The organism is Helicobacter sp. MIT 01-3238, from assembly GCF_003364135.1.
GTDB lineage: Bacteria > Campylobacterota > Campylobacteria > Campylobacterales > Helicobacteraceae > Helicobacter_B.
On record NZ_NXLN01000021.1, the window covers coordinates 1 to 47,226 of the forward strand.

At 41.5% G+C, this 47,226-nt stretch carries 42 protein-coding genes; 19 read left to right on the forward strand and 23 right to left on the reverse strand.

Annotated features, from left to right (window positions below):
- Window positions 1-1,471 (forward strand): hypothetical protein (locus CQA40_RS11215; RefSeq protein ID WP_181882885.1); only part of this gene is annotated, 1,471 nt, incomplete at its 5' end.
- A 109-nt stretch (window positions 1,472-1,580) separates the two neighbouring features.
- Here the strand turns inward: CQA40_RS11215 and CQA40_RS11220 are convergent.
- The 4 genes from CQA40_RS11220 to gltX form a co-directional block, all read right to left on the reverse strand.
- Entirely contained in the window at window positions 1,581-1,739 is a 159-nt protein-coding gene (locus CQA40_RS11220; RefSeq protein WP_181882886.1) for a hypothetical protein, read from the reverse strand.
- Window positions 1,736-1,873, reverse strand: a complete 138-nt coding sequence (locus tag CQA40_RS11225; protein WP_181882887.1) for a hypothetical protein — start codon at window positions 1,871-1,873, stop codon at window positions 1,736-1,738. Before CQA40_RS11225 ends, CQA40_RS11220 begins: the two co-directional genes overlap by 4 nt.
- 861 nt (window positions 1,874-2,734) lie before the next feature.
- The gene (locus tag CQA40_RS11230) at window positions 2,735-2,887 is read right to left on the reverse strand and encodes a hypothetical protein (protein ID WP_181882888.1); all 153 of its coding nucleotides are present in this window, start codon (window positions 2,885-2,887) and stop codon (window positions 2,735-2,737) included.
- Window positions 2,888-3,030: 143 nt separating this feature from the next.
- Complete coding sequence (gltX, locus tag CQA40_RS07765) at window positions 3,031-4,572, reverse strand: glutamate--tRNA ligase (RefSeq protein ID WP_258864503.1); 1,542 nt, start codon at window positions 4,570-4,572, stop codon at window positions 3,031-3,033.
- 194 nt (window positions 4,573-4,766) lie between these two features.
- Here gltX and CQA40_RS07770 point away from each other — a divergent pair, with 194 nt between their 5' ends.
- The 3 genes from CQA40_RS07770 (at window position 4,767) to CQA40_RS07780 (ending at window position 8,016) form a co-directional block, all read left to right on the forward strand.
- Window positions 4,767-5,438, forward strand: a complete 672-nt coding sequence (locus tag CQA40_RS07770) for a trimeric intracellular cation channel family protein (protein WP_115520314.1) — start codon at window positions 4,767-4,769, stop codon at window positions 5,436-5,438.
- A gap of 50 nt (window positions 5,439-5,488) precedes the next feature.
- On the forward strand, window positions 5,489-6,346 hold the full coding sequence (locus tag CQA40_RS07775) for a 3'-5' exonuclease (protein WP_115520315.1): 858 nt from the start codon (window positions 5,489-5,491) through the stop codon (window positions 6,344-6,346).
- A gap of 155 nt (window positions 6,347-6,501) precedes the next feature.
- Window positions 6,502-8,016 (forward strand): hypothetical protein, encoded by a 1,515-nt coding sequence (locus tag CQA40_RS07780; RefSeq protein ID WP_115520316.1) that lies wholly within the window; start codon window positions 6,502-6,504, stop codon window positions 8,014-8,016.
- A gap of 199 nt (window positions 8,017-8,215) precedes the next feature.
- On the opposite strand, the gene CQA40_RS07785 is transcribed toward CQA40_RS07780, so the two are convergent.
- The 15 genes from CQA40_RS07785 to fabI all read right to left on the reverse strand — a co-directional run bounded on the left by CQA40_RS07785 (window position 8,216) and on the right by fabI (window position 26,383).
- A complete protein-coding gene (locus CQA40_RS07785; RefSeq protein ID WP_115520317.1) occupies window positions 8,216-8,470 on the reverse strand; it encodes a hypothetical protein in 255 nt (84 codons plus the stop codon).
- A 608-nt stretch (window positions 8,471-9,078) separates the two neighbouring features.
- Window positions 9,079-9,312 (reverse strand): hypothetical protein, encoded by a 234-nt coding sequence (locus tag CQA40_RS07790; RefSeq protein WP_115520318.1) that lies wholly within the window; start codon window positions 9,310-9,312, stop codon window positions 9,079-9,081.
- Between the two features lie 131 nt (window positions 9,313-9,443).
- On the reverse strand, window positions 9,444-12,668 hold the full coding sequence (mfd, locus tag CQA40_RS07795) for a transcription-repair coupling factor (protein WP_115520319.1): 3,225 nt from the start codon (window positions 12,666-12,668) through the stop codon (window positions 9,444-9,446).
- Window positions 12,646-13,053: a polymer-forming cytoskeletal protein gene (locus tag CQA40_RS07800; RefSeq protein WP_115520320.1), complete on the reverse strand. Its 408-nt coding sequence runs from the start codon at window positions 13,051-13,053 to the stop codon at window positions 12,646-12,648. The genes mfd and CQA40_RS07800 overlap by 23 nt, the downstream gene beginning before the upstream one ends.
- Window positions 13,011-13,901 (reverse strand): M23 family metallopeptidase, encoded by an 891-nt coding sequence (locus CQA40_RS07805; RefSeq protein WP_023927130.1) that lies wholly within the window; start codon window positions 13,899-13,901, stop codon window positions 13,011-13,013. Before CQA40_RS07805 ends, CQA40_RS07800 begins: the two co-directional genes overlap by 43 nt.
- Window positions 13,902-13,910: 9 nt before the next feature.
- Complete coding sequence (locus CQA40_RS07810; RefSeq protein WP_023927128.1) at window positions 13,911-14,897, reverse strand: M23 family metallopeptidase; 987 nt, start codon at window positions 14,895-14,897, stop codon at window positions 13,911-13,913.
- Entirely contained in the window at window positions 14,884-16,254 is a 1,371-nt protein-coding gene (locus CQA40_RS07815) for a Mur ligase family protein (RefSeq protein WP_220271905.1), read from the reverse strand. Before CQA40_RS07815 ends, CQA40_RS07810 begins: the two co-directional genes overlap by 14 nt.
- 140 nt (window positions 16,255-16,394) lie before the next feature.
- Entirely contained in the window at window positions 16,395-16,874 is a 480-nt protein-coding gene (gene lptE / locus CQA40_RS07820; protein WP_034560762.1) for an LPS assembly lipoprotein LptE, read from the reverse strand.
- Between the two features lie 197 nt (window positions 16,875-17,071).
- Window positions 17,072-19,864: a leucine--tRNA ligase gene (locus CQA40_RS07825; protein WP_115520322.1), complete on the reverse strand. Its 2,793-nt coding sequence runs from the start codon at window positions 19,862-19,864 to the stop codon at window positions 17,072-17,074.
- A gap of 34 nt (window positions 19,865-19,898) precedes the next feature.
- A complete protein-coding gene (locus tag CQA40_RS07830; protein WP_023927121.1) occupies window positions 19,899-20,240 on the reverse strand; it encodes a DUF6394 family protein in 342 nt (113 codons plus the stop codon).
- Between the two features lie 222 nt (window positions 20,241-20,462).
- A complete protein-coding gene (gene secF / locus CQA40_RS07835; protein WP_115520323.1) occupies window positions 20,463-21,446 on the reverse strand; it encodes a protein translocase subunit SecF in 984 nt (327 codons plus the stop codon).
- A 43-nt stretch (window positions 21,447-21,489) separates the two neighbouring features.
- A complete protein-coding gene (gene secD / locus CQA40_RS07840) occupies window positions 21,490-23,157 on the reverse strand; it encodes a protein translocase subunit SecD (protein ID WP_115520324.1) in 1,668 nt (555 codons plus the stop codon).
- 175 nt (window positions 23,158-23,332) lie between these two features.
- The gene (gene yajC, locus CQA40_RS07845) at window positions 23,333-23,641 is read right to left on the reverse strand and encodes a preprotein translocase subunit YajC (RefSeq protein WP_115520325.1); all 309 of its coding nucleotides are present in this window, start codon (window positions 23,639-23,641) and stop codon (window positions 23,333-23,335) included.
- A 99-nt stretch (window positions 23,642-23,740) separates the two neighbouring features.
- The gene (nhaA, locus tag CQA40_RS07850) at window positions 23,741-25,192 is read right to left on the reverse strand and encodes a Na+/H+ antiporter NhaA (RefSeq protein WP_115520326.1); all 1,452 of its coding nucleotides are present in this window, start codon (window positions 25,190-25,192) and stop codon (window positions 23,741-23,743) included.
- A gap of 363 nt (window positions 25,193-25,555) precedes the next feature.
- Entirely contained in the window at window positions 25,556-26,383 is an 828-nt protein-coding gene (gene fabI / locus CQA40_RS07855; RefSeq protein ID WP_115520327.1) for an enoyl-ACP reductase FabI, read from the reverse strand.
- A gap of 299 nt (window positions 26,384-26,682) precedes the next feature.
- Between fabI and tilS the strand changes: the two genes are divergently transcribed.
- Entirely contained in the window at window positions 26,683-27,933 is a 1,251-nt protein-coding gene (gene tilS / locus CQA40_RS07860; protein ID WP_115520328.1) for a tRNA lysidine(34) synthetase TilS, read from the forward strand.
- A gap of 110 nt (window positions 27,934-28,043) precedes the next feature.
- Here tilS and CQA40_RS11820 read toward each other — a convergent pair whose 3' ends face one another.
- From CQA40_RS11820 to CQA40_RS07880, 3 genes are all read right to left on the reverse strand, one after another.
- On the reverse strand, window positions 28,044-28,616 hold the full coding sequence (locus tag CQA40_RS11820) for an LPP20 family lipoprotein (protein ID WP_115520329.1): 573 nt from the start codon (window positions 28,614-28,616) through the stop codon (window positions 28,044-28,046).
- A gap of 305 nt (window positions 28,617-28,921) precedes the next feature.
- On the reverse strand, window positions 28,922-29,803 hold the full coding sequence (locus CQA40_RS07875; RefSeq protein ID WP_115520331.1) for a hypothetical protein: 882 nt from the start codon (window positions 29,801-29,803) through the stop codon (window positions 28,922-28,924).
- Window positions 29,804-29,900: 97 nt separating this feature from the next.
- Entirely contained in the window at window positions 29,901-30,689 is a 789-nt protein-coding gene (locus tag CQA40_RS07880) for an ABC transporter ATP-binding protein (protein ID WP_115520332.1), read from the reverse strand.
- Window positions 30,690-30,850: 161 nt separating this feature from the next.
- Here CQA40_RS07880 and CQA40_RS07885 point away from each other — a divergent pair, with 161 nt between their 5' ends.
- The 14 genes from CQA40_RS07885 to CQA40_RS07945 all read left to right on the forward strand — a co-directional run bounded on the left by CQA40_RS07885 (window position 30,851) and on the right by CQA40_RS07945 (window position 46,287).
- Window positions 30,851-32,158 carry an RluA family pseudouridine synthase gene (locus CQA40_RS07885; RefSeq protein ID WP_181882889.1) on the forward strand — a complete coding sequence of 436 codons (1,308 nt, stop codon included), beginning with the start codon at window positions 30,851-30,853 and terminating at the stop codon, window positions 32,156-32,158.
- The gene (locus CQA40_RS07890) at window positions 32,079-33,512 is read left to right on the forward strand and encodes a fibronectin type III domain-containing protein (protein WP_115520334.1); all 1,434 of its coding nucleotides are present in this window, start codon (window positions 32,079-32,081) and stop codon (window positions 33,510-33,512) included. Before CQA40_RS07885 ends, CQA40_RS07890 begins: the two co-directional genes overlap by 80 nt.
- Before the next feature lie 16 nt (window positions 33,513-33,528).
- Complete coding sequence (gene trmB / locus CQA40_RS07895; RefSeq protein ID WP_115520335.1) at window positions 33,529-35,211, forward strand: tRNA (guanosine(46)-N7)-methyltransferase TrmB; 1,683 nt, start codon at window positions 33,529-33,531, stop codon at window positions 35,209-35,211.
- Window positions 35,208-35,882: a cell division ATP-binding protein FtsE gene (locus CQA40_RS07900; RefSeq protein WP_023927108.1), complete on the forward strand. Its 675-nt coding sequence runs from the start codon at window positions 35,208-35,210 to the stop codon at window positions 35,880-35,882. Before trmB ends, CQA40_RS07900 begins: the two co-directional genes overlap by 4 nt.
- Window positions 35,869-36,678, forward strand: a complete 810-nt coding sequence (locus CQA40_RS07905) for a hypothetical protein (RefSeq protein WP_023927107.1) — start codon at window positions 35,869-35,871, stop codon at window positions 36,676-36,678. Before CQA40_RS07900 ends, CQA40_RS07905 begins: the two co-directional genes overlap by 14 nt.
- On the forward strand, window positions 36,678-38,072 hold the full coding sequence (locus CQA40_RS07910; protein WP_115520336.1) for a murein hydrolase activator EnvC: 1,395 nt from the start codon (window positions 36,678-36,680) through the stop codon (window positions 38,070-38,072). The genes CQA40_RS07905 and CQA40_RS07910 overlap by 1 nt, the downstream gene beginning before the upstream one ends.
- A gap of 76 nt (window positions 38,073-38,148) precedes the next feature.
- Window positions 38,149-38,547, forward strand: a complete 399-nt coding sequence (locus CQA40_RS07915; protein ID WP_023927105.1) for a flagellar protein FlaG — start codon at window positions 38,149-38,151, stop codon at window positions 38,545-38,547.
- A gap of 403 nt (window positions 38,548-38,950) precedes the next feature.
- Complete coding sequence (locus tag CQA40_RS11235) at window positions 38,951-39,100, forward strand: hypothetical protein (protein ID WP_181882890.1); 150 nt, start codon at window positions 38,951-38,953, stop codon at window positions 39,098-39,100.
- A 68-nt stretch (window positions 39,101-39,168) separates the two neighbouring features.
- On the forward strand, window positions 39,169-41,196 hold the full coding sequence (fliD, locus tag CQA40_RS07920; RefSeq protein WP_115520337.1) for a flagellar filament capping protein FliD: 2,028 nt from the start codon (window positions 39,169-39,171) through the stop codon (window positions 41,194-41,196).
- Window positions 41,197-41,241: 45 nt separating this feature from the next.
- Window positions 41,242-41,619 carry a flagellar export chaperone FliS gene (fliS, locus tag CQA40_RS07925; RefSeq protein ID WP_023927103.1) on the forward strand — a complete coding sequence of 126 codons (378 nt, stop codon included), beginning with the start codon at window positions 41,242-41,244 and terminating at the stop codon, window positions 41,617-41,619.
- On the forward strand, window positions 41,606-41,842 hold the full coding sequence (locus tag CQA40_RS07930; RefSeq protein WP_115520338.1) for a hypothetical protein: 237 nt from the start codon (window positions 41,606-41,608) through the stop codon (window positions 41,840-41,842). Before fliS ends, CQA40_RS07930 begins: the two co-directional genes overlap by 14 nt.
- A gap of 295 nt (window positions 41,843-42,137) precedes the next feature.
- Window positions 42,138-43,040: a TMF family protein gene (locus CQA40_RS07935; protein WP_115520339.1), complete on the forward strand. Its 903-nt coding sequence runs from the start codon at window positions 42,138-42,140 to the stop codon at window positions 43,038-43,040.
- Between the two features lie 306 nt (window positions 43,041-43,346).
- The gene (gene queF / locus CQA40_RS07940) at window positions 43,347-43,838 is read left to right on the forward strand and encodes a preQ(1) synthase (protein WP_115520340.1); all 492 of its coding nucleotides are present in this window, start codon (window positions 43,347-43,349) and stop codon (window positions 43,836-43,838) included.
- 31 nt (window positions 43,839-43,869) lie between these two features.
- On the forward strand, window positions 43,870-46,287 hold the full coding sequence (locus tag CQA40_RS07945) for a hypothetical protein (RefSeq protein WP_115520341.1): 2,418 nt from the start codon (window positions 43,870-43,872) through the stop codon (window positions 46,285-46,287).
- 198 nt (window positions 46,288-46,485) lie between these two features.
- Here the strand turns inward: CQA40_RS07945 and CQA40_RS07950 are convergent.
- A partial coding sequence (locus tag CQA40_RS07950) for an outer membrane beta-barrel protein (protein WP_220271906.1) occupies window positions 46,486-47,226 on the reverse strand: 741 nt, incomplete at its 5' end.

A 47,226-nucleotide genomic window follows, 5' to 3' on the forward strand; every position in this document is an offset into this window, starting at 1 on the left:
CGACCTAAACTTCTCTCATCTCTCTGCTGGGCTTGGCACTGCTTTGCACGATATGGGAAATGGATTTCGCGTAAGCCCTGATATAGCTACGAGCTATGGCTCTAGTATGTGGAGATTGCTTACTTTGAGCTACGCTAGAAGAAGCATAATGGTGCAAAATATCATCGATACGATGACGACAAAGACATTTCATAGCGATAGGTATTACAATCAAGAAGTAGAACTTCGCTTACTCCAATACGATATGTCGCGCTTGACAAATCGCAGCTCTAAGTTTGCCAAGCAAACGCGCAAAAACCAAAAGAAAGTAGACAAGATGCGCGATAAGCTAGCCAAGCTAACCCTCGAGCAGTCCAAAGGACAAAATCTAGACAAAGGCTATAACAACTTCGAGCTTATCGACCAGCTAGATGCGATATTTATCCCTTATACGGGCAGGCGCGATTGGAGAGTATTCCTCGTGCCTTATGCAGCGCATAGCTATGCCCAGCTAGGCATAGCCGATGCCACAGAGTGGGCAGGAGGTGCTGTGGCTGGGGTGCAGCGCAACCTCAAAGGACAAGGAATCCTCTCTACCTACCTCACTTATGAATACGCCCACGCAAGCACTGAAATGCTAAGCGCAGAAGCCATAATGCAGACAAACTCACTGCAAGGGGGAGTAAGCTATTTTAAAATCTTCCCTATCACAGGCAAGGTGTGGGAAGCCACCCTAAAGGCAAGCGGACGAGTAGGAGTAGATATGCCACTGCTTAGTGCGCAAAGCCCAGTGCCAAATATCAAGTTTAACCTCGTATCAAACAAAAAGGGGCTAGACACACCGCTAATGTGGAGCTTGGGCGCGGAAGTGCGCGGGGGACTTACATTTTATCAATTCAAACAAAACAGCTATGTAAGCCCTGAAGTCGGGCTAAGCTACGATGTGCTAAGCCCACTAGATATGAAGCTAGAAAAGGCAAAATATCAACTAGGTGGTAATGAATACTATCCTAGTCAGTATTGGCACTTGCCTCAACTAAGTGCGAGTGTGAAATACTACAAGGTATATGGCAATATGTTTCGCACAAACTTCGTAGCAGGGCTTAGATACAATATGCTAAACACACCCACAGCGAAATTTAAAATCGGTGGGCTGTCCGGCGAGGGCAAAATCGCACTACCCGCAGTCTATGGCTACCTAGACTTAGACCTAATCTGGGTAGTGAAGAAAAACCACGAGCTAAGCGCGGGATATAATGGCGTCTTTTATGCAAACAAATTTGGCAAAGATGTGATGGATAAGTTTAACGGCGTAAGCACTTCGATAAACTTCAAATACGCGCATTGGTTTGGCGGGACTGACTATGTAAAAGATGCTGATGGCAATGCTATCTCTCGCTCCGTAGCAGAGGGCAAGTCTAAAAAGTCCAAAAAGTCTAAGTCTAAAAAATCCAAAAAATCCAAGAAAAAAGTCTACTATATCGATGGGTAAGTGGGCTTAGAATCTTAAGATTTCGTCATTGTAAATGCACCCCTCCCTAAATCCCTCCCGCAAGGGGAGGGACTTTTTTGGTGTGCAACACTATTTTTGGTAGGCAATCCTAATATTCCCCCCTCCTTGCAGGTAATAGCAACCTCAAAGAGTCCCCTCTCCCTTGCGGAGTTGTCGCTCTCTTTCCCCCTCCCTTGCGAGTGGTAATCTTTAAGATTCCCCCTCCCTCTGCGGAGGGGGATAAAGGGGGTGGGTTCTTTCCCGTCATTGCGAGATTCCGTGCGAAAGCGTGGAATCGTGGCAATCCATAAGAAAGGCAAAGACATAGATTGCCACGAACGCTAAAGCGATTCTCGCAATGACGGCTTTTTCCGTGTTTTTACTAACGCAAAAGATACCCACCCCCAAACCCCCTCCGCAAAGGGAGGGGGCTTAAAGAAGCCAAACACGGTTACTCTAAGATGAGGAGGTTTTGAAATAGCAAACCAAATTAGTTTGTCATACTTAAGGGCATAGCCCGAAGTATCTCAAGCAAAACAAAAAAGAGATATTTCGCTTGCGCTCAATATGACAATACGCTTGTCATTGCGAGCAAACAAAGTGAGCGCGGTAATCTATTTCTTTTTTTGTGGATTGCTACGATTCTACACTCTTAAGCAAAATCTCACTTGAGAGGAATCACTAGATAATCACAAAAGCACAATATCGCATTTTTGCATTTTCCACAGCCATAGCGGTCTTATACATCTCCTTTTTGTAATGTTTGGGTTTTACAAAATATAAGATTTTGCTTTGGGGAGTGCGTAGCTTAGTAAGTCTTTTGACTTATTTTGCAAGGCACAAAAAGCAAGCAAAACCTTAAGCATAGCTCCACATTCTCTCTCGTTGGTGCTATGCGCAAGGCATTTGCGCTATGGTTGTGGGAAATGTAAGATAAGTGCGAGCGTAAAACACGCGCAAGACAAATGCCACCACTGCTAGCAAATACGGCATTTCCGTCATTACTAAAGAAACTTCGGCTTCGCCTTGTTTTCTAAAGAAGCCAAAGGCTTTCTAAAGAAACTGTGCTACGCTTGTTTTGCGAGCAAATGAAATGAGCGTAGCAATCTACAAAATCAAAAATAGATTGCCACGAATTTGACAAGTCAAATGCTCGCAATGAGAAAAAAAATATTGTCATACTTAAGGCTTTGGCCGAAGTATCTCAAAAACAAAATAGAGATATTTCGGTTTCTACGAAACCTCAATATGACAAATCAATCGTCATTGCGAGCGAACGAAGTGAGCGTGGCAATCTATTTCTTTTTTTTGTAGATTGCCACGAGAATCCTTGCGGATTCTCTCGCAATGACGGAAATGCTGTGTTTGTTTGCGGTTGTTGACTTTGCTTGAGAAGCGGAGGTGGGATTTACCCACCCCCTAGCCCCCTCCGCAAAGGGAGGGGGAACTGATTGGCTTGCCACGAGTTTTTCCGCTCTTTTGCAAATGCAAAAATCCCCTCCCCCACAAATCCAATCCACCCCCTAAAATCTAGCAAGATTCCTAGCTAGCAAAGCTACCTACGCCTTGATAGCTTTTAGAAAATCTTTTAGTCGTTGTTTTGCTTCTTTTGATTCTATGATGATGAGTGCTTCACAAAGCCCGATTCCACCCCCCTTGCCAAGTAGCCCAAGTCGCAGCGCAGGCATAAATTTCCCTAGCTTTAGCCCACTGCCTTTGCCCTCACTGCTATCATCACTACTTCTTGCCCCCTCGCTTCCAAACTCCTCTACAAACTTATGCAGATATGCTTCCATTTTCTCCACACTCTCAAACGCTTCATAAAAATCCTCCCTTTCCACTAGCTCGCCTAGAGCTTCTAGTGCGAGAGAATCTAGCTTTTTTAGCATTTTTTCATCATAGCCATTTCCACCCTCCGCGCTTGGTGGGCTAAATATCTCACGCCACTGCGCACTAAACTCTATCAAAGTCTTGCTTCTATCTTTTAGCAAGGCATATAGCATATCTCGCTTTTCTTTGTCATCTATGCGCTCCACACCAAAATCACTTAGTAGCCCCTCTAGTCGCTCGTTATCACACTGCTTGATATAGTGCTGATTTAGCCATAGGAATTTCTCTTGATTATACCTGCTAGGAGAGCTTCCAAGTGCGTCAGTGCTAAATAGCTCTATCATTTCTTGCAGTGAAAAAATCTCTTTGTCCTCATAGCTAAAGCCAAGTCGCACCAAAAAGTTTAGTATCGCTTCAGGCAGGTAGCCCATAAGTTTGTAGTCCATTACCCCCATAGCACCATCGCGCTTAGATAGTTTTTTGCCCTCTGGATTTAGAATCATCGGTATATGAAAAAATTTGGGCAGGCTAAATCCTAGCGCGTTGTAGATGATGATTTGCTTTGGGGTATTGCTCGTGTGGTCATCTCCCCTTATGACATCGCTCACACCCATAAGTGCGTCATCTAGTGCCACGACAAAGTTATAAGTAGGGCTTCCATCAGAGCGCATAATGATAAAATCATCTAGCTCTTTTGCGCTGATAGTTATCACGCCTTTTATGCCATCTTCAAATGTGATTTCGCCATTTAGGGGGGCTTTTATGCGGATTACGGGTTTTATGCCTTTTGGTGGAGTGCCACTAAAGTCCCTATATCTGTTGTCATACTTAGGTGTCTCTCCACGCGCTCTTTGCTCCTCACGCAGGGATTCTAGCTCCTCCTTGCTCATATAGCAGTAGTATGCTTTCCCCTCATCTATGAGCTTTTTTGCGTATTTGGCATATATCTCAAATCGCTCGCTTTGATAGACTATGCCGTTATTTTGTGCGGGGGCTTGCTCGCTTTTGTCGTGCTCTAGCCCCACCCACTCAAACGACTTGATAATCGCCTCTGCTGCGTCTTTTGAATTGCGAGATAAGTCCGTATCCTCTATGCGTAGCAAAAATTTTCCGCCATTTTTGCGAGCGTGGAGGTAGTTAAAAAGTGCGGTGCGCAAACCCCCTATGTGCAAATACCCTGTGGGGGAAGGCGCAAATCGTGTAACAACCATTTTGATTCTCCTCTTATTTTTGTGGTTTTGTAGCTTTTTGTAGATATTGCTTTTTGGCATTTGATTTTGGCTTTTTGCATAAATCACGGCAATTTTTTGAATAAGCGATTTTAGCAGAATTTAGCCCACTTTAGAATCCTTTTATAAAATCCATAAAGCAATTTTAAGTCATTTTGCGCTAGTATTTTGCCACTTCGTAAGCCCATACTTTAGAAATATCACACCATAGAATATCACAAAAGGCTAAAATCCAAATGTTTCTAACGATTCTCTACATCATCGGTATAAGCGCGGAAGCTATGAGTGCCACCCTCATCGCAGGACGGCACAAAATGGACTTAATCGGTGTGCTTTTTATCGCGCTTGCTGCGGCTATCGGTGGGGGGAGCGTGCGAGATGTGCTTTTTGGGCACTATCCGCTTACTTGGGTAGCCCACCCCCAATATGTCATCGTAGTGTGCGTAGCCGCACTTTTTACGACATTGATTCCGCGCGTGATAGCTAGACTAGAGAGGCTGTTTTTGGCACTAGATGCGCTCGGATTAGTCGTCTTTGCAGTAATCGGCGCGGAAGTAGTGAGGGTAGAGCTAGCAAATATGAGTGAGGAAGCGCAAACTTATGGCGTGGTGCTAGTGGTATGCGGAGCGGTGATAACGGGCGTATTTGGCGGGGTTTTGCGTGATATATTTTGCGGTGTAGTCCCGCTAGTGTTTCGCCAAGAGCTATACGCATTTGTAGCAATCATAACAGGTGTGCTGTATTACTTGCTGATTTTGTGGGGGTTTAGCGTGCATAATGCAAGTATCATCTCGCTAATATCGGGCTTTAGCCTGCGAATGCTAGCGATACACTACAAACTAGGTGTGCCGATATTTTCCTACGAAGATGAGCCCAAAGTCCCAAAGCAGAGGCGAAGCGAAAAATAGATTTTATGATTTTGATTTGTTAGATTTATCAAAGCATTAAAGGAGCAAATATGATATGTGTGTTTGATATAGAGACCGTGCCAGATATAGAGCTAGTGCGACAATACTATGAGCTAGATTCTAGCCTAAGCGAAGTGGAAATATGCCAACACGCCTTTAGTGCCCAAAAAGAAAAAAGCGGAAGCGAGTTTCTCCCTATCTATTGGCATAGGGTGGTAAGTATCTCTAGCGTGATATGCGATGAATATGGGAAGTTTATCAAGGTGGGAAACTTCGGCAAAAAAAATGCAGAATCAACAGAGACAAAATCAAACGCCGATTCTAGCGCGTTTGCCCATCTAGCAGATGAGAGGGTGATTTTGAGTGATTTTTTGCGATTTATAAACTCCAAAGAACCACGACTAGTTAGCTTCAATGGCAGAGGGTTTGACTTGCCTACGATAATGCTCCGCGCAATGAAATACAATCTAAGCACGTTTGGCTACTTTGAAAGTGAAAACGCGAGCAAAACAAAAAACAAATGGGAAAACTACCGCGCACGGTATAGTGAGAAATGGCACACGGATTTGCTTGAGTGCTTGGGGAATTTCGGTAGCGTGAGAAATCTAAACCTTGATAATGTCTGCAAAATGCTAGGAATTGTCGGTAAATACGAAGTAAGCGGGGGAGATGTGTATAGCCTCTACTACGACAAAAAAGACATAGAAAAAATCGATTTTTACTGCCAAAGCGATGTGCTAAATACTTATTGGCTATACCTAAAATACGCAATCCTAAAAGATGAGCTACGACTAGAAGACTACGCAGGAATCCTAGAGGATTTCAAAGAAAAGCTACCAAAAGATAGGGAATACAGCCAAGCATTTATCGCAAATATCAACGCAGAGCTAGGGAATATAATAATATAGCCTTTATGCAAAACATTAAATCCTATATTTTATGCCCTTATCTTATTTACAAATTGTTTTTTTTTTTTTTTTGTCTAATGCGATTTACAAAGGTTTATAGAGGCTACTTCGTATAGTGTCTATGGCATTGCTCATATTATCCCACAAGGACAAAAATGAAAAAAATCATAGCGGGAGTTTTGCTAGCTGCTTGCCTAGCATTTGGGAGAGAAGCGATATTTGGCGATATGCTAGATGCTATCGTTTATCTTGGAAATGGCTATTTGGAAGTCAAAAACAATCAAGGCAGGACTATCAAGCTCCCCTCGCATCTCTACGGATACAAAATAATGTTTGAGGGACTAATAGATAGGGATAAGTCAAAGCAGTGTATCAGCTACAAATCCCTGCCCCAAGCCCAAAAAGCTAGACTCGCACTATGGAAGTGGAGCGACACCATAGAGGGACGCTCTACCTACCCCTACCAAGACGACAGACAAAAGCAAATAGAGCGAGAAGCGATACTACTAAATGACATAGCCACAGGCACAGACAAATACAAAGAATGCCAAAAGGTAGTCATAGCAAAGGCAGGAGAGATGATAGACAGGCTATTTTCACTTTTTCAAAGCTATAACAAACCTCAAGCGACTACCGCCTCATATCAGCCTCAAGCGACTACCACTTATGATGTCGGTTATTGGATACAAAAGATAACCAAAGCAAGAGATATAGCAAAAAATACAAAGGAATACAAAGAATGTCAAGCGGTAATGGAAGAATTTTCTAATTGGGAAACAAGGAGACTTTATCTTGAAAGATTTGAAGTTGAGTATGAGCAGCGAGACCCTTTATCATATTATGAAGATGTGTATAGAGATATTTTTGATTCAGATAGAATTGTTTTATCGCTAGAACAAGTAGAAGCGCAAAACAAAAAGCTAAAAGTTACATCTAATGACATAATTGGCGAGATATGGGAACAAATTTATAAAATACAAGAAAATTTGGAAAAATCTTTTTTTCAAAAACTGAAAGCATACGAAGCTAGCAAAGAATACAAAGTGTGGAGAGCGCTAGAAAAGCAAACGCTAAAATATGCGTATAAAAACTTAGAATCTAGCAGCGAATGGCAAACGGTGCTAGTAGCACTTAAGCAAGCTTCTTTAACCAAAGAATATCAAGAAATGACAAAAGCACAAAATGCTGTAAGGGCGACACAGGCTTTCAAGGAAACAAAAAAAGAAGCGGAAAGTAGAATATATAGGTGTGATAGAGAAGGTTGCGGACCTTACCAATGGAGCAGGGAAGGAGTAAGAGACTCAAAGGAATTCAAAGTATGGAAAGCAGCAGATAAAGCATACAAAGCTACAAAAGAATACAAAGCAGCGGAGTCATTAGCACAATCACAAAGAGAAAAATTGCGAAATGAATTTAGAGCAATAGAGCTAGTGAAAAAAGAAATAAAAGAGGGTATAAAATATATTGCAGAATCTATAAAAAAAGATTTTATGGTGATACCACGACCTTGTGGTTTGGCGACTTCTTTGAGTATGGCGTGTTTATATGGTTATTATCTCATACCAAAAAATTGGGAGGATGATTTATGGTATGGCAAAGAGACTACCTATGATGAGCTTGGCAGAATAGAAGACGAAGGCTTTGAGATAGAATACTATTGGGAATATTAAATACCCCCAACACATAGCGTGATAACCTCACAAAAAGGCTTATGGGGATTTAGAAAGTTACATATCACAAAATACTTCTGCCACAAAATCTGCATAATTATTTTTTGACGCGCGTTGATATTTGAGATTCGCAAATGCTTGTGGCTATTTAGGCAGTCAATGATTCTTGTATTTGTGATTTTGGCACTTACAAAATGATTTATGTATGTGGTAGCTTTGTGAAATCAAAAAACTTGCTATCGCTTTGCATAAATTCACTAAAAGCCACTATGCTTGGCAAATCTCCATACCCCTCCAAAATCAAACAATCCCCACCTACGAAGTGAACTGCAATGTCTTTTCCCTGCGTGCAAAAATATGTTATATGTTCGGTATTTACATAGTATGAATTAGCATATATGTCTACTTCGCCATTATCCTTTTGATTATCTTTAAGCCTAATCTCTTTTAGCATTTTTGTTCCTTTGTGATTTTGTCTCTATAAGCGCGAAAATATCTTTTGTGCTTATAGACTGACTTGACAAAACGATACTACAAAAAAAAAAAAAAAATGAATTACCAATGTGGAAAATGATTAAGTAGATTTTGTGAGGAACTTTGTGTGATGATTATGTAGCTTGTCGTATTTGAGGTTTTATAAAATTGCCGTATTGATATTTCATAAGAAACTGCGCTATGTTTGTTTTACTAAAGAGGCCAAAGGCTTTCTAAAGAAACTTCGCTTCGCTTGTTTTCTAAAGAAACTTCGCTTCGCTTGTTTTGCGAGTGGACACACTATGGGCATAGAAATCCACGCCCATCGTCATTGCGAGCGAACGAAGTGAGCGTGGCAAAACAAGCGTAGCGCAGTTTCTTTAGTAATCCACAAAAAAAGAAATAGATTGCCGCGCAAGTCTTGCGACTTGCTCGCAATGACGATTGTTTTGCTACGCTGACTAAAGTCGGCTCGCGATGACGGGAAAGAACCCACCCCCTTAGTCCCCCTCCGCAGAGGGAGGGGGAAATAGATTGCTTCGGCGAATTTACAATTCACCTCGCAATGACGAAGACTTTAGCAAACTATCAAAGTCCTAGCTCTATTTCTTGTGTTTTGTCATCTTTGATAAAATCCTCAAATGCACTAAGGCTTGCGCTATCCCCATATCCGCTTAATCGCAAGTAAGCACCGCCCACAAAGTATATGACAAGATAGCTTTTGCCACTCTCTGCTTCGCCATAAAAATGCGTGATATGCTCGCTATTTACATAGTATGAGGCGACACCGCTTTGTGCTTGAATGTGTATAGTTTTTAGCATTTTCACTCCTTTTTGTGGTTTGTGTCCTTTTTGTGTCCTTTGCACAATCATCACCAAACATTCTACCACCAAATAAACAAAATGCAAAATCTCACAAAAAATTGCGCTATTTTTCTACTTGATTTTTGCCATTATGAGCGCAAAAACACCAAAATCGTTTCTAGCACATCTTCATCATCTTTGCTTGGGCTAGTAAGTGAGATTTTAGATTTCTCACTAGAGCGTTTGCCAAAATCCCTACTAGAATCGCCATAGCTTGCACTAGATTCTAGCTTAGAATCCGCGCTAGATTCTGGTAGCTTCATTGATTGTCTAAACTCCACTTGTATGTTTTGCTCATAGTGAAGTATCTTTGCCACACCACGAGATTGTGCCAAAATCTTTATCACTATTAGCTGCAAAAATGCTCTACTCATCTCATCTAGCTTGCCAAACCTATCCTCTATCTCACGCTCTATATGCGCTACTTCGCCCACCTCCTCACATAGCGATAGTCTGCGGTATATCTCTAGTCGTAGCCTATCGCTTGGGATAAGCTCGGGGTTTAGATACGCGCTGACATTTAGTCGTAGCTCTACGCCTTTGTCGCTTTCATCATCTATCTTGCTTCCGCTTAGGATATTTATGGCTTCTTCTAGCATTTTTAGATAGAGGCTAAGCCCGATATTTTTGATATGTCCGCTTTGGGATTCTCCTAGTAGATTCCCACCACCGCGAATCTCCAAATCGTGATAAGCGATACTCGCACCACTGCCTAGATAGGAGTTGCGCTCTAGGGCGAGTAGTCGCTTTTTTGCCTCTGTCGTTATGGACTCTACACTTTCTATGAGAAAGTAGCAAAACCCCTCTTTGTCCCCTCGCCCCACGCGACCACGCAGCTGGTGCAAATCCGCTAGCCCAAATCTATCTGCACCATCGATAATGATTGTATTTGCATTTGGCAAGTGTATGCCAGACTCCACGATAGCCGTGCAAAGCAAGATATGATATTTTTTTAGCATAAAATCACGCATTATTTCTTCGGTATCATTCGCACTTATGCGTGAGTGAAGCACTGCTATGGATAGATGAGGAAAAAGCTCTGCTAGCTCGGACTTTAGGGCTGGAATCTGTGCGATATTATTATGCACATAAAATACTTGCCCACCGCGCCGCACTTCGCGAGAAATGATTTCTTTTAGCAGGTGTGGGGATTTGGTTTTGATAAAAGTGCGAGAGTCTTTACGCTCTTTTGGTGGGGTTTCTAAGCGAGATAGTCCTTTGATTTTAGAGAGTGCCATATTTAGCGTGCGAGGGATTGGCGTAGCTGACATACTTAGGATATGAGCATTTTTGCACATCTGCTTTAGTCCCTCTTTTTGCTTCACGCCAAACTTATGCTCCTCATCAATAACTACAAGCCCAAGTCGTAAAAACTCCACACCAAATGCACTATGAGTGCCTATAAGCACATCTATTTGCCCCTCTTTGCACGCTTTTAGGATTTCGCGTTTATCTTTGGCACTACAAAATCTATCAAGCCTAGCGATACGCACTCCAAGCGGGCTAAGCCTAGAATCTAGCGAAGCAAAGTGCTGGGCGGCAAGCAAAGTCGTAGGCACGATAAAGGCACTTTGAAAGCCGCTTTTTTGCACGGCATAAATCGCATTCATCGCTACTTCTGTCTTGCCAAACCCCACATCCCCGCTTAGTAGCCTATCCATTACCACACCACTTGATAAATCCTCATAGATTTCTTTTATGGCGTTTTCTTGGTCATCTGTGAGGGCAAATCCGCTTGAGTGCCTAAAGACTTCTAGCTCGGGTGGATTTGTATCGATTTGCAAGCCCTTTGTGAGATTTCTTTGCGCAGCTAGCTTGATGATAGAGTCCGCTAGCTCAAAAAGTTTGATTCTAGCTTTTTGCTTTAGCTTAGCAAAGCTACCCTTGCCTAGCCTATCGACAATGGGTAGAGAGCCACTAGAAGCGATATATCGCTCAATTAAGTGTAGGTTTTCCACAGGCAAAAACAGCTTATCCTCGCCCTGATAATCAATAGCGATAAAATCACGCACCGCACCCAAAATCCTATCTTGCACGATTCCACGAAAAATCCCTATGCCATATTCGCTATGCACGACATATTCGCCGACATTTAGCTCATCAAGCTGAAGTTTGGGCTTTTTGCGCGTCTTAGCATAGCTTTGGGCTGGATTTAGGCTTAGCACGATTTGGTGCGGTGTGGCAAAATTCACATTTGCATTTATAGGCAAAATCTCTATATTTGTATGCGCTTTTTGTAGCTCTTGTATGTTTAGCGCACTCAAAATCGCCTCACTATCGCATAGTAGTGTGATTTTTTTGTGTGGATTGTGTGTGATTATAGGAAGTAGTGAGGAGGCATAAAAATCTATATCCGTGTAGTCATTGGCAATTTGCAGTAGTGGCAATGACTTTTTTGCACTATGCCAAAAGCTATCTAAATCTTTGCGAATGGAGAGAATCTCATCTAGCTCATTTAGTGCATTTGACGTGATAATCGTGCTAAATCTTTGTGGCAAAAGGCAAGAATCTATCCCTGCTTTGTCCAAAAACCAAAGCCCGCAAGAAAGAATATCCTTGCTAAAAACACTATCGCTAGAATCTAGCGCATTCTCTATCGCTTCTAAAAGTGCACTACACTCCCCCTCACTAAGCGCAAAAAGTGCTGGTGGCAAAGTGAGGCAATCTAGCTTTGCGTCTTTGTCGCTTAGCTGGGTTTGGGTATCAAAGGTGCGAATATCCTCGCACTCATCATCAAAAAAACTTATGCGATATGGACGCGACAAAGGCGGATAAATATCAATAATATCCCCCCTAAAACTTACTTCACCCTCCATTTCGATGACTTCGACAGCTTCATAACCATAGCACAAAATCTTAGATTTTAGCTCCTCTAAATCGTATTGTTTTCCCACTTCCAAGCAAAAACTTTGTAAGTGTTTTTGGGAGGGGATAGCATAAAGCAAGGAGTAAATAGGTGCTATAAGTAGCCTATCATCTCTCTCATAAAACTCACGCAAAATAGCCAAAATCTGCAAAATCTCGCCATAAAAACTACGCAAATCCTCGCCCTTGCTAAACCTAGCTTCTGGCAGAAGTAGTGGGAGAGAAAAAGGTGCTTTGCTAGAATTTTGTGTGGGTTTTTGATTTTGGGGTGGATTTTGTGCTAGATTTTGTGAAGTATTTGCAGGATTATGCGTGCTTTGGGCGCATACAAAGCGAGCTAGCTCATAAGCCTGCCTTGCCTCTTTTTCATCAGCGACAAGGAGGATTCTAGGAGAAGTGCCGAGGTTATCAGCACTTTGGAGAAGTCTATACAGATTTGCTTGTAGCATTTTTTGTAGCTGATTGCATACCTTTTATTTTGCTCTCTCCTATAAATACGCCTTTTTTCTCTATGACTAGCTCGGTAGAGGTTATCACCCCCTCAAACCGCCCTTGTGAAGAAATCTCCACTGTATCACTCTCTGTCAAGCCTTTTAGCTTACCGCTTACTACAAGTTTGTTGGCATATACTTCGCCGTCTACTTGCCCGTTTTTGCCTATCATCACGGCGTTTTTGGAGTCGATTTTACCCTCAAACTCCCCATCAATATGCAAATGACAATCTGTGGTTATGTTGCCTTTTATGCGCGTGCCTTGCGCTATTATCGTAGCTGCACCCGCCTTTTGGGCTGCTACTCCATTAGATTGTTTATCGTCGCTAGTAAAGATTGCCATTCTATGCTCCTTTCTTTTGTGAAGATGAAATCAAAGTTTTTCATATCCCATTGCACAAAATTCATCGGCTGTATGGGATTGTCCAAAAACCGCACTTCATAATGCAAATGCGGTCCCGTGCTTACGCCTGTGTTGCCACTTTTGGCGATAAGCTGTCCTTTTTTGACGAAAGTGCCAGCTTGGATAAGCACAGAGCTTAAGTGTGCATAATATGTTTTAAAGCCAAATGAATGGGTAATTTTAACTAATTTTCCATATCCGCCATTGTATCCACTATCTGCAAAATCCACCACGCCATCAGCCGTAGCATACACAGAAGTGCCAATAGGAGCGGCTAAATCTAGCCCCGTGTGCTGCTTCCACTCACCTATGAGCGGGTGAAATCTAGGTCCAAAAGCCCCCGCAAGCCCAAAAAAATTGTTCCCTAGTGGATTTCCATTTGGGATAAATTTCATAAAAAACGCTTTTTGTGCCCCCGTGATACTTGCGACATTTATGCGCTCTAGCAATTCCTCATTTGGGACATTATTCACACCGATTTGCTCTTCTAGGCTTCCCACTTTGTCGCTTGCTATGGTGATTTCTTCCATTCGTTGGTTGATTTCCTCATAGAGTGCGGCATTTCCTAGTAGCATTGTTTCGTTGCGCTCTTTGATAAGCGAGGTTTTTTCATCAATGTTTTTTATCTCTGCGCGAAACACACCCAGCGAAATAGCAATAAAAAACATAGAGCTCAAAAAAAACAACAACACATACAAAGAAAGCTGACGAAAAAATATACTGACATTGATAAATCGCGAGCCGTCCTTGCTCGTTATCATTAGCACAAGTCGTTCATCAAAGTTCATAACTTGTCTTTATTGATGAGATTGGAAAGACTTGCGAGTGTTTAAATCTTTGGCAGAATCTAGTTTTTGCTGTGCGGAGCTTAAGCGGAATTTTTGAAGTTTGGCTATGTCCTCCATAGCCCATACTAGGTTTTTCCAGTCGATTCCATCTCGTTTGTGGAAAACCACTTCAAAATTATCTATACTCCATTGCGCGTAAGTGGTTGGATTTAGGCGATTATTCAAAAAGCTGACTTCATAGTAGAGCTTATCGCCATTACTTCTACCGCTAGAGCCACTATACCCGATAAGCTGCCCTTTTTGCACGAAATCTCCCTTTTTGATTACGATAGAATCCAAGTGTGCATACAAAGAGCCAAATCCAAAAGAGTGCGTAAGCCTAATGACATTCCCAAAGCTCGTAACGCCGTGCTCTTGGACAAGCACCACTACGCCATCAGCTGTGGCATACACAGGTGTTTTTTTCTCCGCCATATAGTCCATTCCACCCTCTGCGCCACCTATTTCGCCTAGTGGGTGGTATTTGTTATTGGTAGTGGGGACTTTGGAGCGGAAGTTTTTTAGTGGGTCGCCATTTGGGATAAGGCTTAGGAGGAGTTGTTTTTGTGTATCGCTTAGATTTTCCAAATCCACTTTTGTGATTTGGGCGATTTGCTGTGGCTTCGCGCTATGGGATTTTTGCAAACTCATAATATCTTCTAATCTGCCGATTTTAGAATTTACCGCGCTTAGCTCATCGGTTTTTTTGCGGATTAGGTTTTTTAGCACGGCATTTTTTTGGTAGATGGAGTGATATTCTGCTATGGCAGAGTCTTTTTGCTTAGCGATACTATTGATTTGGTGCATAAGTAGATTCATCGCTAAGAAGCTAGCCAAAAACAGCACAGAAATCACAGCTATGCCTATCAAAATGAGCTTTTTCACATTTCGCGGAAGCGCGAACTGCTTTGAGCCTTTTTCATCGACAATAGAAACGACTAATTTATCTTGCAACATTATAAATCTCCATAAAAGTTTTTACCACGCTAAAAGAGCCAAATACGACATAATCTTTATCCGCTCTCATAGAATCCACTCCCTCAAAGATTCCATATTCTATGCCAAGATTTTGGGCTATGTTTATTAGTTTGTCTTTGGGGAGGATTCTACTATGGCTTACTTCCAAAATCAAAAGCCTATCAATAGCTGGCTTTAGTATCCCCAAAATCGCGTTCGCATCCTTATCAAAAAATGTATTATACACCAAAATGACGCGTTTTTGTTTAACAATTTGTAAAATAGAGTGCGCACAATGCGCATTATGCCCGACATCTATCAAAATATTTGGCGCAATATATTGTGCCCTAGCAGGCAAATCAAATCGCGTTAAGCTAGCAAAATCCACTCCAATCCCGATAGATTCTAACGCCCTATACGCCACAAACAGATTTTGCTTCAAAAAAGGTGCTAGATTTTGCGAATACTCATAAAAATTCTCTGTCAAACGCGCTAAGTGCTCTAAAGGTGTTGGTTTATCAACTTCATCAAAAATATTTTCTACAAATGTAAGTTCTGCCCTCTTTTGCTTAGCGATAGATTTTGCGATAGAATCGACTTCTTTGTAGATTTGGTGGGCAAGCAAAGTGTGCTTACTCATCGCCTTTAGCTTGGTTGTGGCGATTGATTCTATGCTATTTCCAAGCATATCTTGATGGTCAAAAGAAATAGGCGTAAAAACACTCAAATCAGCTTGCAAAACGCTCGTGCTATCAAACTCCCCACCAAGCCCCGCTTCACACACGAAATAATCACAATCTTTTGCCAAATAAAGTGCCAAAAATGTCGCGTATTCAAAATAGCTTGATTGCTCTATGATAGGGAATCTTTGTAGCCACAAATGTGCCTTTTCTAGCTCGCTATCATCTGCGATTCTATGCGTGCCTTTATGCGCGTTGCCACAATCTTTAGCACAATTTTTCTTGCTAGAATTTGCACTGCTAGATTTCGCACTCAAGTCGCTATTTGGGATATTTGCGAGATAAAACCGCTCATTAAACCTAAACAAATGTGGCGAGGTAAAATGCAGGACTTTATAGCCATTTTGCGCTAGCCCAAGCGTGATAAACCGCCCTGTGCTTCCCTTGCCATTTGTGCCTAGTATGTGGATAATAAAGGGCTTGTTTTGTGTGCTAAAACTACACCGCTCCTTGCTCTGTGGAATCAAAGATTCTAAATCTTTTTTAGATTTTGCGCTTTGTGCGTATAGCTCCTCTAAATGTGGCTTTAAAACCGCATAGATTCTATGCACTCTTTTTGTATCAAACGGCGCGTATTCTGCCCCCTTTTGCTCCAAAAACCTATCCAAATCGCTCAAAACAAAACTCCAAATACTTTTTTACAAACAATACAAACAATGCTTTTTTTTAGCGACTTTTTGCATTTTTTACCACTTCTATGCTTTTGCCTTTTTGCAAGCAATGCCTTTTATAAAAGCCTTATAAAAACCTAAAATCTCTATCTATATTGCCCCTCATACGCCATCATCGCTACAAACCTATCAATAGTTTGCAAAAATGCCTGATTTATCGCGTAATATCGGTTATTGTGCGTTGTCAGCGGATTATCTAGCGAGATATTGTAGTCAAAATACCCACTACCGCTCACACTTCGCTTGTTGCCTTTTTTGTCATCATAAGTGTAGGTGGTAAAAACACTCACGCGGTAGTAAGTCGCAAAAGCATCGCTACTTACAGCTATGTGAGTATCTGTGATTTTGTCTATATCTATGGTGATTATGCTATCGCTTTCATCAGCATTTGCGATTTTGTTTTGGAAGCGAGAGATGATGATTTTGTTAAACTCATCTTTTAGCTCTACGGAATTTTCAGGATTTGGCAAATTTACATTTAGCTTTACAAACACACTATCGCCAAGTGCTTTTTGAGCAAAACTAGCAGATGGCACATAGCCACAACTACTTAGCAAAACCCCCATAAACGCACATAAATACAATCTGCCAAGCCTACTAAAATGCTTGATAAAATGCACACCAAAAAGTGCAAAAAACCTTTTCATAGAGTTTGCAAAATATTTTTCAAAAATTTTTGCAAAAGCACAATATTTTTTTACAAAAGCACAAAACAATCTGCCAAATACATTTTTCATTTTACTTCTTTATAGATTTTAGTTTTTTAAGCGACTACAAAATTCACAAGTTTGTTTGGCACAAGGATTTGCTTTTTTATCTCCTTGTTTTCTAGCCATTTTTGCGCACTTTGCCTAGCCAAGTCCAAAATCTCTTGCTTGCTTGCCTGTGCTCCCACACTGATTTCAGCGCGCTTTTTGCCATTTATAGTGATTGCAAGCGTGATTTGGCTAGATTCCAACGCCTTTTTGTCAATAACAATCGGCGCGAAATTCTCCCTGCCAAATAGCTCCTCGCTTAGCTCCCACGCGATATGCGGGATAATAGGCTCTAAAATATTTAGCAAAATAAAATACCCCTCCGTCCAAATCTCGCTATTTAGCGCGTTTGGCTCTCTAGATTCTAGAACGGTGAGTGCGTTTAGTGCCTCCATACACGCCGCGATAAGGGTGTTGAAGTTATAGCCATTTGCGCGTTTTTCAAACACAGCTTGGCTTTTTTGGGCTGCTTCATAGACTTTTTTGCGTGCGTTTTTTTGCTCCTCATTTAGCACACTAGCGTCTATTTGCGGCAGTGAGCGCGTCTTGCTAGCGTTTTTTGCCCTCTCATAGAGCCTACGGATAAAGCGATATGAGCCATCTACCGCACTATCATTCCACTCTAGCTCACGCACAGGTGGCGCGGCAAAGAGCACAAAAAGCCTAGCACTATCCGCGCCATATTTGGCTATGAGTGCGTTTGGGTCGACTACATTGCCTTTTGACTTGCTCATTTTCGCGCCATCTTTTAGCACCATACCTTGCGTTAGCAAGTTTGCAAATGGTTCATCGATTTTGACATAGCCCAAATCGCGCAACACTTTGGTAAAAAACCGCGCATACAGCAAGTGCAAAATCGCGTGCTCAATCCCGCCTATATACTCATCGACATTAAGCCAATAGCGCAACGAATCCTCATCAAACGCACCCTTTTCCCACAGCTCTCTTGGCGTGGTATAGCGCAAAAAATACCAGCTTGATTCCACAAAAGTATCCATAGTATCGCTTTCCCTCAAGGCTTTTGCGCCACATTTTGGACACACGCAGTGCTTCCACTCACTATGTTTATCAAGCGGATTGCCCTCGCCATCGATGATAATATCATCAGGCAGGGTTATGGGGAGATTTTGTATCTTTTCAGGCACGATACCGCACTTCTCACAATGCACCATAGGGATAGGCGCACCCCAATACCGCTGACGCGAAACACCCCAATCGCGTAGCTTGTAGTTGGTAACGCCTTTGCCTAGAGTGCGTGATTCAAAGTGGGCGATGATTTTGGCACGGGCTTGCTCGCTCTCACACCCACTAAACTCCGCAGAATCCACAAGCACGCCGTCATTTACAAAAGCCTCTGTAAGTTCTTGCCCTGTTTCATTTGCTTGCTTTTGTGCTTCGCTTTGTTGCGCTTGCTCATTGCTCAATTTTGCGCTAGATTGCGTGCTAGAAGTTTGCGTGTCGTGTTGTTTAAATTCTGACTTTGCCACTGATTTTACCACGCGCTTTATAGGCAAGGAGTATTTTTTGGCAAACTCCAAATCCCGCTCATCGTGTGCGGGCACAGCCATTACCGCGCCACTTCCATACTCTATTAGCACATAGTTTGCCACCCAAAGCGGTAGCTTCTTCCCTGTGAGCGGGTGTGTGAGGCTTAGCCCCAAATCAAACCCTATCTTTTCCGCGCTCGCCCTTGCACGCTCGCTCGTGTTTTGCATAGATTTGATTGCCTCACTTACCTTGCTTTCAAGCACTCCTAGCTCTAGCACGCGCTTGACTATGCTATGCTCGGGTGCTAAAGCGCAGTAAGTAACGCCATAAATCGTATCAGGGCGCGTGGTAAAAACCCGCACTCTACAATCCTGCTCCCCAGCCTTTAGCCCTAGCTTTTTAAGCGAGGGGGAATCAAGCTCCAAATCAAACTCTAGCCCCCGTGATTTGCCTATCCAATTTCGCTGCATTGTGATGACTTGATTTGCCCAATGCCCCTCTAAGCCCTCCAAATCGCGCAATAGTTCCTCCGCATACGCCGTGATTTTCATATAGTATTGACTCATCTCTTTTTGCACCACAGGCGTATCGCACCGCCAGCATTTGCCATCGATGACTTGCTCATTTGCAAGCACGGTCTTATCATTAGGACACCAATTCAAAAACGCTTCTTTGCGATAGATAAGCCCTCTCTCCCACATTTGGATAAAAAACTCCTGCTCAAAGCGCGTATAGATAGCATCGCTCGTGGCAAACTCGCGCTCTTTTGAGAAACTAAGCCCTAGAGATTCTAGCTCCTCTCTCATCGTATCAATGTTTTCATAAGTCCATTTTTTGGGGTGGATTTTGTGCTTGATAGCGGCATTTTCCGCAGGCATACCAAAGCTATCCCAGCCCATAGGGTGTAGCACATTGTAGCCCATTTTGCGATAGTGTCGCGCTAGGGCGTCCCCTATGCAGTAGTTTCGCACGTGTCCCATATGGATTTTCCCGCTTGGGTAGGGGAGCATTGAGAGGATGTATTTTTTGGGCAGGCTAAAATCTACTTGGCTACACTCGTTGTGCGCTTTGTTGCTTGTTTTTTTGTTCGCTACTTCGCTGTTGCTCGTTATGGTGTTGCTTGTCTTATCGTTATGCGTTTTGTCGTTGTGTGCTTCGCTGTTGTGCGCTTTGTCATTTGTGTCGCTATTTTGCTTGCTTAGTTGCCCTGTGGGGTTGCTACTCTTTTTTGTATGCAGTGGCTCAAAGCAGGCATTTTCCCGCCAAAACCCCTGCCACTTTTTTTCGATAGTTTTAGGATTATAATCTTGCATTATCTCGCCTTTTATTCTTTGGGAGGATTCTAGATTAGTAGTCGTTATCCTGCTTTTGCGCACTCTCTATAAAAAGCAAAATGAGTGAAAAGATATTTGCCATCATCGCACCGATGACAAATACATAGGCAAGTTTTTCGTTGTGCAAAACTTGCAGTATGCCAAACGCAGGTAGCAAATGAAAATCTGCCACAATTGAGCTAGCAAAAAGCTCTGAAGATAGTTTCTTGCGCACGCCGATTTTTAGCGTGGTGGCGATGAGGTTTAATGCCACAGCTACAAAGAGTATCGCCACATCAGGCGCAAACAAAAAACCCGCTGTCGAAGTAGCACTGCTAAGAGTGAAAAATATAAAAACGATTTTGCCCCAATCCATTACTTGCTCCTTTTTGTTAATTTGAGATAATTTTGTCTTTTTGGTGTGCTTTATGCAATCTTTTAGTGCTTTTTTAAGGTTTTATATTATGCTAAAAGATTTTAGATTCCAAAAGATTCTAGCATTTTGTAATGCTACTTCAATCCTTCTAAAACAAAGCTAGCAGGGCTTTAGCCCCGCACCCCTTGCACAAAAAGACAGATCTATGCAACACCCACAAAGCTAAACGCGTCCTCCTTCATATTGGGCTCTCATCTTTGCCCTATCTTGTGCTCTTTTTGTTTTCATCATTTCTTTTTTGTGATAATCCTCAATATTAAACCCTAGCAAAACAGCGAGCTTTGGCGCGACAAACATAGAACTATAAGTCCCCACTATCACGCCCACAAGCATAGGCAAAGAAAATCCCACGATAATCGCACCACCAAAAAGATACAGAGTAAGCACGACAAAAAACACCGTTAGCGAAGTCAAAAGTGTGCGTGAGAGTGTGTGAGAAATGGCTTCGTTGATGACTAGGGTAATGTCATTTGTTTTATCGGTCAGCATTTTTTCACGGATTCTATCAAATATGATAATCGTGTCGTTTATGGAGTAGCCTATAAGCGTTAAAAGCGCGGCTACCACTTCCAAATTTAAATCAATATCAAAAACTATCACGCTTGCAGCAGTCAAAATCACATCGTGGATAAGGGCTAATATCCCAGCAAGTGCGAATCGCCACTCATAGCGAAAACTTACATACACCATCATCGCTACCAATGCCATAAGCAAAGAGATGATTCCTTTTTGACGAAGATCATCGCCCACTTGCGCCCCCACAGAATCAAGTTTGCGTATCTCAAACTCCCCCCCACTAGCCTTGCTAGGCTCAAGTAGCTTCTCTAAGATAGGAGCGATATTTGCCCCCTCTAAAGCATCATTGTGCGGAATTTTGATAGAGATTTCCTCTTTGGTGTCAAACTCACTAACCCTAACCCCCTTAAAGCGCGAATCAGCTTCTAGCAATCCTCGCACTTCCTCGATTGGAGCTTGCTTCTCATAGCGAATCTGCCCTGCACTTCCCCCAGCAAAATCTATCCCCGCACTAAATCCTTTGAAAAATAGCAAAGCAAATGCCAAAGCTAGCAAAAATATGCTCGCTATAAGCCCATAGTTTGAATATTTGACAAAATCAAAAACTTTCACTTTTTTGAATAATTCCATTTGCTATGCCTTTGCTTAAGATTTTTGTGCTTTATTGCGTTGCTTAAGACTTTGCGCTAGATTGCGTGGTGCTAGATTTTGAGCTGTGGGACTTTGTAGGGTAGCTAACCCCAAACCAAAATCCCATTTTTTCACTTTTTGCCAAATATGGAAGCAATGCCTGATAAACCCCTTGCGTGCCGATAATCGCCGTAATGATAGAAGCCAAAATCCCAATCCCCGTAGTAATAGCAAAGCCTTTTATCGCGCCCGTGCCATAGGCATATAGCAAGACAGAAGCGATAAGTGAAGTGATATTAGAGTCAAAAATCGCCCTAGAAGCATTCACATAGCCTATTTGTATTGATTTGGCTATGCCCTCGCCTGCGCGAAGACCCTCTCTTATGCGCTCATTTATGATGATATTTGCATCTACTGCCACACCCACAGTAAGCACGATTCCAGCCATACCGGGTAGCGTCAAAGTCGCTTCAAAGATTGCCATTACGGCAATGATTAGTGCAAGGTTTATGATGAGCGCACTTGAGGCGATGACACCTGCCATACTATAATACACTATCATAAATCCCACCACCAGCACAAATCCACCTATCAATGCCATCATAGAATACCTAATAGAATCCGCCCCAAGACTTGGTCCCACACTGCGCTTCTCTAGCACAGCTAGCGGAGCGGGCAGTGCACCAGAGCGAAGTGTGATAGCCAAATCTGTGGCTTCTTCAGGGGTGAAACTCCCTGTGATTTGCCCGCTAGAGCTTATACGCGCTTGGATAGTTGGCGCAGAGTAGATTTTGTTATCTAGCACGATTGCCATTCGCTTGCCGATACTCGCTCCAGAAAAATCTGCAAATCGCTTTGCTCCAGCAGAATTTAGCTCAAACGCAACCGCAGGGCGATTATTTTCATCATACGCCACTCTAGCATTGGTAATCATTGAACCATCTAAAATCGGCACAGCTTTTAGCAGCAGCTTTGGTGTGCCATTTGGATTGTATTTTTTATAAGATTCTGCTTCTTTGGTGGTTTCAGCATATTCCAATATAACATCTCCCAAACTTTGGGCTTCTACATCGCTCATAGACTCTACGCGTGAGTTGCTTCCCTCATCGACTGCCATTAGCTGCAAAAATGACGCCTTAGAGATAAGATTTCGCACGCGCTCTTCTTGGGATAGATTTTCTTGTCCGGGGATTTCTACTAGGATATTATCTCTGCCCTGACGCGTTACGCTTGGCTCGGCTAGTCCAAATTCATTCAAACGATTGCGAATGGTGGCTATGGCTTGCTCTAGGGCTTGATTTCGCACTTCTTGTAGCTCTTCAGGTGTCATCACCACCGTGTAGTGCAAATCGCTAGAATCATACTTCACACCACGCATACCGCCCAAAATATCATTAAGTCCGCTTGTATCATCACTATCTATCAAATCAAATTCCACGCTTGATTCAAGTGCTTGGAGAGAATTTAGCAAAATATCTTTTTGGCTTGCCTCATACTCTATGCTAGAAGCCATAGAAGCATAGCGAGACTTGATAGCCTCATCAGTATCCACTCCTAGCAGCAGATTTAGCCCACCTTGCAAGTCAAGTCCAAGCGTAATCTTTGGTCCCTTTGTGTCAAAAAAGCTAGGCACACAAAAGGCTATACCAAAGATAATGGCTATGATAAATGTCAAAAGTCTAGGATTATTTAGTGGATTGTTTAGTTTCATTTGATTACTTTTTTGTGATTATTTGTGATTACTTGCTAGAAGTTACCTTGATTGCATTGCCTTTGCTAACTTTGCCCTACTGCGCCAGCCTTGTACCAACGCCGTATCAACACTTGCATAGCGCATAGCAACCTTTTGTTTACTCATTTTACTAGCAGGTTTTTATAAAGATTGGCTATTTTTTGGGTTGAGTGCTACTAGATTCTGCGCTATCATCGACTTTGAAAGAAACAAAATCTTTTGAAAGCCTTGCTGTGCTATCATCGCTTAGCCTTACGCTAAAAAATGTATCCTCTACCTTTATCACTTCGCAGACAAAGCCACCTGTGGATACGATTTTATCGCCTTTTTTTAGGGATTCTATCATTTCTCTGTGTCGCTTTGCTTGCGTGCGCTGCGGGCGGATAAGCAAAAAATAAAACACCGCAAAAAGCACGATAAAAGGAATAAGTGCCTGAAAAATCTCGCCAAAATTGCTACCCATTTTGTGTCCTTTGTTTGTGGAATGTATTTTATAGATTTAAGCGCGTTTGCTTGATAATCCAAACGCGCTTAAAACAAAGTCGTTATTGTAACACTTGTTTTATGTATTTTTTTTTACTTTTGATACCAAAAGCAAAAAAACCGCCCCTACAATCCCAGATAAAATCGAGCCACTAAGGATACCGATTTTAGAAACATTTGTCGCTATCTCAAAATGCTCACTCCCACGGAAAGCCAAATCAGATACAAACATAGACATCGTAAAGCCTATGCCCCCTAGCATTCCAGCTCCCAAAATCTGCACCCAAGAAATTCCGCTAGGACGAGCTGCTATGCCGATTTTTTCACATACAAATGTGATGAGGAATATCCCCAAAGGCTTGCCGATAAGTAGCCCTAGCACCACGCCTAAAAACACCTTATCTACGCTAAAGATATGGCTCAAATCCATATCTGCACCACTTAGGCTAACCCCCGCATTTGCAAACCCAAAAAGAGGCATTATCACAAATGCTGCCCACGGCTGCAATGCCCTCTCTAGTCGTCCTAGTGGACTTTGGACAGATTTTAGGCTATTTTTTATCGCTCTCAAACTAGCTATTTGAGATTCGCTCAAAAACTTTTGCGTGCCTTTGTTGTCCTCATCTTCATCAAACCTATCCGCCGTATCTTTGACAAGCGGGGCAAATTCTGCAAACGAAATCTTAGGTCGCACAGGAATACAAAACGCCACTGCCACTGCCGCAATCGTAGCGTGGATACCGCTATAATGAACTGCAAACCACAAAAGCACACCTACACAAAGATAAGGAGTAAGAGATTTTATGCCAAATTTATTTAGTGTGATAAGCCCACAAAGCAGTAGCACTGCCAAAAAAAGCCACCCCAAGTGCAAGCCACTCGCATAAAATATCGCTATGACAACTATCGCACCCAAGTCATCAACCACAGCAAGTGTAACCAAAAATACCTTTAGAGCCATAGGCACACGGCTTTTTAGCAGCATTATCACCCCAAGCGCAAAAGCAATGTCTGTCGCCATAGGTATCCCAAATCCGTGTGCGCTAGGTGTGCCTGCATTTAGTGCAAAATAAATAATCCCCGGGACAATCATACCTCCAAGTGCAGCAAGTGCAGGGAAAATCGCTTTTTTGAAGCTAGCCAGCTCTCCTGCGACCACCTCACGCTTGATTTCTAGCCCAACCATAAGAAAAAACACCGACATAAGCACATCACTTATCCACTGATGAATACTAAAGCCCACAAAAAAGCTACCATCTTCTGCGCCAAATCCAAGTGAGTGTGCACTCAAAGATTCTAGCCAAGACGCGTTTGGAAAAGCGTGGATAAGCCCTTGTGCTTCCACTCCAAGCCTTATGTGCCAAAAGTTGAAATAATGCTCGCTTAAAGGCGAGTTTGCCACTATCATCGCTATGAGTGCTGCAAAAAATAGGATTATCCCACCTAATGCTTCGTTTTTCAAAAAGCTTGCAAAAACTTCACGCAAGCCGTGTGCTTCTATCCTATCACTCCTGCTTCCTAGCCTCTCCATTCATACTCCTTGTGTTTTGAATTTAAATATGCTTATTAGATTGCTAAAAACCAAAATTGTATCAAAATCAAATCTAAAATCAGTTTAAACCTCTCCAAACATTGCTTAAAGATTTGATTTTCTGCCCACAAAATCTAGCAAACTTAAAAACTTCATCTTGCAAAGATTTTATAATATATTTCAAACAAAATCCAAAGCCCAAAAATGCCTAGCACAATAATAGTGCAACTATATAAAAACCTAGCACAAAAAGCCAACAAAAGCTAGTGTGTGGACTACAAGCTATGATTTGGTTTTTGTGATTTTGCTATAAAATCTAGCTAGATTTTATAGCGGATTTTTAGTCGCGATGACACTAGCGGATTATTCCCCCTTTTGCTTATCCCAGCACAAAATCGTCTTGCCCTCATCATCTTTGGTTACATCTCCCATACCCATTATGTTGTATCCCGCATCAACATAATGGATTTCGCCTGTTACGCCATTTGCCAAATCACTTAGCAAATACATAGCAGAATTGCCAACATCTTGAGTGCTGACATTGCGCTTAAGTGGGGCATTGATTTCGTTATATTTGAGTATCATTCTAAAATCCCCTATGCCACTTGCCGCAAGGGTTTTGATAGGACCTGCAGAGATAGCGTTTACGCGGATTCCGCGTGTGCCCAAATCACGCGCAAGATAGCGCACGCTAGATTCTAGCGCGGCTTTTGCCACACCCATCACATTATAGTGAGGGACATATTTCACTCCACCAAGATAGCTAAGCGTAAGAACAGAGGCGTTATCCTTTAGCATAGGTAAGCAAGCGCGAGTAAGCGATAGTAGCGAATACACCGAAGTGCCAAGCGCAATGTCAAAGGCTTCTCTTGTGGTGTTGATAAACGCATCTTCTAATGCTTCTTTGGGGGCATACGCCACAGCGTGGACAAGGAAATCTATCTCGCCAAAGCTAGATTTTAGCTTATGTGCTAGAGAATCTAAGTGAGTTTGGTTATTTACATCTAGCTCTAAGACACAATTTGAGCCAAACTCCTGTGCGATAGGCTCTACTCGTTTTTGTAATGCTTCGTTTAGATAAGTGAAAGCCATTTGTGCGCCTTGCTCGTGGCAGGCTTTTGCTATGCCATAGGCTATGGATTTGTTGTTTGCCACACCTACGATTAGTCCCTTTTTGCCTTGTAGTATCATCTTGCGTGCTCCTTTGTGCTTAGTATGTGTTTGGATAGAGTGGATTATATCAAAGAAATATTAAGCAAAAGTCCTACGAAGTGAATAAAAGTTATGGTTTATTCTGTAATGGCTTGATTAAGATTTTGCGAGATTTTAGGGCTTTTGCAAGTATTGGCTCAAATAAAATGCTTGGAATCTTTTTTGTTTGCTTGATTTTTGTAGTTTTGCCCTTTGTTGATTTACCACAAAGTCGGAATAATCACGCAAAACCCAATTAAAAACACTTTCAAAAACACTTATGGAGAAACACTCAAAATATGCTAAATAAAATAATATCCAAACTCGCCCACATAGACACACTAAAGCAAAAATCACAAGAAATAAGCGCAAAAAACCTAACAAAAAAAAACAAAAAATCAAGCAATGGGAAAAGTCCAAAATCTTGCAAAAACCTCCTTGCTTTTTCGGGTGGGTCTGATTCTGTGGCGTTGTTTTTTTTGCTACTTAAAAATCGCGTAGAATTTGATATAGCTATCATAGATTATGGCGTGAGGGAGCAAAGCAAAGCTGAAGTAAAGTATGCCATAGCATTGGCAAAAACATACCACAAGCAATGCTTTGTAAAAAAATGTCCCAAAATCAAGTCAAACTTTGAAGCAAGTGCGCGGGAATTTCGCTACGAATTTTTTGAAGAGCTTATAGCGCGTTTGGGATATGAAAATCTGCTTTTGGCTCATCATTTTAATGATAGGGTTGAGTGGCTACTTATGCAGCTTGGCAAGGGGGCTGGGCTTGGCACTATGCTAGGGTTTGAAAGCCTAGAAAAACGACAAAAAGGGCTTGTGAAAAAGGAAGTAAGCTATGCCATTATCCGTCCGATGCTTTTGCTAAAAAAGAGCGAGATTTTAGGATTTTGCAAGGAGCTAGGATTAAAGTTTTTTGAGGATTCTAGCAACACAGATAGCGCATATAAGCGCAACTTTGTGCGTATGCGATTTGCAAATGAGTTTGTGGAGTGCTTTGGCAAAGGATTGCAAAAAAGCTTTGCTATCCTTGAGGGCGAAAAAAACGCGCTATATAGTGGGGAAATCAAAGATTTTGGAGGATTTTGGGTGGTAAGCGCAAAAAATACGCTTGAAGCACTTCACTGCATAGATAGACTAGCTAAACAATGTGGCTATGTGTTATCTTTTAGCCAAAGAGAAGAGATTGTGCGCTGTAGGTTTTCCTGCGAAGTGGGTAGGCAAAGCAAGGCAACGAATATGGCAAAAAATCACACCACAAAAAATCATCTAATCAAATCTAGCAAAAAAACAAAAGGCTTTATGCTAGAAAATATCACTAGCATTTTTGTAAGCGATTCTTTGGAAACTGAATCAAAAATGTATATCTTTATGAGTGTGATAGATGAGACAAGCGGGGCAGAAGCATTACCAAAAGATTTTAGAGAGTTTGCTAGAAAGGCACATATACCAAAGAAAATGCGAAAACCACTCTATGCTTTTTCACTACAAAAAAAGCTAAAATATCAAGATGCCTTAGAATCTATTATAAAGCAGTCTTACTAGAATCTTTACCTTGAAAAAAGGCTTTTTCAAGGTAAAAATGACTTTTTCTAAAAGCCACAAGCACAAAAAGACTACTAAACGCTTCCTGCACCCCCCACCAAAAAAGCTACCTAAAATCCAAAAATCCTAGACCACACGCGACTATCTAGCTTTAGCTCCATATTAACTTGGCATATCCCCTCTTTGCACGCGCTATCTCGCACTTGCGCTCCGCGTATCACAGCATTTACACGCGTTTTGACACGAGAATTTTTAAGCACCATATTATGCACCGTATCAGTTGAGCTGATTTTGATACCATACATTTGTTCGCCGAGCTGCCGATAACCATCGACTATCGCCGAACGCTTCGCCATAGCCACAGCCTGCGCAGGCGTGCAACAATCAGCAGGGGCAACCCCTATACCCACCACTTCAATTTCTATAATCTCGTTTTCCTTAGGAAAATCAGCGGGCAAACCGCTCCTAGCCACTCCTGAACCTCTAGGACTAGAAGCAGGCACACTCGTAGTGCTTGGGCTTTCATCATCTGCTTCGTCATCTTCCTCCTCATCATACTCTTCTTCATCATCGTAATCTTCATCATCATCTGTCGCAGCAAAAGATTGCGAAGCAAATACCAACCCTGCGGCAAAAAAGGCAGTCCCCACCCTCAAGCCTAGTTCCTTAAGCATTTGTTTCATTAAATATCCTTGACTTAGGAATTTGGTCGATTCCAACCATAAAGAATCGGCATTGCGAGGGATTATAGCACTTTTGCTTTTTTGTTGTCAAGGTTTTTAGGCATTTTAGAGTAATTTTTGCACTCCAAAAGCCCTAAAGCACACAAAACTTTGCTTGCAATCTAAAAAATTAGGCAAAACATTAGCACGCAAAATCACAAAAATTAGCCCTTTTTTGCTTTGTTTTGTAACCTTGTACTTTTTTAAATTTCCTACAAAATTTGACACAACCACCCAAAATATCAGCCAAAATATCAAAATAAGAATCACTCAAGCTCAAGTTTCCTCACAATCAAATATCTAGCAAACAAATAATAAGCCAAACTCGTAACAATATAAGAAAAAATATTATAAATCACAAGCGAGATTCTAAGAGAATCTTTCATAAAGTCTAAAAAATTATCCCTTTGGATAGAAAGTAGTGAAAAAGAATCCCAAAAACCATTCATTGAAGCACTTAAAGGCAAAATCCCTATGATGTTTAAAACCTCATTGCACGCAGCTCCTATGATACTTGTCATAATAGAAATCCCTATAAAAATACCAATCCCAACCCCAGAGCGAAAACTTGAAACGCGCAAAAAATTAAGCACCGCCAAAGTAAGCAAAATCTGCAATAAAAACTCAAGAATCTTGCAAAGATAATACGATAAATGTATCGCAAAAAATGCCATACTAATCCCCAAATCCACACGACTAAGTCGCTCAAAAAATTCGCCAACTGCTCCTAGCAACCTAAAATCTGAAATATACACAAACGCACCAAATCCAAGCACAGCACAATACACAAAACTAGCACCGATTAAAATAAAGCACCCAAGCACCTTTGATAGCAAAATCCTATCAACCCCCAAAGGCAGACAAAAAAGCAAATACCCATACACGCCAAAAAGATTCTTGCCAAAAGCATTTATGATATTTATCACTTGCACCACACCAAACCCCACTACGCTAAAAATCAGCAAAAACCAACAAATCTCGCCAAATACTGCGACAAAAAGCAAATCGCTAGGAGAAGTAAAAACATATTGCCCATTTCCAAGCTTTATCATCGCTACAATCCCCACCACAGCTACACAAAACACCACCCCCATAACCAAGTATGGGAAAAACCCCTCTTTGATTTCATACTTTAGTAGATTCCTCATTTACAACACTCCTTAAACCTAATAAAATCTACAAATGTTTTATGATACTAGATTTCTGCGCTATCAAGGCATTCTCAAACGCACTTTTTAAAACACTCTAAAAAACCTCTTTAAAAGCCTGCTCTAAATTGATAGGATTTTCACGCCCATTTCTCGTAAAATCCGCCACAGACTTGTGTGCCAAAACCTTGCCATAAGACAAAAATATCGCCTCATCTAAAATCTGCTCGACATCATAGATAAGATGCGTAGCAATAAGCACGGAGGGATTGTAATCTTTGCTAGAATTCGCACTATTATGGCTATTTGGGATATTTGGCTCATTTGGGTTGCTTTGCAAAGATTCTAGTGAAGTATCTTGGCTATTTTTGCAATACCTCATTATGAGAGAAAACACCTCTTCTCGCGCCACAGGGTCTACCCCTGCTATTGGCTCATCAAATATATAAAGCCTAGCCTTTCTTGCAAGCGTCAAAAGCAAGGCGACTTTTTCTTTGTTGCCTTTTGAAAAAGTCTTTATCTTAGATTTTGTATCTAGCCTTAGCCTTTCACTCAAATCCCCCGCCCGCTCATAGTCAAAATCGCCAAAAAAATCGCCAAAAAACTCAAAAGCCCATTTTAGATTCCAATGCAATGGGATATGGTTTTTATCAGGCAAATACGCAATATGCGCCTTTGCCATATCATCGATTGGCTTATCACAAAACTTCACCTCCCCGCTATATCGCTTTAACAACCCCAAAAGCACTTTTATAAGTGTAGTCTTGCCACTACCATTTGGACCCAAAAGCCCCACTATCTTGCCCTCTTGCAAGTTTAGAGATACACTATCAAGTGCGAGTTTTGTGCCATAAAATTTCGTTAGATTTTGTATGTCTAGTAGCATTTTTTCTCCGAAATATATCGCCGAAGTTGGTGCAAAGTATGCCTTTCCAAAAAGGCGACATTATAGCGACTTTGCGTAAAAATACCCCAAAAATTGCTATAATGCACGCAAAATCTAAAACAACAAAAAGACTTAATAAATGCGTTTTTAAGGATAAAAATATGCAAATATTTCTACAAAATGAGCTAGATTCTAAAGCATCTACACACACTAAGATAGCTCAAAACAAAGATAAAATCAGTGATAAAATAGATAAAAGCGATAAAATCCGCCTTGATGAATACCTCACAAAAGCTCTAAATACAAGCAAATCACAAGTCCTAAATCTAATCAAAAAAGGGCTTGTCAGCCTAAATAATAAGCCCTGCAAAAAAGGGGGAATCCTCCTAAAAGAAAACGACAAAATCCACATAAAAAAACAAGATTCTACCCTTGATTGCGCTACCACAGATTTTATCACTCTAGACTCCATAGATGAGAGCGCAAAATCCACTGATTTTACTCTCTCAAATGCCACAAACTCAAGTGCCACAAAACCACGCCCAAAATCAAACCAACACCAAAATATCCACATTGAGCGAATTTATGAAAATAGTGATTTTATGATTCTTAACAAGACACCATTTTTGTGTGTCCATAGCGCACCAAGCCTAAAAGAGCCAACCCTTGTGGATTGGCTAAAAGCAAACAACATAATGCTATCAAACCTTGCAGGAGAACAAAGAGCTGGCATAGTCCACAGACTAGATAAACAAACAAGCGGAGCTATCATCATTGCCAAAAACAACTCTTCACACGCGATTTTAAGCAGTGAGCTAAAGGCAAAAAATATCGGGCGATACTATCTAGCCCTCATAGATTCCCCCCTAAAAGAGCGCGTAATCATAGAATCCAAAATCGCTCGCCACCCCAAAAACCGCCTAAAAATGGCAAACATAGATAGCTTTCATAACGCACCACAAAATCTACTCCAAAGTGCTCGCTATGCCAAAAGCGAATTTGCCCCACTGCTAAGCAATCAAGCAAATGGCATAACCCTCATAGCTGCCAAGCTCTACACAGGGCGCACCCACCAAATCCGCACTCACCTAGAAAAGCTAAATCGCCACATTCTCTATGACACAACTTATGGCTTTAGCCTAGAGTCGATGAAAAAAGAATCTAAAGCATTGCTTTTAGAGCATTCAAAGACATTTGCCCCACGCGTGTTTTTGCACGCATACTTGCTATATATGCCTGCAAATCTTATCGATTCTAGCACCACAGATTATGTGGATTTTGCAAATGCAAAAGATTTAGCGCACACCCAAAAATACCACGCTTTTTGTGCGAGTGTTTTTGATGATATGCTACAATTTTGCCTAAAAATTTTCGGAAAAAGGCAGTTTGATGAAGCGATTAAAATCCCCAATATTTTGGGCTTGTTTGATGATGAGGACACTACCACATATCACAAAAGCACCACATAGCCCACACTCTATGCAAAACCCTCCAAAAACTCCAGCAAGCAATCTCAAGCAAGCAAACTTTGCAATATTATTTTTTATGGCATTTTTGCTGATTTTATCGCTTAGCGGCTGTGCCAACAAAACCCAAACTTTTAGCTTCCTAAACAAAGAAGAGAAAATCGATGAAAATCTCCCCACAATCCCCGCTCACAAAGTGCGCTTCATTGCAGATGTCAGCTCCATAGCATTTGAGTGGGAGTTGCTAGAAAATACCAATATCAAAGGGTTTGTGCTTTACCAAAACAACCAAAATTCCACCACCAAAAAAATCGCCACCATAAAAAATCCAAACGCCACACACTTCGTGCTAGATTCCCTCCTACCACAGACGGAGTATTCTTTCCAAATCGCAACTCTAGGGCACAATAACGCCACTTCAAAAAAATCCGCTTCTATTGTTATAAAAACTTCTTTTATCGACCCTGTCGAAAAAGTCATCGCTTCCCAAAACAACGCAAAGCAAGTAAAACTTATTTGGAGTCCTCACCCAAATCCAAGCATTGTGCGCTACATTATCCAAAGGCAAAGCCCAAAGGGCAAATTCCTAAACATAGCCACAGTAAAAAATCGCTTGCTTGTAGAGTATTTTGATGAAAATCTCGATGATGAAGCACAATACTCCTACCGTATCATCGCCCAAGACATAAATAACATAAAATCCCTCCCTAGCGAAGTAGCACTAGGCAAAACCCGCGCAAAACCACCAATGGTAGAAACCCTCCAAGCAAGCAACGACAAAGCAAAAGAAATCACACTCACTTGGGAGGCAATCCCGGGAGCAAAAACCTATGAAATCTATGCCACAAGCAATGAAGACTCGCCCTACAAATCTATCGGAAAAACGCGCAAAACCACCTACACCGAAAATGTAGAAAAACTCCAAAAAAATCAAACCTTTTGGCAAAACGACAAACAAAACCAAAGTGAAAAACAAAATAAAGAAGGGCTAAAGAGATTTTACAAAGTCATCGCTATTGATAAAGACGGCGTAGCGAGCAATCCCCCCTTATCTGCCACACTAGGCTCTACCCTCCCCCCACTGCCATCCCCCACAATCTCAAAAGCCACCATAGAAGATGGTAAAGCAGTGATTGAGTGGGAAGTGATAAATTTGGAGCGCGTCAAAGCATACTCAATCTATCGGCGCGAAAATGGCAAAAAATCCACCCAACTACGATTTAGCAACACCACACAAAATGTATTTACCGACAAAGAAATGCAAAAAGGCAAAAAATACACCTACCAAGTCGTATCGCTTGATAGCGAGGGCAATGAATCTGTCCCAAGCAAAGAAGTGCTACTAATGATAGAGTAGCAAAAGCACACTATAAATGCCACATTTTCTCGCACAAAAAGCCAAAACAAATTTAAGCCAAGAATGCACCCTGCTTCGTGCAATAAACACGCCTAACCAAAGCGATACGGTTAAAAACAAATCGCTTGCCACCACCTCACTTGCATCACTTGCCAACACCCAAAATCTAAAAATCTATCCCAAACTCCAAAGCCTAAAATCCCAAAATCTAGCCCTTATCCCCATAAAATTTGACAAAAATATATTTTTCCTTCAAGAGGTAGCACGGAGTAACGATTTGCTGATAAATGGGCTAAAAATCACGCGTCCCACACCTGTGGCAACGCTAAAAACCGCACTTGAAGTCATAAGCCAAGACTATGAAGTCATCTCACATAATCTAAACCCACACAATTTAAGTCTGCAAAATTTACGCAACTCAAACCCACACAATCAAAATTTGCAAAACGCAAACTTACACCACCCTAGCCCACACACTTCGCACACTTCTCACCACACTAGCAATCACTCCCTAGCTTTTTTACTCTCGCCAAAGGAGCTATTAGAGCGAGTTTTTAGCGCATTTAAGATAAGTTTGGATTCTGCTACGCCCAAATCCAAACCCGATAAAGCAACTACCAAAACCACGACAAAATCTCCTGCCAATCTCCCCGCAAAATCTCCCAAAATATTCCTAGAAATCGGCTTTGGTAGCGGACGACATATCCTACACCTTGCCAAGCAAAATCCAAATGACATTTTCATAGGACTTGAGGTGCATACCCCATCTATTGAGCAGGTGCTAAAAAACATCGCCATTTCAAATCTGCAAAATCTTTTTATCTTGCATTTTGATGCAAGGGTGCTTTTAGAGATATTACCCTCAAATAGCCTAGATTGCATATTTTTACACTTCCCTGTGCCGTGGAATGACTCGCCCTCTCGCCGCGTTTTTAGCGAGCATTTTTTAGCCCTAGCACTTCGCGTGCTAAAAAAGGGTGGGATTTTGGAGCTAAAAACTGATGATGAAATCTACTTCAAAGACGCACTTAGCATATCCAAAAACCTCCAAAATCTACAACCTACACCAAATAAAAAAAAGCAAAGCACCCCAAAAATAGCGAGAAAAATGACACAGAAAATGACGATAGAGTCTAGCATTCAAACACCGCAAGATTTTGAAAAAAACGATTTTGCTAATAATGGCAAAACAAACCCCACTGCCACGATAGAATACAACCCAAAATCTAGCCAAAAATCTAACTCAAAAGATTCTACCCAAGCACTATCTAGCCAAATCATCAGCAAATACCAAGCCCGCTGGCTTAGACAAAACAAAAATATTTTTACGCTAAAAGTGCAATCTTTGCGCAAAAATCGTGCAATTCTTTTAAAATCACATTTTCTTTTTGACAAAAACTTGGTAAAATCCATTTTGACAAAACAGCCAAAACTAAGTAGCTTAATCAATCATAAGCAGGTATTTGCAAATGGATTTTTGCATATCAGCGATATTTTTGCTAGCCAAAAATCCAAAGATTTTGCAAGGCTTGCTTTTATCGTGCGTATGGGCGATTTTGCCCAGCCTATGAGCTGCGTAGTCGTATTTGAGATGTATCACAAGCAAGTAGATTCCTACTATCTCAAAGAGCCTCCACTCCCTACAAAAGCCACGACAGAGGCACACAAAAGATTTATCGCGTTATTGGAGAAACTATGAGCATAATCAAAGCAGAAAATCTAACACTAGGATATCAGCGCGAAGAGCCTGTCATCGTAAATGCAAATTTTGAAATCCACCACAAAGATTTTGTATTTGTCTCTGGTCCAAGCGGAAGTGGCAAAAGCACGCTTCTTAGCTCGCTTTATGGTGGGCTACTAGCTATGGGAGGGAATCTATCTGTGCTTGATATAAACCTATCCAAGCACAATCAACGCGCAATCGCTCGCTTGCGACAGCGCATAGGGATTGTGTTTCAAGACTACAAGCTAATCGAAGAATGGAGCGTGGAGAAAAATATCGCTCTACCTATGCACATAAATGGCTACAAAAAAGACGCTATCCACACCCAAACAGAAAAACTCCTAACCCACATAGGACTGCTTCACAAAGCAAACAAATGCCCCCTAGAGCTAAGCGGTGGCGAGCAGCAAAGAGTGGCTATGGCTCGCGCTATCGCACATCGCCCTAGCCTTATTCTCGCCGATGAGCCCACAGGCAATCTTGATGACTTCTCAAGCGATATGATTTGGAGCTTGCTAAAGAGTGCGAATGAGCAATTAGAGATGACGATTATGGTGGTTACTCACCGCGTGCCTGTGCGGATAAATATCAACTATCGTCATTTGATAATCGATGGAGAAAGGAATGCAATCTATGAGCAACATTAAGCAACATTTCTTTTTGATTCTGCCTTTGGTAGCACTGCTTTTTGCATTTGAGTGCTTTTTGATTGTCTCTCGTGCTGTGGAGACAAAGGAGGACAAACTCTCTCAAAACTACTCCATAGTCATCGCAAGTAAGCAAAAGCTAAGTTTGGATTTTATCAAGCAAAATATCCCTGAAGCTATGTCAATAGAGCCTATCGACCCGAGTTTTGTGCTAGATAAAATCCGCACCAATATGAACAACGAAGACTACGAAAATGTCAAAAAGCAACTATCCCTATACTACAACCTTAAGCTAGAGTCTTTCCCCAATCTCAAGCGACTAGAAAAAATCGAATCCACCCTTGCAAAGATTCCAAGCATAATCAAAGCAGAATCTTTCAGCAAGACACACAACCAAACCTATCGCTTGCTATTTTTAGTCAAGTTTAGCACACAGCTTTTTGCAGTGCTTATAGCGATACTAAGCTTGCTACTGATGATAGACCAGATTCGCATTTGGCATTTTGAGCATCATAGACGCATAGAGATTATGGGCTATATGGGTGCGGGATTTTGGCTAAAAAACCGCTTTTTCTTTAGAAATGCTATCTATGACGCGCTTATCTCTACTTGTGTGATTATCATTGTGTTTTTGTATGGTGCAAACACCTCTATGGCGGAAAGTATCGTCCAAGCACTAGAGCTACAAAAAGAAATGTTTAGATTTGCGATTGATTTTATGATTTTGCTATTTACCTCACTGCTTGTGTGCCTCTCCTCCGTAATCGTAGCGATACTACTCCAAAGGCGTGCATAATGGCAAAATCTAGCCTAGCGCACAAGCCAAAGCGATTGCAAAGCGTATCTAGGGCATTTGGCAGTGTGCTTCTTTCACTTGGTGTGTGCGCCTTGCTAGCGGGACTAAGCCCACTTAGTGCAAACACAAAAAGCATAAAAGACATTGAAAAAGACATACAAGACAACAAAGCAAAACTTCAGCAAAAAGCCCAAGAAGAGCGCAAAATCTCAAATCGTCTAACCACTCTTGGCAACACCATAAACGAGCGCAAACGACAAATCACAAAACTACGCGAACAAATCACATTTATCCAAAAAAACATAACCCAAAACCAAAGCCAAAACCAAACTCAAGAAAGACGACTAGATGGCTTGCGAAAAGCCCTAAGAACACTCGAAGAAGAAAAATCCAAAATCCAATTTTATATCGCAAACCTCATCATAAAAGACTTGACATTTCAGCTTGTGCTTGACAAACAAAGCGTGATTTCTCCAGATGATGTCATACTTGAGGATATTTTTGAGATTCTCACCAAGCAGACAAAAGAAAAAATCGTAGGCTTAAGTGAAAAGCAAGGCAAAATCGCCGAGCAAATCGGCTCAATTACCAAAAATATCGATGAAATCACTCATCTAATCGGCACACAGCAAAATCGCAAAGAACAACTCCAAAGAATGATAAATGAGCAAAATCTACTAAATGAAAAACTTCAAGCCGAGCTAAATGATTACAACGAAAGACTGCTCCAAATCAGCAAAGAAAGAGATGGACTTGATAATATCCTCCAAGAGCTAAACATAATAAAAGCCAAAACCCAAAAAGAAATCGAAAAAGAACAACAAAAAGCCCTTGCTGCCGAAAAAGAAAGACAAGAAAAAGAACGACTAGAGAGAGAAAAGCAAGCAAAATCCCAGCAAGCCACCACCCCACAAGCGCAAACCCCTGCACCACCTACAAAAGAAGCACCCAAAATCTTGCAAGTGGCAAATAGCTACAAAGATGTCCCTGTGATGAAATACACAGGACCAAAGACTATCTCGCCACTAGAGTATTACACCGTAGAGCAGAGCTTTGGACAATACAATGACCCTGTCTATAATCTAAAAGTATTCAACCAATCCATAACGCTCATATCAAAAGTACCAAATGCTGTGGTGCAAAATATCTTTGAAGGGAAAGTAGTCTTTGCCAAAGAAGTCTCTTCTATGCTAAAAAAAGTCGTGGTTATTGAGCACGGCAATGAAATATTTACCATATATTCCCAGCTTGACAAAATCGCCCCGACAGTCAAGCCCGGATTTATCGTAAAAAAAGGCTACACCATAGGCAGAGTGTCCCAACGACTAGGACTAGAAATAACCCAAAAGGATAAGCATATCGACCCACTAGAAGTCATCTCAAAAAGCAAATAAACAAAAGCAAATAAAAATTTTTTATAAATAGTCGATATTTGGTGTTCAACCTAACCAAAATCACAAGGAGGTCATTATGGCAGAGGTTAATACAGCGCAAGTCTCTACTATTAGAGACACTCTTTATAATATGGCTAGTTCTGCAGGAGAAGCACGAGGAATGGATACCGTGCGAGCTTCAAATCTACGCGCTTCAAACGCAACGCAAGATGAAAAACGCAAAGCCACGCAAGAGCAAGATTCAGCGCAAACCAAACAAGATTTAGTCAATCTTAGCAAAGAAATGAATAAAAAAATGCGTGATATTGGCACGGATATAAATTTCAGTTACAGCGAGGATATTCGAGGGCTTGTAGTAACGGTAAAAGAACCAAATAGTGGCAAGATTATCCGCGAAATCCCTAGCAGAGACGCCATAGAGCTTGCACGCAAAATGAATGAAACGCTAGGACTTATCTTTGATAAAACAAGCTAGCAAGAGCTATTTTCTAGCAAGGCAAATAGCTAGCAAGACATATTCTAGACTAAGATAGATATGAATCTTTTACAAAAATTAAAGCTAGATTTTACAAATCCTTATTAGAATCTAGCTTTTGATTCTTTTATAATTCTTTGCAACACTACTAAATTCCCTTGATTTTTTGATTCTTGCACAATTTTAATACCCTGCATAGATTTTAAAATACTCCAAATTCCTGCTTGATTTTTATTGATTGCTTTTAGCTCTCTATTTTAGCCCATTTTGCGCTACTATCTTAGCCACCAAACCACAATCTAGCACACAAAACTAAAAACAATCCTGCAATAAGTCGATAATAGCTCATACACAAAAAATAAATTTTGCAAAACTTCACTAAAGAGATGTATGAGGTGCAAAAATGCAACTACAAAACACGCAAAGTAAATGCGCAAGTAGAATCACAAGCAAAAGCACGAAGCGCAAACTTGGCGTAGATTTTGCTTGGAAACGCAGTGATTTTGCAGTGTTTTGCGACATTTTTGCAACGATTTTTGGTGGCTACAAATAAAGCAAACACAAGTAGCCACCAATCAAAACCAAACACAATACCCACAAAAAGAACGATAAGGAGCTAAAATGGCAATCGGCAAAATAAACTCTCTAGGTGCTGGAAGCGGGATTTTGAGCTATGAAGTCATTGATAAGCTAAGAGAAGCTGATGAAAAAGCTATGGTAAAGCCCATAGAGCGCAAAATGGAAGAAAATGTCGAAAAGCAAAAAACCCTAACTGAAATCCAAACCCTCATATCCGCGCTCCGCGCTCCTGCTAGGACACTAGGCGACTACTCAAGCTATCTAGGACGAAGCACAGAAATCAACAATGACGCCATAAAAGCAAGCGTATCAAGCGGTGTCCCACCACAAGACATAAAAATCGATGTCCATAGCCTCGCACAAGGCGACATAAACGAAGTGGGTGGTAAATTTGAAAGCCGAGATAGCGTATTTAGCGATAGCGATGTTAAGCTAAGTTTCTACACCAAAGGCAGAACCTACACTATCGACATAGTAAGCGGTATGTCAGTAGGCGATGTAGCCCAAGCAATCACTGATGAGACAAATGGCGAAGTCATCGGCACAGTGATGAAAACAGGTGGCTCTAAGCCATATCAGCTAATGATGAATTCCAAAGGAATGGGCGATGAAAGTAGAATCTACTTTGGCTCTATCCTACGCACCGAAAACATTTCTAGCAATGTCCTTGATTTGCAAGATGGGGATTTGACACTAAAGCTAAAGGACAAAAAAGGAGAAACCCAATCTGTAAGCGTGAAACTAAAAACCGATGGTTTGGGGGATTCTACCCTCGCGCTAAAAGAAGCGATAAAAGAAGCAATCGCGCAAAATAGTGAGCTAAAAGATTTGCTAGATAGCCAAATCCACATAGGGCTTGACAAAGACGGCAAGGGACTTATCATCAATGACTTGCGTGGCAATGAGATAGAAGTCGAGGGGACAAAAGCACGCGAGCTAGGGTTTAGACAAACAAAAACAGGCGATGACCCCATATACCAAGCAAACAACGCCGTAAAAGCGGGCAAGCTAAGTGGCACGATTACCATAGGCACGGTTCCGCTTGATTTGGCAAAAATGACAAAAGAAAAAAACACTAGCGAGCAAAATGCCAAAATCATTGCCGAAGCGATAGAAAATATCGCAGGAATGCACGCTAAAACCGATGGGCAAGGACATCTAGAGCTATACTCCGAAGTAGGCGAAATCAAAATCAGCACAAACACCCCAGCAGATAAGCAAGCACTAGAGGATACGGGATTGCGTGCAGGAACGATACAGAACTACTCCAAACTGCAAGAGTCGCTTTTCAAAGTGAGAAATGTCCAAAAAGCCCAAGACGCAGAAATCTCCTACAACGGAGCGCGAGTATCTCGCCCAAGCAATGAGATAAATGATGTCATAAATGGCGTTTCTCTCACCCTAAAATCCACCACCGAAGAGGGCAAGCCAGCTATCATTAGCATAGGACGCGATGATGAAGCTATCATCGAGCAAGTAAAAGACTTTGTCAAAGCCTATAATGAGCTTGTGCCAAAGCTAGATGAAAGCACTCGCTTTGATGAGGATAGCAAAATCGCAGGGATTTTTAATGGCGTAAGCGACATTCGCTCTATCCGCACCGCGCTAAATAGAGAGATTTCCTACTCGGAATTAGTAAACTCCCAGCTGCGAAGTTTGATGAACTATGGAATCTCGCTAAATGACAAAGGCGTAATGCTCCTAGATGAATCCCGCCTAAAATCCCAAGTATCAAGCCAGCCACAAGAAACAGAGGAGTTTTTCTACGGCTATGAGAAAAAAAACTACAAAGGCGAAGATGTCCATATTGACGGAGTTTTTGTCAAAATCGATAAATTTTTGGGGGATTTAGTCGATGGTAGTAATTCAAGGCTTGAATCATACAGCTCATCACTAGAGCGTGATGCAAAAAAATTGCAAAAAGACAAAAAAAGCGCAAATGAGCTACTTGATAGCAAGTATGAAGCGATGGCAAGTCGGTTTGCTGCCTATGATAGCCAAATAGCAAAGACAAAAAATGCTTTTGGCTCGGTGCAAATGATGATAGACCAATCTATCGCTAGAAAATAGCTTTGCAAAGCCTAGAATTTAGAACCTAAAGTTAAGGACACCCAAATGAGAAGCAACGCCTACGCCCTCTACCAACAAAACGAAATCTCTGTGGAATCCCCTGCTAAACTCATAGAAATGCTCTATGAGGGAATCTTGCGCTTCGCTGGACAAATCAAAGTAAATATGGAAAATGGCGACATTGAGAAAAAAATCTACTACATAAACCGCGTAACTGATATTTTCACAGAGCTACTAAATGTGCTTGACTATGAGCGTGGAGGCGAAGTAGCAGTCTATCTCACAGGGCTATACACTCATCAAATCAAACTCCTAACCCAAGCCAATGTCGAAAACAACCCCGAAAAAGTAGACATTGTCGTAAATGTCGTAAAAGGACTACTTGAAGCGTGGAGGGAAATCCACCCCAATGAATTGGCTTAATGAGCTAAAAATCGCACTTATCTCCAAAGACTCTGCCAAAGCAAGCATAGCGGTAGATAATCTCCCTAGCCAAGAAGAGCTAGCAAAATATAGCCTAGAGGAGCTAGAGGAGACAAAAGAGATTCTAGCCCAAATCATCACAATGCTAGAATCTCAACAAAACCAAGTCAAATCCCAAATCCTCCACATAAAAGCTGCCAAAAAATTCCTAGAATCCCACTAGCACGATTTTTCATCTTTTTTGCGTTTATCCACTCTTTTTATCCTGCCAAGATTTTTATGCTTTTTTTTGATTCTGCTTTGTATTCTGCTATTTCTTAACCGTTTTAGCAAATCATTTACAAACTACTCAAATCAATAAAAGCACCAAAAACACAAAACCCGCACCTTGTTTAACAAAAAAAAAAAAAAAAAACGCGCTACAATTATGTGTCTTTCGTGTTTTTACGCAAGACATTCCAATCAAACCCACCCCCCAACCCTACAATAAGCAAAATCCAAACATAAAAGGACACATTATGAAATGCCTTTCTACCACCTTGATAAAAACAACGATAGGTGCAACAATAAGCACAGTGATTTTATCATCTAGCCTAGCATTAGCACAAAGTAGCACTTCAGCTACTTCGCAGGCAGAAGCGCAAGAAAAAGATTTGCAAATCTTGCAACTCCAAAAAGAAATAGAAGCCCTAAAAATGCAAAGTACAAATAGAGCCTCTGCAGATGAACAAACAGATAAACAAACCACCAAAAATCTAACAAAAGCTCAAAAATACGCCCAAAAGCAAGAAAAAAAGCAAGCCAAAATACAAGCAAAACAAACACGCAGAAATCTATCAAAAAACAACTTTTTCTTAGGGCTTGAAGTAGGTGGGTTTCAAGCCCAAATGCAAGAAAAAGTAGACGGCACTCAAAACCCCACAAAAAAAGCTAGCGGGCTTAATTACGGGCTTATGCTAGGTGGTAGCCACTTTTTTGGCAAGTATGTGGGGCTAAGGTATTATGGCGATATAAACATTTCTCATAGCAAATTCCCCACCAATCCAGCCCAAACGATATGGGCTAGACACGGCATAGGGCTTGACATACTAGCCAACTTAATCGCCACCCAAAAAAATGAAAAATCATACAGATTTGGTGTGTTTGCAGGGCTATACACAGGACTGCTAAACCTCTCTGGCACACCAAGTAAGGATTTTGGTATAGGCAATGTAAACCTCGCACTAAACGCAGGGCTACGAGTGGATATGGGGCGATTTGGTTTTGAGTTTGCTGGGCAGCTCCCTTTCATCAAATCAGTGCATTCTGCTGTCGTGTTTGATAATTTTTTCGGTGTCAATCAAGATGGATTTAGCATTTCTGCAAATGCCAAACGACAGCAAAACTACACGCTAAATGCAAGGCTGATTGTTAGATTTTAGATTTGCCTTACCAAATTGCTTTTTGCACAAATACACCCAAATATCCGCAATGTCCACAAAATGCACAAAGTGTAGTGCCAAAGGTGTAGCACTATGTCGCAATCGCTAAAATCCTCTAGCACTACCCTAGCCTCCCAAATCTAGCAAAATCTATGCACCAAAATCGCTATTGACAAATCAAATATTTCATCACGCGTGCTATAATTCCCAAAATAAGCCCACCTTAGCAAAAGTAAATACTTGCAAAATAAACACTCACAAAGGCAAATACCCACAAAGCAAATCCACAAGACTTAAGGAAATCAAATGCCAACCAAAAATCCAAGCAAATCTCAAAACAAACCCCAAAACAAACTCCTAAGCAAAAATGCAAAATCCACCAAGCAGTCAAATCGATACGGAGAGAAGCAAATCCAAAACTTTACCGCGCAAAAAGACTTAGAGCTATGGCAAAACACCGCACCAAATGACTATATTATCAAAATCACTTTGCCCGAGTTTTGTTGCCTTTGCCCGCGCAGTGGCTACCCTGATTTTGCTACTTTGCGACTAGAGTATATCCCTGATAAATGGCTTGTAGAGCTAAAAGCTATCAAACTCTACATAAACTCCTTTATGTCGCGCCACATAAGCCACGAAGCAAGCATAAACGAAATCTACTCCACACTAAAATCCAAGCTAAAGCCCAAGTGGATAAAGCTCACCGCAGAATTTAATCCACGCGGAAATGTCCACACCACTATCGAAGTTCGCAGCGATTTGGTAGTCCCCAAAAAGCCCAAATTTCAAAAAGCATAGATTTATGGGAATATTATGAGTGTGAAGCACTATGACACCTACAAAAACCCACCTAGCCTTTGCCAAAAATGCGCTAATATCTTTGGGGTTTTATACCTTTTTTGTTGGGGGGGGGGGAAGCAGTGTTTACGCGCTTGATTACACGGATTATTCGTTGCCTAGCTCTATCACGCTAAATGGCGGACAAAGGCAGGATACTATCACTTCTATCAAAAGCCCGCAAGGTTGGCAGATGACGACAATCGGGCTTAATCGCAATCCACACCTTAGCATAAATGGCACGGCTACTTCGCAATACACCTTGCAAGTGCGCGATGATACCACGACTTTTTATTCTGGTGGGTTTAGCATAGGTAGCGGGGTTGAAGCCACGCTTATGAGCATTCACACCCTAGCGATTGAGAGTGGTAGCGTAAGTGTCGGTAGTGGCGCGAGTTTTAGCGTTATCTCAAGTGGGAATACGATAAACCCGCAAGGCTCAGAATATGGTGGCGAATCAAAAGTGCGTTTTGCGCGTGGCACTTCTCTAAATCTCGCCCAAAACGCTAGAGCGAATTTTAGCAATGCAAACTTTTTTATCCACGATGGCAGCACTGCAATATCACAAGGTGCAAGCCTCACAATCTCTGCAACAAAAGCGATTCGATTTCAAAATGAATTTATAAATAACGGCGGAAGCGTGAATCTAACGGGTAGCGTCTATAATGTCGGCTATTCAAGCAGTATTTGGGAAAATTCTGTATCGACTTTTACCATAAATGGCGGAAGTGTAAGCATAACGGGGGATTTCTATAATGGCGCAGAATCAAAAGATATGAGCGTGGATAGCACGGGTAGCGTGGCTGGTGGTTTTAATGCTCTAGATTCTGCTTTTGGTGGCGGTGGAAATCTCTTTATAAACGGCGGGAGTATGAGTGTGAGTGGCACTCTAATCTCACAAATGGGTGGAGACTCTATCAATGGTGGCGGGATTTCTAATCCGCGTAATTCAAGCATTTCAATCTATGGTGGGACTTTGAGTGCCACAGGTGGCGTGCAAAATAAATCAGGTAGCACACTTACAATCGGTGCGCTAAATGGCAAAATGGGGCAGATTCAAGGAAATGTAACCAACTCTGGACAAATCATCATTGACGCACAAGGTGCAAGCGGAGGAACTCATCAGTTTATCACAGGCACTCTTAATATGGGGAGTAATATTTCTTTACGCAATGGCAACACAGAATTTGCCAAGTCCAATCTGCAAGGAAGCACACTAACCGTAAACCTAGACACAGCTAAAATCGCTAGCTTCACTTCCTCTCTAGATACAAATCAAAAATCCACCCTAAACGCACTAGGAAATCAAATCTACACTACAAATGCCGCGACTTCCCCTAGACTAGCCCAAAGCGCAGATTTGCTAAACCAAAGTGCATTCACGCTCCTATCCGCGCCATTTAGCCTTATAAGCATACTAAAGTCAAACCTATCCTACCCCATATCCTACACAAGCCACACAAGCAAAATCAAAACAAACTCACTAGAAATAGGCTTCATAGGAGGGATTTTGCAATCTAGTAGCAAAATATCTGGAGGAGGAGGAGTTAGGCTTGGATATGCAAAAGACTTTGCAAGCTATTTTGGCGTATCGCGACTTGAGATAAACGCAGGATACATTTATAGCGCGATAAAAGATAGTGCCACAAGCACACTTCTTTCTTACGCTTCAAGCCTTACTTCTCACACTGCAGGAGCAGAGGCGATGTTTTTCACACCACTCACTAGAGATAGTAGGCTTTGGCTAAAAATAGGACTTGGTGGATTTATGACATTTATAGACTCAAGCAGGGGAGTAAATACCACACTTTTGTGGGGAAATCCTAGCCTAAAATCTAGCCTAAGCCTCTATCAAATCGCGCTAGATTCTAGCGTGGGCTATGAGGTAGTGCATCTATCAAACTTCATAGCCACTCCATATCTTGGGCTTCATCAAAGTGCCAATATATTGCCTAGCTTTACAGAATCTAGCGGACAATCAAACACACCACAAAGCACCTCTATCGCGATAAAAACACAGGGCTACAAAGCCTATCACTTAGGGCTTATCGTGGGATTAGAAGCGCGATTACAGCTAAAAGAAAGGGTATTTGGTGTAGAGCGCGATTTAAAGAATGCGCAATCCAAAAAAGGAGTTTTGCTTGGCAAAATCGAGTATGAATACCTAGCCTTTCACTCCCAAAAATCCATAGAGTTTGCATATCCTAGTGGGGATTTTATTAGCTTTGGCACACCTCATAGCCACAAGGTAAGAGGAGCACTTGGCTTCCAAAAAGACTTCACAAATGGTGTAACTCTAGGCGTAGAAGCCTCTATCCAATCGCTAATCAGCGCACAAAGTATCTCAAAAACACTTGGGCAAAGCCTATACTTCTATGGCGCAAATGCAGCGGTTGGGTATAGATTTTAGTTTTGGTGGGTTTGATTTAGTTTTTGCTTTGTTTGTGTGAAGTTGTGCAAATTTTTGCAAAGGTTTGCACAAGTTTTGCAAAAATTTTTGTGTGGAGTTTGTGTGGAGTTTTTGCGATATTTTTACAAAAATTTGCAAGCGAAGTTTTTCACAAAGTAACTTAATCGCGCTTAGAAACTAGATTCTCCCCCAAATCTACTAAAATCTAAAAGTATATCGCACAAAGACATTGTATATATGCACATATTCAATCTTTAGATTTATACTCGCACCTGCTTCGTAAAGATTCTCATTTAGCACCACAGTGGGGTAGAAAGGCACTCTGCTACCTAGCTCTATGCCGTGCCTCCTAGCGAAGTGAAATCGCACGCCCGCATTTAGCGCGACATCAAGCCTTGTATCATTTACCCTAAATCCCAAGCCATACTCTCTAATGTCTTTTTTAAGCTGCTCTATTTCCTTGCTAATCCAAGTATTTGCCCCCACACCACCACCTATGAAAATCCCAAAATCTATCTCTGGCTTTGCGATAAAATTCACTAGCAAATCTAAATTTGCTCCATAATTTATAAGCGTAGCGTCCTCTACCTCCCCCTCAAACCTAAACTCTGGCACATATACGCCAATCTCGCCATAAAGTCGTAGCCCCACATAAGGATTGAAAAAATGCTTGTAGCCCAAGCTAACCCCCGTGCTAAAGCTATCGGCTTTTATCCTTGTCGCTCCTGTGGCGATAGGAGTGCCACCTAAGCCAAAAGTGCCACTAGATACTTGCCTAAACTCGCCATATCCATAATACGCTCCGACAAACCCACCACTTATTTCAGCAAAACAAGCAGTGCCACAAAATACGAAAGAAGCAAAAGCTAGGGCACAAAATCTACTAAGAGATTTTTTAGAAATAGATTTCAGCATTTTTCTATTAGAGAGGTTTAGAGG

Excerpts from the sequence above, each read along its gene's own strand:
- CQA40_RS07825 (WP_115520322.1), bottom strand. The coding sequence starts at position 19,864 with ATGCAAGATTATAATCCTAAAACTATCGAAAAAAAGTGGCAGGGGTTT.
- CQA40_RS07905 (WP_023927107.1), top strand. The coding sequence starts at position 35,869 with ATGAGCAACATTAAGCAACATTTCTTTTTGATTCTGCCTTTGGTAGCA.
- CQA40_RS07775 (WP_115520315.1), top strand. The coding sequence starts at position 5,489 with ATGATATGTGTGTTTGATATAGAGACCGTGCCAGATATAGAGCTAGTG.
- fliD (WP_115520337.1), top strand. The coding sequence starts at position 39,169 with ATGGCAATCGGCAAAATAAACTCTCTAGGTGCTGGAAGCGGGATTTTG.
- CQA40_RS07770 (WP_115520314.1), top strand. The coding sequence starts at position 4,767 with ATGTTTCTAACGATTCTCTACATCATCGGTATAAGCGCGGAAGCTATG.
- fliS (WP_023927103.1), top strand. The coding sequence starts at position 41,242 with ATGAGAAGCAACGCCTACGCCCTCTACCAACAAAACGAAATCTCTGTG.
- CQA40_RS07935 (WP_115520339.1), top strand. The coding sequence starts at position 42,138 with ATGAAATGCCTTTCTACCACCTTGATAAAAACAACGATAGGTGCAACA.
- CQA40_RS07915 (WP_023927105.1), top strand. The coding sequence starts at position 38,149 with ATGGCAGAGGTTAATACAGCGCAAGTCTCTACTATTAGAGACACTCTT.
- secF (WP_115520323.1), bottom strand. The coding sequence starts at position 21,446 with ATGGAATTATTCAAAAAAGTGAAAGTTTTTGATTTTGTCAAATATTCA.
- CQA40_RS07785 (WP_115520317.1), bottom strand. The coding sequence starts at position 8,470 with ATGCTAAAAGAGATTAGGCTTAAAGATAATCAAAAGGATAATGGCGAA.
- CQA40_RS07810 (WP_023927128.1), bottom strand. The coding sequence starts at position 14,897 with ATGTTGCAAGATAAATTAGTCGTTTCTATTGTCGATGAAAAAGGCTCA.
- CQA40_RS07880 (WP_115520332.1), bottom strand. The coding sequence starts at position 30,689 with ATGCTACTAGACATACAAAATCTAACGAAATTTTATGGCACAAAACTC.
- CQA40_RS07805 (WP_023927130.1), bottom strand. The coding sequence starts at position 13,901 with ATGAACTTTGATGAACGACTTGTGCTAATGATAACGAGCAAGGACGGC.
- yajC (WP_115520325.1), bottom strand. The coding sequence starts at position 23,641 with ATGGGTAGCAATTTTGGCGAGATTTTTCAGGCACTTATTCCTTTTATC.
- CQA40_RS07875 (WP_115520331.1), bottom strand. The coding sequence starts at position 29,803 with ATGAGGAATCTACTAAAGTATGAAATCAAAGAGGGGTTTTTCCCATAC.
- CQA40_RS11220 (WP_181882886.1), bottom strand. The coding sequence starts at position 1,739 with ATGACGGGAAAGAACCCACCCCCTTTATCCCCCTCCGCAGAGGGAGGG.
- CQA40_RS07790 (WP_115520318.1), bottom strand. The coding sequence starts at position 9,312 with ATGCTAAAAACTATACACATTCAAGCACAAAGCGGTGTCGCCTCATAC.
- gltX (WP_258864503.1), bottom strand. The coding sequence starts at position 4,572 with ATGCCAAAAAGCAATATCTACAAAAAGCTACAAAACCACAAAAATAAG.
- secD (WP_115520324.1), bottom strand. The coding sequence starts at position 23,157 with ATGAAACTAAACAATCCACTAAATAATCCTAGACTTTTGACATTTATC.
- nhaA (WP_115520326.1), bottom strand. The coding sequence starts at position 25,192 with ATGGAGAGGCTAGGAAGCAGGAGTGATAGGATAGAAGCACACGGCTTG.
- CQA40_RS07890 (WP_115520334.1), top strand. The coding sequence starts at position 32,079 with ATGAAGCGATTAAAATCCCCAATATTTTGGGCTTGTTTGATGATGAGG.
- CQA40_RS11235 (WP_181882890.1), top strand. The coding sequence starts at position 38,951 with ATGCAACTACAAAACACGCAAAGTAAATGCGCAAGTAGAATCACAAGC.
- CQA40_RS07900 (WP_023927108.1), top strand. The coding sequence starts at position 35,208 with ATGAGCATAATCAAAGCAGAAAATCTAACACTAGGATATCAGCGCGAA.
- CQA40_RS07780 (WP_115520316.1), top strand. The coding sequence starts at position 6,502 with ATGAAAAAAATCATAGCGGGAGTTTTGCTAGCTGCTTGCCTAGCATTT.
- CQA40_RS07830 (WP_023927121.1), bottom strand. The coding sequence starts at position 20,240 with ATGGATTGGGGCAAAATCGTTTTTATATTTTTCACTCTTAGCAGTGCT.
- CQA40_RS07910 (WP_115520336.1), top strand. The coding sequence starts at position 36,678 with ATGGCAAAATCTAGCCTAGCGCACAAGCCAAAGCGATTGCAAAGCGTA.
- queF (WP_115520340.1), top strand. The coding sequence starts at position 43,347 with ATGCCAACCAAAAATCCAAGCAAATCTCAAAACAAACCCCAAAACAAA.
- lptE (WP_034560762.1), bottom strand. The coding sequence starts at position 16,874 with ATGGGGGTTTTGCTAAGTAGTTGTGGCTATGTGCCATCTGCTAGTTTT.
- CQA40_RS07885 (WP_181882889.1), top strand. The coding sequence starts at position 30,851 with ATGCAAATATTTCTACAAAATGAGCTAGATTCTAAAGCATCTACACAC.
- CQA40_RS11820 (WP_115520329.1), bottom strand. The coding sequence starts at position 28,616 with ATGAAACAAATGCTTAAGGAACTAGGCTTGAGGGTGGGGACTGCCTTT.
- CQA40_RS07930 (WP_115520338.1), top strand. The coding sequence starts at position 41,606 with ATGAATTGGCTTAATGAGCTAAAAATCGCACTTATCTCCAAAGACTCT.
- mfd (WP_115520319.1), bottom strand. The coding sequence starts at position 12,668 with ATGCTACAAGCAAATCTGTATAGACTTCTCCAAAGTGCTGATAACCTC.
- fabI (WP_115520327.1), bottom strand. The coding sequence starts at position 26,383 with ATGATACTACAAGGCAAAAAGGGACTAATCGTAGGTGTGGCAAACAAC.
- CQA40_RS07945 (WP_115520341.1), top strand. The coding sequence starts at position 43,870 with ATGACACCTACAAAAACCCACCTAGCCTTTGCCAAAAATGCGCTAATA.
- trmB (WP_115520335.1), top strand. The coding sequence starts at position 33,529 with ATGCCACATTTTCTCGCACAAAAAGCCAAAACAAATTTAAGCCAAGAA.
- tilS (WP_115520328.1), top strand. The coding sequence starts at position 26,683 with ATGCTAAATAAAATAATATCCAAACTCGCCCACATAGACACACTAAAG.
- CQA40_RS07800 (WP_115520320.1), bottom strand. The coding sequence starts at position 13,053 with ATGGCAATCTTTACTAGCGACGATAAACAATCTAATGGAGTAGCAGCC.